62 protein-coding genes, 1 tRNA gene and 1 pseudogene (1 of these 64 cut by a window edge) are annotated in these 55,873 nt (G+C 43.9%); 47 read left to right on the top strand and 17 right to left on the bottom strand.

All coding sequences use genetic code 11. The features are described from left to right. The 3 genes from AC1DPK_RS23595 to AC1DPK_RS23585 all read left to right on the top strand — a co-directional run. On the top strand, positions 1-427 hold the 3' portion of the coding sequence (locus AC1DPK_RS23595) for a ParB/RepB/Spo0J family partition protein (RefSeq protein ID WP_441878064.1). It extends 425 nt beyond the left edge of the window; 427 of the gene's 852 nt are visible here — the last part of the coding sequence; its start codon lies off the left edge, out of view; its stop codon occupies positions 425-427. A 104-nt stretch (positions 428-531) separates the two neighbouring features. Further along, a complete protein-coding gene (locus tag AC1DPK_RS23590) occupies positions 532-1,704 on the top strand; it encodes an aminotransferase class V-fold PLP-dependent enzyme (RefSeq protein WP_477511809.1) in 1,173 nt (390 codons plus the stop codon). A 27-nt stretch (positions 1,705-1,731) separates the two neighbouring features. Next, the gene (locus AC1DPK_RS23585; RefSeq protein WP_477511808.1) at positions 1,732-2,214 is read left to right on the top strand and encodes a DUF4446 family protein; all 483 of its coding nucleotides are present in this window, start codon (positions 1,732-1,734) and stop codon (positions 2,212-2,214) included. 15 nt (positions 2,215-2,229) lie between these two features. Here the strand turns inward: AC1DPK_RS23585 and yyaC are convergent, their stop codons facing one another. Beyond that, the gene (gene yyaC / locus AC1DPK_RS23580) at positions 2,230-2,838 is read right to left on the bottom strand and encodes a spore protease YyaC (RefSeq protein ID WP_339205822.1); all 609 of its coding nucleotides are present in this window, start codon (positions 2,836-2,838) and stop codon (positions 2,230-2,232) included. 112 nt (positions 2,839-2,950) lie between these two features. Between yyaC and AC1DPK_RS23575 the strand changes: the two genes are divergently transcribed. The 4 genes from AC1DPK_RS23575 (at position 2,951) to AC1DPK_RS23560 (ending at position 4,485) form a co-directional block, all read left to right on the top strand. Beyond that, positions 2,951-3,205, top strand: coding sequence for a putative Se/S carrier protein (locus tag AC1DPK_RS23575; protein ID WP_076266583.1), 255 nt, complete (start codon positions 2,951-2,953; stop codon positions 3,203-3,205). A 31-nt stretch (positions 3,206-3,236) separates the two neighbouring features. Then, positions 3,237-4,112: a mechanosensitive ion channel family protein gene (locus tag AC1DPK_RS23570; RefSeq protein WP_076266582.1), complete on the top strand. Its 876-nt coding sequence runs from the start codon at positions 3,237-3,239 to the stop codon at positions 4,110-4,112. Next, positions 4,102-4,314, top strand: coding sequence for a DUF951 domain-containing protein (locus tag AC1DPK_RS23565; RefSeq protein ID WP_054025760.1), 213 nt, complete (start codon positions 4,102-4,104; stop codon positions 4,312-4,314). Before AC1DPK_RS23570 ends, AC1DPK_RS23565 begins: the two co-directional genes overlap by 11 nt. 80 nt (positions 4,315-4,394) lie before the next feature. Beyond that, positions 4,395-4,485: transfer RNA gene (locus tag AC1DPK_RS23560), tRNA-Ser, on the top strand. A 482-nt stretch (positions 4,486-4,967) separates the two neighbouring features. On the opposite strand, the gene AC1DPK_RS23555 is transcribed toward AC1DPK_RS23560, so the two are convergent. Beyond that, the gene (locus AC1DPK_RS23555) at positions 4,968-5,150 is read right to left on the bottom strand and encodes a YjzC family protein (RefSeq protein WP_076266580.1); all 183 of its coding nucleotides are present in this window, start codon (positions 5,148-5,150) and stop codon (positions 4,968-4,970) included. 272 nt (positions 5,151-5,422) lie between these two features. Here AC1DPK_RS23555 and rpsF point away from each other — a divergent pair, with 272 nt between their 5' ends. The 3 genes from rpsF to rpsR all read left to right on the top strand — a co-directional run bounded on the left by rpsF (position 5,423) and on the right by rpsR (position 6,649). Then, positions 5,423-5,707, top strand: coding sequence for a 30S ribosomal protein S6 (gene rpsF, locus AC1DPK_RS23550; protein WP_054025758.1), 285 nt, complete (start codon positions 5,423-5,425; stop codon positions 5,705-5,707). 36 nt (positions 5,708-5,743) lie between these two features. After that, complete coding sequence (ssb, locus tag AC1DPK_RS23545; protein WP_054025757.1) at positions 5,744-6,265, top strand: single-stranded DNA-binding protein; 522 nt, start codon at positions 5,744-5,746, stop codon at positions 6,263-6,265. Between the two features lie 99 nt (positions 6,266-6,364). Beyond that, on the top strand, positions 6,365-6,649 hold the full coding sequence (gene rpsR / locus AC1DPK_RS23540) for a 30S ribosomal protein S18 (protein ID WP_054025756.1): 285 nt from the start codon (positions 6,365-6,367) through the stop codon (positions 6,647-6,649). A 23-nt stretch (positions 6,650-6,672) separates the two neighbouring features. On the opposite strand, the gene AC1DPK_RS23535 is transcribed toward rpsR, so the two are convergent. Next, positions 6,673-6,927, bottom strand: coding sequence for a hypothetical protein (locus tag AC1DPK_RS23535; protein WP_477511807.1), 255 nt, complete (start codon positions 6,925-6,927; stop codon positions 6,673-6,675). Between the two features lie 260 nt (positions 6,928-7,187). Here AC1DPK_RS23535 and AC1DPK_RS23530 point away from each other — a divergent pair, with 260 nt between their 5' ends. Genes AC1DPK_RS23530 through mnhG form a run of 6 tightly spaced genes read left to right on the top strand, consistent with a single transcriptional unit; the run spans position 7,188 to position 12,988 of the window. After that, complete coding sequence (locus AC1DPK_RS23530; protein ID WP_477511806.1) at positions 7,188-10,064, top strand: Na+/H+ antiporter subunit A; 2,877 nt, start codon at positions 7,188-7,190, stop codon at positions 10,062-10,064. Positions 10,065-10,066: 2 nt separating this feature from the next. Beyond that, positions 10,067-10,405, top strand: coding sequence for a Na(+)/H(+) antiporter subunit C (locus AC1DPK_RS23525; protein ID WP_054025754.1), 339 nt, complete (start codon positions 10,067-10,069; stop codon positions 10,403-10,405). After that, a complete protein-coding gene (locus AC1DPK_RS23520) occupies positions 10,398-11,876 on the top strand; it encodes a Na+/H+ antiporter subunit D (protein WP_477511805.1) in 1,479 nt (492 codons plus the stop codon). The genes AC1DPK_RS23525 and AC1DPK_RS23520 overlap by 8 nt, the downstream gene beginning before the upstream one ends. 5 nt (positions 11,877-11,881) lie before the next feature. Beyond that, on the top strand, positions 11,882-12,358 hold the full coding sequence (locus AC1DPK_RS23515; RefSeq protein ID WP_477511804.1) for a Na+/H+ antiporter subunit E: 477 nt from the start codon (positions 11,882-11,884) through the stop codon (positions 12,356-12,358). Then, complete coding sequence (locus tag AC1DPK_RS23510; RefSeq protein WP_477511803.1) at positions 12,358-12,642, top strand: Na(+)/H(+) antiporter subunit F1; 285 nt, start codon at positions 12,358-12,360, stop codon at positions 12,640-12,642. Before AC1DPK_RS23515 ends, AC1DPK_RS23510 begins: the two co-directional genes overlap by 1 nt. After that, positions 12,626-12,988 (top strand): monovalent cation/H(+) antiporter subunit G, encoded by a 363-nt coding sequence (gene mnhG, locus AC1DPK_RS23505; RefSeq protein ID WP_076266573.1) that lies wholly within the window; start codon positions 12,626-12,628, stop codon positions 12,986-12,988. Before AC1DPK_RS23510 ends, mnhG begins: the two co-directional genes overlap by 17 nt. A gap of 26 nt (positions 12,989-13,014) precedes the next feature. Here mnhG and AC1DPK_RS23500 read toward each other — a convergent pair whose 3' ends face one another. The 8 genes from AC1DPK_RS23500 to AC1DPK_RS23465 all read right to left on the bottom strand — a co-directional run bounded on the left by AC1DPK_RS23500 (position 13,015) and on the right by AC1DPK_RS23465 (position 18,597). Continuing rightward, complete coding sequence (locus tag AC1DPK_RS23500) at positions 13,015-13,746, bottom strand: hypothetical protein (protein ID WP_477511802.1); 732 nt, start codon at positions 13,744-13,746, stop codon at positions 13,015-13,017. Then, positions 13,743-14,450 (bottom strand): fluoroquinolone export ABC transporter permease subunit, encoded by a 708-nt coding sequence (locus AC1DPK_RS23495; protein ID WP_477511801.1) that lies wholly within the window; start codon positions 14,448-14,450, stop codon positions 13,743-13,745. Before AC1DPK_RS23495 ends, AC1DPK_RS23500 begins: the two co-directional genes overlap by 4 nt. Then, positions 14,447-15,301, bottom strand: a complete 855-nt coding sequence (locus tag AC1DPK_RS23490; protein WP_477511800.1) for an ABC transporter ATP-binding protein — start codon at positions 15,299-15,301, stop codon at positions 14,447-14,449. Before AC1DPK_RS23490 ends, AC1DPK_RS23495 begins: the two co-directional genes overlap by 4 nt. Further along, complete coding sequence (locus AC1DPK_RS23485; RefSeq protein WP_477511799.1) at positions 15,298-15,927, bottom strand: TetR/AcrR family transcriptional regulator; 630 nt, start codon at positions 15,925-15,927, stop codon at positions 15,298-15,300. Before AC1DPK_RS23485 ends, AC1DPK_RS23490 begins: the two co-directional genes overlap by 4 nt. 199 nt (positions 15,928-16,126) lie before the next feature. Beyond that, positions 16,127-16,873, bottom strand: coding sequence for a DUF4247 domain-containing protein (locus AC1DPK_RS23480; RefSeq protein WP_477511798.1), 747 nt, complete (start codon positions 16,871-16,873; stop codon positions 16,127-16,129). Positions 16,874-16,883: 10 nt separating this feature from the next. Next, positions 16,884-17,390 (bottom strand): DUF4178 domain-containing protein, encoded by a 507-nt coding sequence (locus tag AC1DPK_RS23475; protein ID WP_477511797.1) that lies wholly within the window; start codon positions 17,388-17,390, stop codon positions 16,884-16,886. Between the two features lie 22 nt (positions 17,391-17,412). Continuing rightward, positions 17,413-17,814 carry a DUF350 domain-containing protein gene (locus AC1DPK_RS23470; protein ID WP_441878096.1) on the bottom strand — a complete coding sequence of 134 codons (402 nt, stop codon included), beginning with the start codon at positions 17,812-17,814 and terminating at the stop codon, positions 17,413-17,415. Between the two features lie 114 nt (positions 17,815-17,928). Further along, the gene (locus AC1DPK_RS23465; RefSeq protein ID WP_076266566.1) at positions 17,929-18,597 is read right to left on the bottom strand and encodes a PspA/IM30 family protein; all 669 of its coding nucleotides are present in this window, start codon (positions 18,595-18,597) and stop codon (positions 17,929-17,931) included. A gap of 165 nt (positions 18,598-18,762) precedes the next feature. Here AC1DPK_RS23465 and AC1DPK_RS23460 point away from each other — a divergent pair, with 165 nt between their 5' ends. After that, on the top strand, positions 18,763-19,920 hold the full coding sequence (locus AC1DPK_RS23460) for an AI-2E family transporter (RefSeq protein WP_477511796.1): 1,158 nt from the start codon (positions 18,763-18,765) through the stop codon (positions 19,918-19,920). Here the strand turns inward: AC1DPK_RS23460 and AC1DPK_RS23455 are convergent. From AC1DPK_RS23455 to AC1DPK_RS23445, 3 genes are all read right to left on the bottom strand, one after another. Further along, complete coding sequence (locus AC1DPK_RS23455; protein ID WP_477511795.1) at positions 19,915-20,367, bottom strand: CBO0543 family protein; 453 nt, start codon at positions 20,365-20,367, stop codon at positions 19,915-19,917. The two genes, AC1DPK_RS23460 and AC1DPK_RS23455, sit on opposite strands and share 6 nt — an antisense overlap. Before the next feature lie 104 nt (positions 20,368-20,471). Further along, positions 20,472-21,791 (bottom strand): hemolysin family protein, encoded by a 1,320-nt coding sequence (locus AC1DPK_RS23450; protein ID WP_076266563.1) that lies wholly within the window; start codon positions 21,789-21,791, stop codon positions 20,472-20,474. 314 nt (positions 21,792-22,105) lie between these two features. Next, positions 22,106-22,462, bottom strand: a complete 357-nt coding sequence (locus AC1DPK_RS23445; RefSeq protein WP_339205793.1) for a DUF4870 domain-containing protein — start codon at positions 22,460-22,462, stop codon at positions 22,106-22,108. A gap of 206 nt (positions 22,463-22,668) precedes the next feature. Here AC1DPK_RS23445 and AC1DPK_RS23440 point away from each other — a divergent pair, with 206 nt between their 5' ends. The 14 genes from AC1DPK_RS23440 to AC1DPK_RS23375 all read left to right on the top strand — a co-directional run bounded on the left by AC1DPK_RS23440 (position 22,669) and on the right by AC1DPK_RS23375 (position 39,330). Beyond that, positions 22,669-23,730, top strand: coding sequence for an LCP family protein (locus tag AC1DPK_RS23440; RefSeq protein WP_477511794.1), 1,062 nt, complete (start codon positions 22,669-22,671; stop codon positions 23,728-23,730). Positions 23,731-23,811: 81 nt separating this feature from the next. Continuing rightward, positions 23,812-24,240: a CBS domain-containing protein gene (locus tag AC1DPK_RS23435; protein WP_076266562.1), complete on the top strand. Its 429-nt coding sequence runs from the start codon at positions 23,812-23,814 to the stop codon at positions 24,238-24,240. A 242-nt stretch (positions 24,241-24,482) separates the two neighbouring features. Further along, positions 24,483-25,388, top strand: coding sequence for a DUF2232 domain-containing protein (locus tag AC1DPK_RS23430; RefSeq protein WP_076266561.1), 906 nt, complete (start codon positions 24,483-24,485; stop codon positions 25,386-25,388). Between the two features lie 18 nt (positions 25,389-25,406). After that, the gene (locus AC1DPK_RS23425; protein ID WP_076266560.1) at positions 25,407-27,368 is read left to right on the top strand and encodes a DHH family phosphoesterase; all 1,962 of its coding nucleotides are present in this window, start codon (positions 25,407-25,409) and stop codon (positions 27,366-27,368) included. After that, a complete protein-coding gene (gene rplI, locus AC1DPK_RS23420) occupies positions 27,365-27,808 on the top strand; it encodes a 50S ribosomal protein L9 (protein ID WP_076266559.1) in 444 nt (147 codons plus the stop codon). Before AC1DPK_RS23425 ends, rplI begins: the two co-directional genes overlap by 4 nt. 165 nt (positions 27,809-27,973) lie before the next feature. Continuing rightward, complete coding sequence (gene dnaB, locus AC1DPK_RS23415; RefSeq protein ID WP_076266558.1) at positions 27,974-29,335, top strand: replicative DNA helicase; 1,362 nt, start codon at positions 27,974-27,976, stop codon at positions 29,333-29,335. 190 nt (positions 29,336-29,525) lie between these two features. Then, entirely contained in the window at positions 29,526-30,812 is a 1,287-nt protein-coding gene (locus AC1DPK_RS23410; protein WP_076266557.1) for an adenylosuccinate synthase, read from the top strand. A gap of 215 nt (positions 30,813-31,027) precedes the next feature. Further along, positions 31,028-31,702, top strand: a complete 675-nt coding sequence (locus tag AC1DPK_RS23405; RefSeq protein WP_339205786.1) for a hypothetical protein — start codon at positions 31,028-31,030, stop codon at positions 31,700-31,702. A gap of 140 nt (positions 31,703-31,842) precedes the next feature. After that, positions 31,843-33,417, top strand: a complete 1,575-nt coding sequence (locus tag AC1DPK_RS23400) for a LysM peptidoglycan-binding domain-containing M23 family metallopeptidase (RefSeq protein ID WP_441878114.1) — start codon at positions 31,843-31,845, stop codon at positions 33,415-33,417. A 228-nt stretch (positions 33,418-33,645) separates the two neighbouring features. Further along, complete coding sequence (yycF, locus tag AC1DPK_RS23395; RefSeq protein ID WP_441878116.1) at positions 33,646-34,401, top strand: response regulator YycF; 756 nt, start codon at positions 33,646-33,648, stop codon at positions 34,399-34,401. Then, on the top strand, positions 34,398-36,248 hold the full coding sequence (gene walK / locus AC1DPK_RS23390) for a cell wall metabolism sensor histidine kinase WalK (RefSeq protein WP_076266553.1): 1,851 nt from the start codon (positions 34,398-34,400) through the stop codon (positions 36,246-36,248). The genes yycF and walK overlap by 4 nt, the downstream gene beginning before the upstream one ends. Next, a complete protein-coding gene (locus AC1DPK_RS23385) occupies positions 36,245-37,702 on the top strand; it encodes a YycH family regulatory protein (RefSeq protein ID WP_477511793.1) in 1,458 nt (485 codons plus the stop codon). The genes walK and AC1DPK_RS23385 overlap by 4 nt, the downstream gene beginning before the upstream one ends. Before the next feature lie 32 nt (positions 37,703-37,734). Continuing rightward, positions 37,735-38,490, top strand: coding sequence for a two-component system regulatory protein YycI (gene yycI, locus AC1DPK_RS23380; RefSeq protein ID WP_076266551.1), 756 nt, complete (start codon positions 37,735-37,737; stop codon positions 38,488-38,490). A gap of 33 nt (positions 38,491-38,523) precedes the next feature. After that, positions 38,524-39,330 carry an MBL fold metallo-hydrolase gene (locus AC1DPK_RS23375; protein WP_076266550.1) on the top strand — a complete coding sequence of 269 codons (807 nt, stop codon included), beginning with the start codon at positions 38,524-38,526 and terminating at the stop codon, positions 39,328-39,330. Here the strand turns inward: AC1DPK_RS23375 and AC1DPK_RS23370 are convergent. Then, positions 39,299-39,520, bottom strand: a complete 222-nt coding sequence (locus tag AC1DPK_RS23370; protein ID WP_054025729.1) for a hypothetical protein — start codon at positions 39,518-39,520, stop codon at positions 39,299-39,301. The genes AC1DPK_RS23375 and AC1DPK_RS23370 overlap by 32 nt on opposite strands. A gap of 159 nt (positions 39,521-39,679) precedes the next feature. On the opposite strand from AC1DPK_RS23370, the gene AC1DPK_RS23365 reads away from it, so the two are divergent. From AC1DPK_RS23365 to AC1DPK_RS23295, 15 genes are all read left to right on the top strand, one after another. Next, the gene (locus tag AC1DPK_RS23365; protein WP_477511792.1) at positions 39,680-41,059 is read left to right on the top strand and encodes a S1C family serine protease; all 1,380 of its coding nucleotides are present in this window, start codon (positions 39,680-39,682) and stop codon (positions 41,057-41,059) included. Between the two features lie 268 nt (positions 41,060-41,327). Next, the gene (locus AC1DPK_RS23360) at positions 41,328-41,495 is read left to right on the top strand and encodes a CxxH/CxxC protein (protein ID WP_477511815.1); all 168 of its coding nucleotides are present in this window, start codon (positions 41,328-41,330) and stop codon (positions 41,493-41,495) included. A gap of 2 nt (positions 41,496-41,497) precedes the next feature. Continuing rightward, on the top strand, positions 41,498-41,977 hold the full coding sequence (rlmH, locus tag AC1DPK_RS23355; RefSeq protein WP_339205773.1) for a 23S rRNA (pseudouridine(1915)-N(3))-methyltransferase RlmH: 480 nt from the start codon (positions 41,498-41,500) through the stop codon (positions 41,975-41,977). A gap of 237 nt (positions 41,978-42,214) precedes the next feature. Beyond that, positions 42,215-43,651, top strand: a complete 1,437-nt coding sequence (locus tag AC1DPK_RS23350) for a helix-turn-helix domain-containing protein (RefSeq protein ID WP_477511791.1) — start codon at positions 42,215-42,217, stop codon at positions 43,649-43,651. 212 nt (positions 43,652-43,863) lie between these two features. Continuing rightward, positions 43,864-44,580: a purine-nucleoside phosphorylase gene (gene deoD / locus AC1DPK_RS23345; RefSeq protein ID WP_477511790.1), complete on the top strand. Its 717-nt coding sequence runs from the start codon at positions 43,864-43,866 to the stop codon at positions 44,578-44,580. Between the two features lie 33 nt (positions 44,581-44,613). Next, entirely contained in the window at positions 44,614-45,909 is a 1,296-nt protein-coding gene (locus AC1DPK_RS23340; RefSeq protein WP_477511789.1) for a purine/pyrimidine permease, read from the top strand. A gap of 22 nt (positions 45,910-45,931) precedes the next feature. After that, positions 45,932-47,113, top strand: a complete 1,182-nt coding sequence (locus AC1DPK_RS23335) for a NupC/NupG family nucleoside CNT transporter (protein ID WP_339205764.1) — start codon at positions 45,932-45,934, stop codon at positions 47,111-47,113. 32 nt (positions 47,114-47,145) lie between these two features. Beyond that, positions 47,146-48,333 carry a phosphopentomutase gene (gene deoB / locus AC1DPK_RS23330; protein ID WP_477511788.1) on the top strand — a complete coding sequence of 396 codons (1,188 nt, stop codon included), beginning with the start codon at positions 47,146-47,148 and terminating at the stop codon, positions 48,331-48,333. A gap of 326 nt (positions 48,334-48,659) precedes the next feature. After that, complete coding sequence (locus AC1DPK_RS23325; protein ID WP_477511787.1) at positions 48,660-49,607, top strand: helix-turn-helix transcriptional regulator; 948 nt, start codon at positions 48,660-48,662, stop codon at positions 49,605-49,607. 109 nt (positions 49,608-49,716) lie between these two features. Further along, positions 49,717-50,250 carry a YceI family protein gene (locus AC1DPK_RS23320; protein ID WP_477511786.1) on the top strand — a complete coding sequence of 178 codons (534 nt, stop codon included), beginning with the start codon at positions 49,717-49,719 and terminating at the stop codon, positions 50,248-50,250. A 277-nt stretch (positions 50,251-50,527) separates the two neighbouring features. Beyond that, on the top strand, positions 50,528-51,100 hold the full coding sequence (locus tag AC1DPK_RS23315; RefSeq protein ID WP_477511785.1) for a hypothetical protein: 573 nt from the start codon (positions 50,528-50,530) through the stop codon (positions 51,098-51,100). 73 nt (positions 51,101-51,173) lie between these two features. Continuing rightward, positions 51,174-51,923, top strand: coding sequence for a hypothetical protein (locus tag AC1DPK_RS23310; RefSeq protein WP_477511784.1), 750 nt, complete (start codon positions 51,174-51,176; stop codon positions 51,921-51,923). A gap of 24 nt (positions 51,924-51,947) precedes the next feature. Further along, the gene (locus AC1DPK_RS23305; RefSeq protein WP_477511783.1) at positions 51,948-53,027 is read left to right on the top strand and encodes an ankyrin repeat domain-containing protein; all 1,080 of its coding nucleotides are present in this window, start codon (positions 51,948-51,950) and stop codon (positions 53,025-53,027) included. 48 nt (positions 53,028-53,075) lie between these two features. Continuing rightward, positions 53,076-53,519, top strand: coding sequence for an SMI1/KNR4 family protein (locus AC1DPK_RS23300; protein ID WP_477511782.1), 444 nt, complete (start codon positions 53,076-53,078; stop codon positions 53,517-53,519). A gap of 229 nt (positions 53,520-53,748) precedes the next feature. Further along, on the top strand, positions 53,749-54,072 hold the full coding sequence (locus tag AC1DPK_RS23295) for a hypothetical protein (RefSeq protein ID WP_076266536.1): 324 nt from the start codon (positions 53,749-53,751) through the stop codon (positions 54,070-54,072). 88 nt (positions 54,073-54,160) lie between these two features. Here the strand turns inward: AC1DPK_RS23295 and AC1DPK_RS23290 are convergent, their stop codons facing one another. Then, the gene (locus AC1DPK_RS23290; RefSeq protein WP_477511781.1) at positions 54,161-54,883 is read right to left on the bottom strand and encodes a YheC/YheD family protein; all 723 of its coding nucleotides are present in this window, start codon (positions 54,881-54,883) and stop codon (positions 54,161-54,163) included. Positions 54,884-55,118: 235 nt separating this feature from the next. Here AC1DPK_RS23290 and AC1DPK_RS23285 point away from each other — a divergent pair, with 235 nt between their 5' ends. Beyond that, positions 55,119-55,580, top strand: coding sequence for a phage tail protein (locus AC1DPK_RS23285; protein ID WP_441910918.1), 462 nt, complete (start codon positions 55,119-55,121; stop codon positions 55,578-55,580). A gap of 188 nt (positions 55,581-55,768) precedes the next feature. Here AC1DPK_RS23285 and AC1DPK_RS23280 read toward each other — a convergent pair. Then, positions 55,769-55,873: pseudogene (locus AC1DPK_RS23280) on the bottom strand (transposase); the annotation flags it as partial.

Here is a 55,873-nt window from a genome sequence, read left to right as displayed (position 1 = left end):
GTCCATGAAGGTCGGAAAGTCCCGTTCTCATATTGCCAACTTCGTTCGGTTGCTTTCGTTGCCAACTGAAATAAAAGATAATGTTTCACGTGGAACAATTTCTATGGGTCACGCAAGAGCGTTGGTCGGCATTAAAGATGATAAGGTGCAAAAGGAATTAGCAGATCTTACCGTTTCTCAAGAGTGGAGTGTCCGCGAGCTTGAAGAGGCGATTCAGAAGCTTGATTCTAAGCAGCCGGAAGATACAGCGAAGCCGAATCAGAAAAAACGCGATCCGTATATTGACCATTTAGAGGAGTCGCTTCGTGAACGATTTAAAACGACAGTGAAAATTAAACAGCAAAAAGATAAAGGCAAAATTGAGCTACAATACTATAGTAAACAGGATTTGGAACGTTTGCTAGAATTGCTTCAATACATGGCATAGACTATACCAAACAATGGCATACCTTAGTTGTAATCTTGCTTTTGAAAGATTAAACTAAGGTATGCCATTGTTGTGAGCAGGTAGCTAGGAAAGGTGTGAAATTCGTGAGCAATCATAACCAATCACTCATTTATTTGGATCATGCGGCAACCTCTTGGCCTAAGCCGCCTGCAGTAACAGAAGCAGTTGTTAATGCTATGTTAAATGACGCTGCTAATCCGGGAAGAGGCAGTCATGCTATGGCTGTGCGAGCAAGTCGAATATTATTTGAAACGCGTAAACAATTGGCTAAACTATTTAACATAAAAAACCCGAATGACATAGCATTCACCTCTAATACGACGATGTCATTAAACATGGCGATAAAAGGTTGGTTGAAGCCTGGTGATCATGTTATCGCAACCTCAGTTGAACATAATTCAGTAAGAAGACCATTATATTATCTGGAACAGACAATCGGTATTGAAGTGACATATGTAGAATCAGATGAACGTGGAAAGATTAACATAGATGATGTTGCCTCAGCTATTCGTTCTAACACAACACTTGCTATTGTTAATCATAGTTCCAACCTGTTAGGAACAATTATGCCTGTTGCAGATATAGCTGAACTAACAAGGAAGCATGGAATAAAATTGTTAGTTGATGCCGCGCAAAGTGCAGGTATTTTACCTATAGATGTAAGAACAATGGGCATTCACATGCTGGCTTTCCCGGGACACAAAGGGTTGCTCGGCCCACAAGGCACAGGAGGGCTGTACATCGATCCTGAGCTTGACTTGGTGCCTTTATTGCATGGTGGGACAGGAAGCCAATCTGAGGCAGTAGAGCAGCCTCAAGTGAGGCCAGATCGTTATGAGGCGGGAACACAAAATACACCGGGCTTGGCAGGGCTCAAAACCGGTGTACAGTATGTTCTGAATGAGACGGTGCACAATATCCATACTAAGGAATGGATGCTTACTCAGAGATTAATGCAAGGCCTTGAACCAGTAAAGGGAGTCAAAATACTGGGACCAGAGCTTGGGGAACAAAGAACAGGTATTGTAGCTTTTAACCTAGAGGGCGTTGATCCTTCTGAATTATCATTCATATTGGATCAGCATTACCGAATTGCTGTGCGAGCTGGATTTCATTGCACTCCACTCGCACATGCTTGTGCAGGAACATTGGAAACAGGAGCTATACGAGCAAGTGTCGGTGTATTTACAACGAATGAAGAAATTGATGCGTTGACAGGTGCAATCAGAGAGATTGCACAGCAATATGGCGTTTAGCATTGAACTGGGGGCGGAGTAGCTAAGATGGAAGATTGGACATCAAATCCGATGAATGCAGTTACGGTGGGCATTGCGTTATTTGCCATCGTATTATTCATTTGGATAGCGGTTTTAGGCGGGCGGCTGAAAAAGCTAAGAAAGCAATATACAGCGGTTATGGGGAATACAGGTGTGACGAATATGGAAGATGTCATTGTTGAATTGAAGCAAGGCCTTGCCGAGCAGCAGCAAGCGAATACGGAGCTGAAGGCTCAGCTAATTGATATGCAATCTACTGTAACAAAGCAAAAAGGAAAAGTAGGCGTCATTCGTTATAATGCTTTTGCTGAACAGGGCAGTGATCTCAGCTTTTCAATCGCAATTATCAATGATGAGAAAGATGGAGCCGTATTTTCAGGTATTCATAGCAGGGAGAATACTTATGTCTATGCAAAACCTCTTGAAAAAGGCCAATCAGTATACCCTTTAACCCCTGAAGAGCATAAAGCTATTTTGGAAGCAAAATAGGAAATTTATTTGTTATTAAATATTATCCGAAGCTGCGGTTTGTTCAAGAACGCTGGTCGTGATATGCGCATTGTTCGCAATAGCAGTAAATAAACTGAGCGAAATAATGTCGGCCATTTTCATAACGAGATGCAGACGAGTGTTTTGCAGCACAAAATACTCCATAAATCCGCCTACATTAACGATACCAGTAATATGAATGTCGCCAACAGGAGGAAGGTCCTTGTTGACGCCAGCACCAGGACGCACAGGGCCTACACCAACTTGAATGCTGCCTACGCTGGATACTTGACCAAGGCAGGCATCAATGCCAATCACAAATGGTTTGTGGAACCGCCGATTGATCTCGATAAGGGTATCATCTAAATTCATAGCATGAACCGGATTTTCAAGCGTGCCAAATAGTGAGAAATGAGGGCTGCGGTATTTCGATAGTGAGGTTCCAATCAGCGGTCCTAAAGAGTCTCCTGTTGAACGGTCCGTGCCTACGCAGACAACTACGATGGGGCGTGCAGCAGCCATTTCTTCGAGCATGGCTGTAAGTCGATTTACTAGCATGCCAATTACGTTTGCGGTGGTGTAGGGTACCTTCAAAGGCGTCTCTTTAATAAATGAAAGCTTCATAGAATCCCTCCGATTATACCGATATGCTACTAGTATATGGATAGGACAACCATTTTATACGTCAGATAGTTTTGATATTTTGTTTGCCAAGAAAGTTTGTCATGCTAATTTAATGGAGGTCTTGCTTGTGTTAATTGCCTTCGATTCAACTCAGCAAGCATTGCGTGCAGAAATGCTGCTCGAATACGCAGATATTGAAATTGACATATGTCCCACGCCGAAGGAAATTACAGCCGGCTGCGCATTATCTATTCATTTTCCTGAGGAAGATTTGATAACGGTTAAGGAAGTTATTGTGCAGGAAAACGTGGAAGTTAGAGGTATATTTAAGCCGATTGAAGCCGGTTATGAGCAAATCGACATGTAAATATATTCAAAGTTAATAAGGAGGAATTGTGATGTCAATCAGAGAACGATATGATGAATTTGTTGATTGGTTGACAAACAATGAATTATGGCAAGCATTTGGTAGTTCTGCGCTGCGAATCGTTATGTTCTTATTCATTGGCCGTGTAGTTGTATGGGTAATCCATAAAACCATTGATCGAATTATTTTAGAGCGTGAGAACAAGATGTTGATCAACCACACTAGGCGAATGACAACCGTAGGCAAGCTGATGAAAAATGTAACTTCTTACGTCGTCTATTTTATAACCATTATGCTCATATTGTCTGAATTCGGGATTAATTTAGGGCCATTGCTCGCAGGAGCAGGTGTACTCGGACTTGCTGTCGGGTTCGGTGCGCAAAGCCTGGTGAAGGATATTATTACGGGATTTTTTATTGTACTCGAAGATCAATTCGCTGTAGGCGATGTGATTCAGACAGGGCAATTCAAAGGGACCGTAGAAGTCATTGGACTTAGAACAACCCGTATTCAGAGTTGGACCGGGGAGGTTCATATTGTTCCCAATGGCATGATCAATGAGGTTACAAACTTCTCGATTAATAATAGCATCGCGGTTGTTGATATTTCGATTGCTTTTGAGGAAGAAGTCAATCGTGCGCTAGAGGTCATTCGACATACGATGATCACGATGAAGGATGAAAATTTAATTAATGCACCGGAAGTGCTTGGTATTCAGGCTATTGCTCCAACAGGGGTAACGCTTCGAGTGATTGCTGAGTGTCGACCGAATACGCATCCGATCGTATCTCGCAAGTTAAATATGGAGCTGAAAAAGGCATTAGATGCGAGCGGTATTGAAATTCCGTATCCTCGAATGGTCACTTATCATCGCAATGGAAAGGGAGGCGAAAAAGATGGAGCGTAAGCAATTTGAGCTAGGTGATGTTGTTCAAATGAAAAAACAGCATCCATGCGGCTCTAATGAAATGGAAGTCATTCGAATGGGGATGGACATCCGCATTAAATGCGTCGGTTGTAAGCACAGCGTTCTAATCCCTAGAGCTAAATTTGAAAAAAACATGAAAAAGGTGCTACGCTCCAAAGCCTCTGAAGAAGGCTTAACGTAAGCAAAAGTACGAACGGCTGAGTGGTTTTAAGGAAATACTTGCGCGTTGACAAGCACTGTGATACAATAATTTTTACATGCGGAGAGGTACCCAAGAGGCCCAAGGGGGCTGACTCGAAATCAGCTAGGCGGGTCAAACCGTGCGTGGGTTCGAATCCCACCTTCTCCGCCATTATATTAAACATTTACGGTTCCTTCAGAGGAACCGTTTTTTTATGTCTTTTTAATAGATTAGGAAATACAAAGGAATAAATAATATAGAAAAGAGAGCTCTTGCGAGCTCTCTTCCTGACGGTGAATAATGGCTGAGTCGATCAATTCTCACTGCAAGCTGTTGAAACATCATTCGTCAATCGGAACAATTCAGCTAAAGCTTCATTAAATCCTTTTGAGCACAATCATACACGGCCGATTGAACGGTAACGTGTATCAATGCTCGAATGCGCGTGTGTTACAGACAAGTGTCTTTGGCACAACCCTCCGCTTCTCTCCTGAGTGGACGAAATCCTCACGCGATGAGAGCTAATCCGTTTTTAGACGGGTATAGTGTCTCCGCGTTTGCCGAAATGGTTCAATGGAACCACACCTCTCTTGCACCGTCAAAAATTAGAATGGCCAAACTGATGTTTTATTATTCAAAACCATGTAGAAAAATTAATGGCCCATTCGTTTCCATTTACGCTCGTGGTTAGAGGTGTCAGGAAAACGCTGCCCTTTGCTGAGCTTGACCTTCTTCGGATTATTGATTCCCATATGAAATGAGTTCACACCGTCCTCGATGTATGTGCCATCATTCGGAGCTTTGTCGCCCGGCGAAAACATTGTACCTTCACCCATTATGATCAGCCTCCAGCTTATATTTAGAGCGGATAGATAAATACACAAGATCTATCCCTTCATGTTGTAGTATTAGCGGGCAATGGGATTTGCATGAGTAGCAGATAACGGCTATAAAATGGATGAACCATCGCCAGAAGTTGCCTGCGTAGCAACATCATCTATTTTCGCTTGTCATAGGCGTACAGATTTGATATAGTATAGAGATGCGAGCAGAAGCTCGTTCCTTGCTCCATTTATGGGGCCGTTAGTCCAAGAGGAGGTGAAACAATATGCGCAAATATGAAGTAATGTACATCGTTCGTCCAGACGTTGAGCAAGAAGCCTTGCAAGCGATCGTTGACAAATTCCATGGCATTATCTCCAATGGCGGAGAAGTCACAAAGCAAGATGTGAGCGGAAAACGTCGTCTTGCGTATGAAATCAACAAGCTTCGTGATGGTTATTTTGTACTCGTTCATTTCAATGCAACTACTGAAGTTGTAAATGAACTTGACCGTATCATGAAGATTACGGATGAAGTTATCCGTTCGTTGATCGTCAGAGACGCCGCTTAATCCAAGCTGGATTGTTCGATTGGGAGGTCAGAAACGATGTTGAATCGTGTTATACTAATTGGTAGATTGACGAGAGACCCAGAGCTTCGCTATACACCTGCAGGTGTCGCAGTTACACAATTTACGTTAGCGGTAGATCGTCCGTTTACAAGCGGTGGTCAAGGTGAGCGTGAAGCGGATTTTATTCCGGTTGTAACATGGCGTCAACTGGCCGAGACTTGCGCCAACTATTTGCGCAAAGGCCGCTTAACAGCGGTTGAAGGTCGCATTCAAGTTCGGAATTACGAGAACAACGAAGGCAAACGCGTCTACGTGACGGAAGTTATCGCTGATAACGTTCGGTTCTTGGAATCCAACAAAGATGGCGGTGGATCGCGTGAAGAGGGTGGAAGCAGCTACAGCGGCGGTACAAGCACCGGCGGAAGCAATTTCGGCGGCAATGCGTCCCAAAGCAGCGGTAACCGTCCATCTGGTAATAACTCACGTAACGACAGCCGTGATCCGTTTCAGGATGACGGACGCCCGATTGATATATCAGAGGATGATTTGCCATTTTGATAATGGTGTAGCTCAGGCTGCACATGTCAATGGAGCAGTTGCACAGCCTTTAGCTGTTGTGTAATTGTAATATTTTCAACGATAAGGAGGATACCTATCATGGCTTTCAAGCAAAGAGATAACGGTGGCGACGAGCGTCCAGAACGTAAGTTCAGCGGACGTAAAGGCGGACGCAACAAACGCCGTAAAGTTTGTTTCTTCACTGTAAACAAAATTTCTAAAATTGACTATAAAGATGTTGATTTGTTGAAAAAGTTTATTAGCGAGCGCGGCAAAATCTTGCCACGTCGTGTGACTGGTACAAGCGCGAAATACCAACGCTTGCTTACAATCGCAATTAAACGTTCACGTCAAATCGCATTGCTTCCTTACACGACTGAATAGGTTGATGTCTGGAATCAAAAAGCCTACTGAGGTTTCTCAGTAGGCTTTTTTTGTATTTCTAATCGAATGATACGCATATATTCACGAGGTAAATAAGGGGAATATGGCTCTAAATGATGGATAGAATCATGCGCAGAATATATTTTGTATTGCAGTAAGGATGCAGGCTGCAGCAGCTGTTTGCTTCGCTGCTGATCCATTTGCTGATCCAAATGCCATGCGCCAGCTAAAATCAGAATGAAAATGAATGAGCTGATCGCTATTTTTGTACGCCGCATGATGATCACTCCTTTAGTAAGAGTAATCCCCATTTTAACTATTTTCATTCTCCCCGCTCTGTCATCTCAATTCTTTTGACAATTTTAGACTTGAACGATATACTAAAGTGTAGTCAAAAAACAACTAAATTAACTTTTTTATCGGAGGAGCCTGCCAACAGCGGGCTCTTTTTGCGTTTTTTTAAGGCTCCGGCAGAAATGGAAGTACTTTTATAGAAATAGGGAAAAGCTATGGAAGTCATTTGTAGAGGAAGGGGAGAGTGTTTTTGTTATCTGTCATCATCATTTTACCATTTATTATGGCTGCTATTAGTCCTTTGCTGCGAAAGCTGCTGCATGGACTTCATACGGGTTGGATTATTCTTCCTTTGCCAATTTTGCTGTTTAGTTATTTTCTATGGAAAATACCAGCGATTCAAAGCGGAGATACCATAACAGCAACCATCCCATGGATACCTTCATTAGGAGTCAATTTCACCGTTTATTTGGATGGTTTAGGTTTATTATTTGCCTTATTAATTACGGGAATTGGCGCGTTAGTCGTCCTTTATTCGATTTATTATTTGGATAAAAATAAGGAAGCGATAACATCCTTTTATGTTTATTTGCTTCTATTTATGGGGGCTATGCTCGGGGTTGTCCTATCAGATAATCTTATTGTGCTGTATGGTTTCTGGGAGCTGACGAGTATTTCCTCGTTCTTGCTGATCGCTTTCTGGAACCATAGAGAGAAATCGAGATATGGCGCATTAAAATCTATGCTTATTACAGTATTCGGCGGCCTTTCTATGCTGGCTGGTTTTGTACTGCTATATGTGATGTCAGGCACCTTTAGCATTCGTGAGATCATCGGCAGCGTTGATACGCTAAGCGGCCATGCATTGTTTTTGCCCGCAATGCTGCTTATTCTAGTCGGAGCGTTTACGAAATCGGCGCAGTTTCCATTCCATATTTGGCTGCCCGATGCGATGGAGGCTCCAACCCCTGTAAGTGCGTATCTGCACTCAGCGACGATGGTTAAGGCAGGTTTATATTTAGTCGCTAGGTTCAGTCCAATCTTCTCTGGAGAGTCGGCTTGGTTCTGGCTCGTTTCGTTCTTTGGTCTTGTGACGATGATTTATGGCTCTTTCCGAGCGATGAAGCAGACGGATTTAAAATCATTACTCGCGTTCTCAACGATTAGCCAGCTCGGCTTGCTGATGAGTTTATTTGGACTTGGATCGGCGGCGGCTTTCTATACAGGAGGTACAGATTCACTCTTTTATGCAAAAGCTACGATGGCGGCCATCTTTCACTTGATCAACCATGCTGTGTTTAAAGGTGCTTTGTTCATGGTTGTTGGGATCGTTGACCATGAAACAGGGACGAGAGACATTCGCAAGCTAGGCGGACTTATGGCTCTAATGCCAATAACCTTCTCCATTGCGCTTATTGGAGCCTTCTCGATGGCGGGCCTGCCACCGTTTAATGGCTTTTTGAGCAAGGAAATGTTTTTTACAGCGGCTCTTAATATTAGGCAGCTGGACTTTTTCAACGTTTCATTTATGCTGGCTATCATTCCCGTTATCGCATGGGTTGCAAGTATATTTACATTTGTATACAGCATGATTTTGCTATTTAGAACGTTTATGGGACCAGCACAGTTTGAAAAGTTGGCGAAGAAGCCGCATGAAGCGCCGCTCGGCATGCTTATTTCCCCGGTCATTCTTGCTTCTTTAGCTGTCGTTATCGGTTTGTTCCCAAATCTGCTTGCGTACTCTTTAATTGAACCTGCCATGGCTGCGATTCATCCGAATGTGCTGCTGCCCGGCGAGCGTTTCCTCGTGCATATTCAATTCTGGCATGGCTGGACAGCTGAAATATTTATGACGATGGGCGTCGTTATTGCAGGGACACTTTTGTTCAAGTTTCATCAACGTATCCAGTGGATCAATCAACCGCTCTTCCAGCACATCTCATTGAACCAAATGTATGATGGAGGGCTTCGAGTATTGGATAGAGGCTCCAATCGGTTGACCAACCGTTATATGACGGGTTCCATTCGCCACTACTTGATGTACATTTTTGTATTTCTAATTGTGTCACTTGGGTTAACGATGATCCAAGAGAAATTGAATGTGTTTCAGTTCTCGGATTATGCTCCAATATCCGTATATGAGGCGGTTATTATTATCGTCTTAGTCATATCGGTTATTGCTATACCGTTTACGAAGTCGAGAATGATGGCTATCATTTTAACGGGTGCGGCAGGTTATATGGTCACCTTGTTTTTTGTCATCCTACAGGCGCCTGATCTAGCTTTGACTCAGATGATCGTCGAGACAGTATCGGTGACGCTGTTCCTCTTATGTTTCTATCATTTGCCGAAGCTGAGCAAGGAAATAGCCGCCCTGCGTTTTCGACTATCTAATTTCGTTATTGCGCTTAGTGTGGGAATTATAATGACATTAATTGCGCTTGGTGCAAGCGGAAATCGCGCGTTTGATTCTATATCAGACTTTTTCTTAAAAGAGAGCTACGAATTAGCGGGCGGCAAAAATGTGGTTAACGTCATCCTCGTTGATTTCCGCGGCTTTGATACGATGCTTGAAATTGTTGTCCTTGCCATCGCTTCATTAGGTATTTATGCCATGATTAAGCTGAAGCTGGATACAGAGGATGAAAGAGTGTTTCTGCCTAAGCAAAGCAATAGAGGAAAGCTGGCGTTTCCCGTAGTAAGAAGCAACGATGTTATTCTGAAGACGATAGCGAAAGTCGTTATCTTCATTATATTGACGTTCTCAGTGTATTTGATGTTCGCAGGGCATAACCATCCAGGCGGAGGATTTATCGGGGCATTARTGGCGTCGGCTGCATTTATTTTGCTTACGATGGCCTTTGGATTGCAGACGATGCGTGAGGTCATTCCTATCGATTTCCGAGTATTAACAGCGATTGGGCTGTCGATAGCTATTTTGACGGGAGTAGGATCTTTTATATTTGGCGCACCATTTCTCAGCCATGCCTTTGGTCACTTCGAGCTGCCGCTATTGGGCGATACGGAGCTTGCTACGGCAATGCTGTTTGATTTAGGGGTATATTTGACCGTTATTGGCGTGACGATGACCATCATTTTAACGATAGGGAGGGATAAGTAGCTATGGAATTGTATATGTCACTCGCAATCGGTGTTATTTTTACAGTCGGGGTGTATCTGATCTTGTCCAAAAGCCTGCTGCGTATCATTTTGGGAACCTCTATCCTTACCCATGGTGTTCATTTGCTGCTGCTTACGATGTCCAAGCTGAAAACAGGAGCTGCGCCACTGCTTGGCGAAAAGGCGGAAACGTATGTTGATCCACTGCCGCAGGCTCTGATTCTAACTTCTATCGTCATCAGCTTTGGCGTGACTTCCTTTTTCTTTGTACTCGCTTATAAGGCTTATCAGAAGCTGGGTACTGACGATATGGAGCAGTTAAGGGGGAATGACGATGAATAATCTGCTTGTATTCCCGCTTCTCATTCCTTTGTGTACGGCAGTTATTCTTTTGTTTTTTAAAAATAGTGTGATCGGGCAGCGCTGGATAAGTGCGATTGGTATGCTTTTTAATCTGGCTGCAGCTATTGTCCTTATCTATCAAGTAAAAACGGAGGGCATTCAAACGCTGCATATGGGAGGCTGGCTGCCGCCGTATGGTATTGTGTTCGTTGGGGATATGCTTGCCGCATTGCTTGTTTTGGCTACTTCGATTGTCGGCACCTTCTGTTTGTTCTTTGCATTCGGAACGATCGGCAAGGAGAGAGAAAAATATTATTTTTATCCGTTTTATCAGTTTCTGCTCGTCGGTGTGAGCGGATCGTTTCTTACGGGAGATTTGTTTAATTTATTTGTGTGCTTCGAAGTTATGCTCATTTCCTCCTATGCGCTTATCGTGCTTGGAGGGACGAAGAAGCAGCTCCGCGAAACGTTGAAATATATATTAATTAATATTTTATCCTCAACACTATTTGTTGCAGCAGTCGCCTATTTGTACGGAGTTGTAGGCACTTTGAACATGGCGGATCTATCACAGCGCATAGCTGAAGTAGGTCAGAGCGGCGTCTTGAACGTCATAGCGATACTGTTCATGATCGTATTTTCTTTAAAGGCGGGACTGTTCCTATTTTTCTGGCTGCCCGGCTCTTATAGTGCGCCTCCGGCAGCGGTATCCGCATTGTTTGGTGCGCTGCTCACGAAAGTAGGCTTATATGCTCTCATACGGACATTTACGCTTATCTTTTATCACGAACCTGCGATTACGCATCATTGGATGGCTTGGATGGCCGCTGCAACGATGGTTTTAGGCGCTTTCGGGGCAGCCGCTTATTCCGATATTGGCCGTATTTTGAACTACAATGTCATCATCAGCGTTGGTTTTCTAGCTTTTGGGTTAGCAGTGAGCTCAAAGGAAGCGCTAGATGGAGTCGTGTTCTATTTGCTGCACGATATGGTTGCCAAGGCACTCCTTTTTATCATTGGAGGAATGCTTATGTATATTGCTGGTACGGGGCGTTTAAAGGAAATGGGAGGCTTGATCAAGCGTTATCCGTTTATGGGCTGGATGTTTTTTATCACAGCGTTAGCCATTGCAGGCATTCCTCCACTTAGTGGATTCACAGGAAAACTGCTGATCATTATGGGCGGCTTTCAGGAAAAATATTTCTGGCTTACAGCTGTGTCGCTAGCATCAAGCTTCATCGTGCTCTATTCCTTGATCAAAATATTTATGGCGGCTTTCTGGGGTGCAGAGATGAAAAACGCCGAATCGCTGCCTGCCCTTAATAAAGGATTCATCGTTTCCGCAGCAGGGTTATGCTTGATCGTCGTTGCGATGGGCATCGGATCGGAATGGGTGTATCAATATGTTTCTGAAGCAGGGCATACGCTTATCAATCCGGCGCAGTATATTGATGCCGTATTAAAGGAGTAGATGAGATGGCTTTGCAAATCTTATTAAACTTAATCATTTCGTTCGTATGGATGTTTCTTCACAATGACTGGTCGGCTCCGCGGTTTATCGTAGGTTATATCATCGGTATTTTATTTATAGGGCTGCTCAGCAGGTTTTGGCCGCATGACTTTTATATGAAAAGAGTATGGGCAATCTTTAAGCTGCTTGTGCTGTTTATAAAGGAATTGTTTGTATCCAGCTTCGTTGTGATTGGACTAATCGTTCGTCCTAAGCTCGCCATACGTCCAGGAATTTTTGCTCTGCAAACCGAGCTCAAAACAGACTGGGAAATCACAGTGCTGTCCTGCCTAATCTGTTTGACACCAGGGACGCTGACGCTCGACGTATCCAAGGATGGCCGAACATTATATATTCATGCGATGGATATGGATGATGCGGAGCTGCTCTCACAGCAGATCAAGGATTCTTTTGAAAAAGCGATTATGGAGGTGACTCGGTAATGCTGTCCCCTTTGCTTATTGCATCATTAGTTATACTATCACTAGCTATTTTGGGCTGTATGTACAGGCTGCTCAAAGGTCCATCCATAACGGATCGGATCGCTGCTTTGGATACGATTGGCGTCATTTTATTATCGATGATTGCAGTCATTTGCATGCTGCTAAAAACACAAAATTATTTCGATATCATATTATTGATCGGCATATTGACCTTTATCGGGACAACCGCTTTTGCAAGATATATTGAAAGGGGTGTCGTCTTTGAACATGGAGATGATAAGTAAAGCAGGAGAGCTGATTATTGGTCTGATGGTTTTGTTTGGTGCATTAATTGGTGCTCTAAGTGCTTTTGGCTTAATTCGGCTTCCTGACGTTTATTTACGATCACATGCGGCAACCAAAAGCGCGACGCTTGGGGTGTTGTTCATTTTGGTAGCCGCTTTCCTATACTTTATGATTTATTTGGAGCATACGAGCGCCAAGCTGCTGTTAGGTATTGTGTTCGTATTCATCACAGGTCCGGTAGCCGGGCATTTAAATGGAAGAGCGGCCTATCGTTCAGGCGTACCGCTATGGAATAAAAGCATACAGGATGATTTGAAGGACGCCTCTAAAGAGGAACAGGGATAATTTCCAGCAAAGGCTAGCATACCTTTCTAATCGATCCGCTTCAAAAAGGAATGAAACATGATTTTTAATAAAATAAGATGATAGGCGAGCCCGATGCCAAATACCCCTAAAGCAGCTGAAGGCTCGCCTGCTATGCCTAATAAATAGCTTTTGGCAGGCCAGTAGCTTGGAATCCAAGCGCCTAAATACTGCCATGGCAAGGGGGTGAAGGCAGCAATAATAGGCCCTGCAAAAAGTAGACCACTTATTTTGGACAAGGCTAAGCCTTCGACCTTATTAGAAGCAAAAGTCGCTAGAAACAAAGCCAAACATGGAGCCTCTAGGGTTAGCAATACGATGGTATACAAACTTTCGATTTGAATCTTTGCAATGCCCGATAATAGGATGAATAAACTGGCTAAGCTTATTGCAAGTGCGCATGGCAGCAGTAATCGATACAAAAAATAGCCTTTACGTGTGAAAGGGGTAATCGCATAATAAGCAATCATGTTTTCATCCCGTTCATCGAGCATAAGAAGCCCAGCCATTGTCCCTGGAAGCAGCGGTATGACAAGCATAAGGAACGTTACCGCGAAATTGGAATAATCCATCAATAAAAAGCCGTACTGCTCCTGTATCCAATCGGATAATGGAGGGAAGACATATCGTGCAACCACGATAATGGCTAGGGGACCAAATAAACTGGCCATAAGCATAGGATCCATCCTAATTTGCCTCGCGTCATTCCTCATAAAAGCTTTAATTTTCAGTATCATCATGAATCCCCCTTTCCTATTTTCATAAGAATGACCTGCTGAAATGACCGTTTAGCCCATAAGAAAACGAGTGTGTTGCCCAATAATAAAATGAAAATAGCATACAACGTTTCTGCGACAGTGGGCTGTTTGATCATTGATTTTAACAACAAGAGGGTCCCTTCCGTAGGGATGATCATGTACAAATATTGATTGCCAATGTGAAAGAAGCCGAGTAGAGGAAGCGCAAACGGCAGAGCATAGAGCTGTGAGCGTAGAATAAAACCGTTTACCGATTGCGAGCGTACAACTACGCCAATAGATAACAAGGTGAAAAAGCTGGATGTAAGCAGGATGCCAATCGTGAAATGAAAGGGTGAAGCGGGTACACCAATGGAAAATAGATGTATAGCCCAGGCAGATGAAATCGAGAGCAAGGCAAGAGAAGAGGCTTTGGCGAGTAAATATTCGGTTACACGAAGCGGTGTTACGAACAGACTGTCATGAATGCCTTGGTCTTTCTCAAGCAAGACAATGCCGCCTGCTAGAATTAACCCTAACGCACTTGGATCAGAAAAGGTAAGCAATAGAGCAACGGTTGTTTTGTAGTCTGTGGGAATAGAGTGGAGCAATAGGAGATATATTGTGCAGACGAGCATGTAGATCAGGTAAAATTTATGGCGCCACTGGAAACGAAGATCATGACATACGGTCATCCACATTCTCATACTAAAGCCCTGCCTGTCACATCAATAAATATTTGTTCAAGAGTTGCTTCTAAGGAATGAATCGTTTCGATTTTTTCATGACGTATAAGGTTCATAAATTGCTGATTCCCCGCAAGCCCAGCCATAGAAAAATGTTCGGTTATCAGCTCATGCTGCTTTAAATATTCAATTCGAACACTGTTTTGGCCATGTCGCAGTCTTAGCTCTCTAGGAGAATCAATAAGCTTAATCTGACCATCGACAATAAAAGCAACACGGTCGCAAAGCTCCTCGGCTGCTTGCATGTTATGCGTTGTGATGACGATGGTAGTACCTGCAGCTTTCCTCTCCAAAATCAACTCTTTCATCCGCTTTGCATTTACGGGATCAAGGCCGGAGGTCGGTTCGTCGAGAAACAAAATATTTGGTTGATGCAGCAATGCACGACAAAAATTCAACCTCATCTTCATGCCTTTGGATAGCTGTGAAACCTTCATATTCGCCGCATCCTGCAGTCCGACCTGGGAGAGGAGATGCATAGGGTCCAAGGTAACGCCTGCATAAAGAGAACGAAACAATTTTAAGTTTTCAAGGACTGTAAACTTGCTGTAGAAGTTGGGGAATTCAAAAGCAACGCCGATTTGTTCATAATAGTCGGGACCAGTGCTCTTGATTTCATGATCCAAAACGCGCACACTGCCTGCGTAACCTTTGAGTGCACCGATTAATATTTTTTGCGTAGTGCTCTTTCCAGCACCTGATGGACCGAGAAAACCAAATACTTCTCCCGGTGCGATTGAAAAGGTAAGGCCGTGCAGAATCGTATTTGTTGTACCGGGATACCTGTACTCAAGCTGATTCACTTCGATCATCTGATAATTTCGCCTCCTAAATCACGCTTTGCATACATACCTTCCGCAACAATATCAAGCATAAATGAAATGGTATCGGAATAAATGCCGGGCCCGATTTCCTGCTTATGCAAGGTAAGAAGGACAAGCGCTCTAATCATACTGACGATAAGCTCAGGCTTTGTATGAGCGAGAATGCCAGCTGCTTGCCAATGATGAATAATTGGCATTAAGGCATCTGCATCATCCGAGAAATTATGTTCCAAGAGCTCTGGAGGCAGCTTGCGTACAAGCTGAGCAAATTCACCTTCCAAATACATTTGACGAACCATAGGGCTTTCGCCTAATAGACGGAAGGATTCAATAAGAAATTGATGAATACTGTCTTTGGTTACGAGTTCACTCCGATTTAACGAAGCAAGCAGACGGTTGCGAATTAAAGCCTCCTCTTCAAGCAGAATGTGATAAAAGAGCTCCTCCTTCGAATTGAAGAACATATAGAAGGAGCCTTGTGCAATGCCGCAAGCTTTCGTTAAATCCTCAATGCTTGTTTTGCGAAGACCAGCAGCTTCGAAGCAGCGTTTGCCCTCTTCGAACAGCTTTTTGCTAATCCATTGTTTCTCTTGCTCACTGAATTTTTTGGGCATAGGGATTCTCTTTTCTTTTTTATGATTTTATGAATAATTTTATTTTATATTCACAATAAGCGATAAAGGAGATTTCAGTCAAGCATAATAAAAGAGCAGTACCCAAGTAGAGGATACTGCCCTTATTTTGAAATTTTAGAAAGCAGATCATTTGCTGCTGTTATCTTATAATTCTCTGTCAAAGCGGGCACTATTAGCTTCAGCGTCGCCGTGAAATTCTGCTTTTGCCAACTTTAATGGAAGGTTTAGACGTTCGCGGCTTGGTGAATACTTTGCTTGAGCTGCTCTTTTGCTTATTGTCTTTCACAATTTTGCCCTTGGTCGCTGGCTTTGTGGTGATTGTGTTCGTGCTTGCTTTGGGGGAGGAGGAGGAAACACCCGCCTCTTTGGAGCGTCTCATGACCGAGCCGGTACGATTAACGGTAACTGGCGGTGCAAGCTTCTTATCATCAACGGTAGGGATGCGGTACGTTGTCTTAGGCTTGTATGTATCCTTTGACGAATAACCTCGGTATTTGCCGCTGCCGTATTTGCCCTTATCAAACAGATCATCAAGAACACTCGCGATTAAATAGGCTTGGAGAAAGCTTGAGCTATAATTCTGACGTACATATTCCGTTGAGTTAATTTCGATCAGTGTATCTTCCGGTGCATCAGGAGCCTGCTGCAAATCGATGACTTCATCGGAATAGACGAGAAACATCCGCTCTGTACTTGTCTCGCTCTGCTGCTTCGGTTTACGCTGCTCGTTAAAATCCGAAGCGACATCAGGAACGGAACGATTTGCGGCACGATAGACGTAAGAGGTTTGATTACCAGAGCCGTTGACTGATTCTAATGGGTACTGCTCCTTAACTGTATCTGAAATGGTGCATGCGGTGAGAAGCGGGATGATAAAGCTAAGCAGAAGCAGGTATTTCAAAGATTGATGCCACCATTTGTTCATCGTTATCCTCCTAGCCGCCGCGCAGCACGCGAACATCTGCAGGCAGCACGCTTTCTCCTTCATAGAGCATAAAGCGCCCGTTTTGCCATTCGATACGAAGCAGCTTCATATCATCCGATTGATATTGCCAGACAGACTGTTCGCCTCCCTGCATGTATGGCGTTTTGCCGGTCGCCGTAATTAAACCGGAGTATTGCTCCTCCATATGATAAGTACGTTCGTCCAGCTCCAAAATGGTAGGCACCTCGTCAATTGATTCCAAGCGCCCGTCTATAGGTTCATACAGTGCGAATACGGTTCTTTCTCGCTCCTCTATCGTTAAATAACGAATGGTTATGCCATCCTGAAGAGTTAGGACAATCGCGTTGCGTGCACGATTATGAGTTCTGCCTGTGACGTTATAAGTTATTAAGGAAACCTCACAAGCATCGCCAGGTGACAATGTCATTATGCTCTTCTCAGCAATGGGCGACGGAGAAGTAGCAATCAGGTTTTTGATCCGTTTAAACAAGCTCATCGTATATACTCCTTCTGAATAATTAGATAGACCCGATAATTAGTGCACCTGCAACATGCAGAGAGCCTGCGAATAACGCGTAATTGACTTTACCCTCATGAATACCTTGCTCCAGCTTCATACCGCTGATAGCGATGACGATTTTCTCTACGATCCACTCCAGTATGAGCAGCAGCACGAAAGAGATGAGTGAGATGAGTAGAGCTTCCCACATTTCACTTGATTTACTGATGGATTGGGATAATATGTACGCTTGAGCAAATAATTTGAGTACGAAGCGAGTCGTTACCGCGGTATTTCCTTTTTTAATTTCCTGCAAATCATTGTACTTCGTAAAACGCGAGTCTAAAAACATGATGATAATTAACAAAATTGCTCCAGCACCTGTCCAAATCGGAATTCGAATAAGGTCAATCCAAGACATCGTCAGTTCCTCCAATGGTCCAATTTATAAAAAAGACCGCTTCCGTTAAAACCGGTCCTCCGATTCGTAACATAAGCGGCCACACTAGATAATATTTATGAAGTGACTAAGCTATTACTGTTTCTCGTATTGCTTCATCAAGGCGGCAAGCTCATCATCGACCGCTTTATCCTTGCCGAGCTTCTCAAACTCAGCATCAAGTGATTTTCCTTTGGCGCTCAATTCGTTACTGGCTTCAGCTTGCGCTTCCATTTGCAGCATCTTCTCTTCCATACGCTTCATGCCTGAAGCAGCAGAATCCGTACCGAAGCCAGACATTGCTTTATTAATTTCCGTTTGTGCCTTGGCTGCATTATAACGAGCGACGAGTGTCTCACGTTTGTTTTTAAGCTCAGTGAGCTGCTGGCGCATCTCATCCAGCTTGCCGCGCAGATTGTCTGCGAGCAATTTATTCTGATCGAAGCTCGTTTTGTACTCCGTTGATTTTTGTTCGGCTGTTTTCTTCTCTTCCAAGGCACGACGAGCGAGCTCAATGTTTTGCGCTTGTGCTGCCAGATGGGCTTGCTCACTGCGCTTCTCTACCAGCTGTGCTTGCTCTTCATAAAGCTGCTTGAATTTTTTCTCAATGGCAATTTGTGCTGCGACTGCTTTCTCGGCATCGGCTAGATCCTCTTGCATGTCGCGAATATATTGATCGGTCAACTTAACAGGGTCTTCCGCTTTCTCAATTAGAGCATATACATTCGATAAAGTAAGATCACGCAGTCGTTTAAATATGGACAATGAAATCCCTCCTAGAATCGTAGTACGCATAAGTCATAATACGCGAAGAGCAAGCGAGTCGTTGCAAGTAAATGCAGAATCGCTGCCATTCGCGTTTATATTTAAAGAAATGCTACAATAAACCAAAATGATCACCTGTATGAGAAGAAAAGAGGGAGCATAACCATGGAAAATAGCAAAACTGGAACGGAGCGGTTTAAGCGATTTATTTTGAACAATAAATTCGTATTATTTCTGCTTGTTTTGTTGCTTGTTGGACTAAATATTATGGTGCTGACGAAAATTTCATACATTTTCACGCCTTTAACCGTGCTGCTCAAGACCTTGCTGCTGCCGGTCATATTGGCGGGAATAGCTTATTACTTACTTAATCCAGTCGTCGACTTCTTAGAACGAAAGGGAGTCAAACGGATATATTCTATTATTATGCTGTTTCTGGTTGGCGCAGGACTGATTACAATTTTGCTGGTCATCGTCATTCCATTATTAAATGGGCAAGCCGTGAGCTTCGTGAACAGCTTTCCTAAATACGGCGAGCAATTGCGGGTTAAATTTGAGCAGTTTATGGATAGCGCTGGATTTATTCAAGTACAAGAGTGGTTTAATTTAAATCCGGAGAAGCTGACGTCGAATATTACAGAGCAAGCCACGTCCATTTTGAATGGAACGTTAACTAGCGTGGGTTCCTTTGTGGGAGCACTTAAAGAGGTTATTCTTGCGATATTGACGCTCCCGTTTATTTTGTTCTATTTGCTAAAAGACGGGAAAAAGCTGCCGGAAACGATCGTTAGTGTCCTGCCTAACAAGCTTCAGCCGCATACGAAACGAATTATGGCAGAGATGAACGGACAAGTTAGCAGCTATATCCGAGGTCAAATTATAGTAAGCTTCTGTATTGGGCTGCTATTATATATCGGTTACTTAATTATTGGCCTTGAGTACTCACTTGTGCTTGCGCTGGTAGCTGCGTGCACAAGCGTTATTCCGTATCTAGGGCCTGCCATTGCGATTACACCAGCTTTAATTGTCGCTATGGTGACTTCGCCTGTCATGCTCCTGAAGATGGTGGTTATATGGACGATTGTTCAATTAATCGAAGGCAAATTCATCTCGCCGCAAATCATGGGCAAAACGCTGCATATCCATCCGATTACCATTATTTTTGTTATTTTGACAGCGGGTAACTTGTTTGGCCTTGCAGGGATTGTACTTGCGGTACCGGGTTATGCAGTCATCAAGGTCGTTGTAATTCATCTGTTCGAATGGTTTAGAAGCCGCTCGATTCTTTATGAAGCAGATAAGAAAGGCGAAAACGTGCTATAATAACCGATTTCGCTTAAGCAGCTTGAAGTATATAAATACAATACCGAAAGCCAGCAGGTAGGATAAAAAGGTATACCCTATATTCCAGCCGTTGCCGTAGGATACTTTGCCATAGATTAGAGCCATAAACTCAAGCAGTGTAGTGCCCAGTATGAACAAGAACAAGATTAGCACGGTTAATACGGGGCGTGAATTGATCAACCAGATCATAAAGCATGCTAGTAGCGGGTAAAGACCGATATCAAGCGGCAAAGCGGAAACGGACTCGTCATTGGGGATAAGAGGAGTGAAATCCCAAAACTTTAATTGAAAACCAATTGAGTTGATGACTAAAGAGGAGACCGCTCCGATAGGGAAAATAAGAAGCAAGGTTTTGGGGCTTTTTATGCCCAAATATATACCGGCAATCCAAGGAACAAAGAACCCAAATATAGTATTGATAAGCATTATAAGTTCCTTTCTTGAACATTTTTTATTAGAATGTCCTGAATCCAGATCAGCATGCGTGAAAAAGAAAAAAGGAAGGCGCCAAGTGCGCCTTCCTTTTTGTTTTAACCTACCTCTGGTTTGAGCAGTCGAATAGGTGGACCGATCGTCAGCTCAACTTTATTAATGCGATGTTTGCTTACTTCACGAACGGTAAAGGTCAAATTATGAAAGCCAAATTGTTTACCTGGCTTAGCTTCTTCCATTTCACTGTACAGCCAGCCGCCGACCGTATCGACTTCTTCATGCTCAAGCTCGGCTCCTATGAGGTCGCCCAGCTCAGTGAGCGATACCTTGCCATCCAGCATATAAGATGTATCCGACAGCATCTCGATATCTTTGCGTTCATCGGCATCAAATTCATCTCTGATATCGCCGACAATTTCCTCCAAAATATCCTCAATCGTTACAAGGCCGGAAGTGCCGCCATACTCATCTACGACGATCGCAAAATGTACGCGCTCCTGCTGCATCCGTTTTAGCAATGTCTTGACAGGCATCACCTCGGATACGGACATGACAGGCTGTATAAGTGTTTGCAAATCAATTTCTTTGTTTACTTGATATTGAAGAAACAATTGCTTCGTGTTGATCATCCCGACGATATGGTCTTTGCTGTCGCCGGCAACAGGGAAGCGGGTATACTGTTCCTTGCGAATGATATCCATGTTTTCTTGCAGCGTATTGTTCTTATATAAGACGGTCATGTCTGTACGCGGAACCATAATTTCTTTAGCTAAAATTTCATCAAAAGCAAAGATCCGATTTACGTAACCATATTCCGTATTGTTGATTTTACCGCTTTCTAAGCTGTCTGTTAAAATAATTTGAATTTCTTCTTCGGAATGGGCGTTCTCATGCTCCTTCGCTGGCTTTAAGCCAAACAAACGAACCAACGCATTGGCAGATCCATTCAAGACCCAGATGAAGGGGTACATGACTTTGTAGAATAGAATAATCGGTTTCACGACAGTGAAGCTGACAAGCTCTGCCTTCTGGATGGCAATGCTCTTAGGAGCAAGCTCACCAACCACCACATGGATAAATGTGATGAATAGAAAAGCGATTAGAAATGACAAAATGTGACTCAAATTACTGTTTAGATTCCATTGCTCGAATAAAGGGAGAAGCAGTTTTTCAACGGTAGGTTCTCCTAACCAACCAAGTCCGAGCGCTGTAATTGTAATGCCAAGCTGACAGGCAGATAGGTAACCATCCAAATTGCTTACAACACGTTGAACGGCAATTGCGTTTTTCTTGCCTTCAACGACTAACTGGTCGACACGGCTGGAACGAAGCTTAATGATTGCAAATTCAGTAGCTACGAAAAAAGCGGTTAACACAATTAGTAAAGCAACTAAGAGCAGATTAAGTCCTATACCCATAATAAATGTTCACAATCCTTCTTATTCGTATTTAATTGATGTTATTTAATAGTACGAACTTTCTGCCAATTCATCAAACCGCTGAAAGAGGGTTATACGGCTGCAAAAGCTCAATTTTACCGATTTAGAGAAGCCAGTAGAACAATATTAGCCGATACCTAGCGATTACGAGATTATTTGTCTGGTTTAATGAATAGTTCTTATGAACTCGAAATGAATGAAAAAAAGAACGGCAGCAGGCCGTCCATTTTTCGAAATATAAGAAAGAATATGATTTACTGTTACTTACCTTATATTTCGTAGTCTAGGCGATATTAAAACTTATTTGCCTGCTGCTCTGACCACTCACCGATGACAGGCAGCTTATTCAGCTTCCCTTGCAGCGTGAGCAGCATGAGGCCAATCCATGCAATGAAAGCGGCTAGACCGAGCAATATCCCTAGCAGCCAACCAATTATCGGGATAAAGCCTAACAAAATATTAGCGGCGATGAAAGCGACCGATAAGACGATAGACTGTACAGCATGCAATCTAACGAAGCGGCTCTTCTTCTCTAGCACAAGGAATATAATGCCGGTTATAAAACCTGCCAGGTAGCAAAGCAAGCCTGCTACTTTCGGATCAAGTCCCGTTGATGAGCTGTCTGGTTGTAAGGATGGAGGTTGATTCAAGAGATTCACCCTTTCTATTTTACCTATACTTGCAATGATTGTATTCGTCATACATTTTCAGTAGACCTCTTTATTTTATAAAATATTATCCAAAATTGGTATCAAAACTTTGTAAAAGGTTTGTAACCTGTTTCGACAAATTATCGTCTAAACTAAAGAATGCGTATTTATAAAAGAATTGATAAGATAGGAGAAGTCATCATATTATGAATAAAATGAATAAACGTAGATGGTTAATTGCTGCATCAGCCGCAGTAGTGATTCTTGGTGTTGTTGGTTTTTTCAACAGAGGAACATTGGCTATGCTAGGGTTTGATTGGTTTCTGGAAGGTCAGGTAAAGAAGCAGCTCGAGCAATCTTATAAACCTATCGATGGACGGGAACCCGTTCCAGTGAGTACAATTAATAAGAAACAAGATCCATTCTCTATCCTGCTGCTCGGTATTGACCAACGCGGCAAGGAGACTGGGCGGTCGGATACGATGATCTATACAGTCGTTCGTCCAAATGACGGCGAGATGCTCATGGTTTCCATACCACGTGATACGTATGTTGATATCGTCGGTAAAAATAAAGAGGACAAGATTACGCATGCATACGCTTTTGGCGGTGCGGGAATGGCAATGAACACGGTTGAGAAGTTTCTAGACACACCTATTCAATATTACGCTTCAATTAACTTTGAAGGATTCCGTAACGTGATCGACACGCTTGGCGGAATTTCGCTTCCTATCGAAGAGGATATTGTGAATAAAGATGCTGATCATGAGAAATTTGTCATTAAAGCTGGCCAGGATACTTACAACGGTAAGGATACACTGAACTATGTTCGTTATCGTGAGGATGCTGGCGGCGATATCAATCGTACAGAGCGTCATCAGATTTTCTTGAATCTTCTTATGGATAAAGCGAAACAAATGAATCAATGGTCCAAAATTCCTGAGCTTATGGATATTATGGGCGATAATTTCAGTACAGATATGCGTCCGCAGCAGCTAGTCGATTTAGGTCAAATCATGCTCATGGCGAAGGATCGCAAAATCTACAGCCATTCGCTGCTTGGTGACGGACATCGCTTGAAGAGCGGCGGAGCTTGGTATTATTTTGCCGATGAAGAAGATTTGTCGAAGGTACAGACCATGATCAAAAACTGGTTAAATGCAGATACACCTGCTTCCAGTCTAATATTGCCTGATAAGTACAATGAAGATAAGGTCAAAGATGTAGGTGCATTATCAAGCAGCGAAACGACGACTAAGCAGCCTTAATGCTGCTTGCTCCGCTCCGTCTTGCTGCTTTAGGACCAATGGGAATGGAAAGAGCAAACGGATCGGAGTGGTTTAAGAAAAATGAATATCGCGTTTTTTTTGTTGCCGAAGCAAGAGGTTGTGTGTGTTACTCAGGATGTAACGTTAAGACAAACGCTAGAGCGTATGGAGTATCATCGCTATACGGCGGTCCCTATTATTAATGATGATGGCGGTTATGCAGGTACGGTTACGGAAGGCGATTTGTTATGGTATTTTAAAAATCATGCTGACTTATCACTGGAACAAACCAATAAGGTGAAGCTAATCGATGTACCGCTTCGAATGAACAACAAGACGGTACGAATTGATGCCAATATGGATGATCTGATCTCGCTGGCGAAGGTGCAAAACTTTGTACCGGTTGTCGATGATATGAACCGTTTTATTGGCATTGTACGCAGAAGCGAAATCATTGATTACTGCCAAAAAATTATTATGGAGCAGCATAATGTGCTTCAGGATAAATAAGAAACGGCAGCGATTGGGATCGTCTTCAGGTACTATTTTCAAACTAGGCAGGGCAATATAATAAGCAATAAGACGGAATAAGCTTGCTGTTCCGTCTTTTTCTTTTATAGGAAGCGCCTAAGCCGACAGTTCGACTAAAGAGTGAGCCTGCTGGAATGTGAGTGATATGTTTAGCTTTTATGCTATAATGAGTTGTAAAAGTTTCGTAAGAAACCAGATTATATAAGCAAGAGGTGAACGGTTTGAGAACCGGCTTGAAACCAGTGCTGTGGAGCTTTGCGGCACTCCTTTTATTATTGTCCCTTCTAGTACCGCTATTTAATGTAATTACCATGCTGCTGCTTATGGTGCCGTATGTCGTGCTGTATACGATACTGTCGCCAAAGTCTTTTGTGCTGCATCTGCTTCCGGTATGGGCACTGGCATTTATTATCGGCGGGCCAGCTACACTTATTATCGGATTATTTTTCCTCATACCGTCTATTGTGATGGGCCACTTGTATATGAAACAAGCGCCTGCCTCAAAGGTTCTTCGGACGGTCAGCGTCGTCGTTCTTGCTCAGTTGATGCTTGAGTTGATCATATTCGAGGCGTTCTTGAATATTTCGCTCATTAAAGAGCTCAGAACATTTATAAGGTCAACAGTCGATGAACTGATGACAAAGCAGCTGCTTCCTACAGAATGGAATTCGGATCTAACTGAGGTTGTTGCTCGTACGATGGTCAATTCTATTCCTGTAACCTTTATTATTATCGCTTTCGTACTCACTGCTATATCGCAATTTATAGCTCGCAGAGCTGTAAAGTGGAGCGGCGGCCCGGAAGTACCTAGGTTTACGCGTGCCAAAGATTGGCGTTTGCCTCGTATACTCGTTGTGCTTTATTTAATTACTTATGTAATCGAGCTGTTCTCGTCGACGACGAGCGATTCTTTTTTTGCAGTGGCTTTGATGAACTTGGTACCTCTGCTTAGTTATGTTTTTGCGTTTCAGGCTGTCGGATTTTTCTTTTTCCTTGCTCATCAGCGAGGATGGAACAAAGCGGTACCGATTCTTATTGCGATTCCGGTGCTATTGATCCCGCCGCTTAGCTTGATCGGCGTGCTGGATACTGCTTTTCCAATCCGCAAGTCGTTTACGAAACCATAGCACAGGAGCGGATAGGAAATGCCGAAGTTTTTGGTTACACGATGGCACGGAATGCATCAAATGTGGGCCTTTGCATTGATGGTGCTCATGTCAGTGGGACTTGCATGGTTCGAGTGGCTGCTTGGGCTGCTCGGATTACTGCTCACGGCCTTGGTATTGTTTTATACCATAATGGCAGAACGTGCTTTCCGCAAAGATTTGAAATCGTATCTAGGCACGTTGTCCTACCGGGTTAAAAAGGCAGGAAACGATGTCGTCAGCGAACTTCCTTTCGGAATTATTTTATATAACGAAGATCGTATGGTGGAATGGCATAATCCTTATATTGCTAATATGGTGGAGCGGGAAACCGTCATTGGCGTTCCGCTTGCGGAGCTGTTCCCATCATTGCAGCAAGTGAAGGAACGCGAAGGAACGATTGAAGCTACAGTAGGCTCGCAAGTTTACCAGCTGATCTTCAAACAGAAGGAACGCATTCTTTATGTGAAGAACATTACGGATCTGTGGCAGCTTGGCCGCAAATACGATGATGAGAAGCTCGTTATCGGCATTGTAATGATCGATAATCTTGAAGAAGTTACGCAGGGTCTTGACGATCACCAGCGCAGCTCTATGCTCTCAAAGGTGACGACGGAAATTACCGAGTGGGCTCAAAAGTATCATATTTATTTGAAGAGGCTCACGTCGGATCGGTTTCTACTGGTGACGGATCAAAAAACATTAAAGCAGCTTGAGCAGTCTCGTTTTGTCGTGCTGGACGAGGTTAGAGATATTACCGGCGATCACAAAATTCCGGTTACGCTGAGCATCGGTTTTGCGGCAGGGGCTGAGCATATCATCGAGCTCGGTCAATGGGCGCATATGAGTCTTGATATCGCGCTCGGACGAGGCGGCGACCAAGCAGCTGTGAAGGTTGGCAGTCGGCAATCCTTCTATGGCGGCAAGTCGAATGCGGTGGAGAAACGGACACGCGTGCGCGCACGGGTGGTCGCACATGCATTACGTGATCTGATACGCGAGAGCCATAACGTAGTCATTATGGGGCACAAAATGCCCGATATGGATGCAATTGGAGCAGCTATTGGTGTTATGAAAGCGGCGCAGCTGTTCGGCAAGGAAGCTTATATTGTGTTAGAAGGCGTAAATCCAGCCATTCAGAAAATGATGGAGCTCATCCGCGAAGACGAGAAGCTGTCCAAACGCTTTGTCTCACCGGAGCAGGCCTCGGCATTAATTACACCTCAGACGCTCGCTGTCGTTGTTGATACGCACAAGGTATCGATGGTTAAGGAGCCTAAGCTGCTTACACAGACCGACCGCATTGTCGTTGTCGATCATCACCGCCGCAGTGAGGAATTTATCGCGAATGCGATATTAATTTATATGGAGCCTTACGCTTCATCAACATGTGAGCTCGTAACGGAGCTGCTGCAATACATCCATGATCGAGTTGTACTCGATGTACGGGAATCAACAGCTTTACTTGCCGGTATTACGGTAGATACAAAGAGCTTCTCGCTTCGCACAGGTGCGAGAACGTTTGAAGCGGCATCGTTCCTGCGCCGCAATGGGGCAGATTCGATGATGATTCAGCGGATGCTGAAAGAGGATCTTGAAGAATACGTGCGCAAGGCCGAAATTATTAAGCATGCTGAGGTGCTTTATGAGCATGTCGCCATTGCAGTAACCGAAAGCGGTCGTAAATATTCGCAGCTGCTCATCGCACAATCAGCGGATACGCTGCTGAATATGACGGATATACTCGCTTCCTTCGTTATCGGAGAGCGCCAAGATGGACTAATTGGCATTAGTGCGCGTTCACTAGGCCATATGAATGTACAGGTCGTCATGGAGAGAATGGGCGGAGGCGGACATTTGACGAATGCTGCCGCTCAGCTGGAAGGCTCTGTGGTGGAAGTAGCGGAGCGTTTGAAACAAGTGTTAGAAGAAATTGAAAAGGAAGAGGGGTTATTTGAATGAAAGTAATCTTTTTGCAGGATGTTAAAGGACAAGGGAAAAAAGGGCAAGTAAAGGATCTGTCCGAAGGGTATGTACGTAATTTTCTATTGCCGCAAGGGCTTGCGAAGCTGGCATCCGACGGCAACCTGAAGACGCTTGAAGTACAGCATGCTTCTGAACAGAAGCGCAAGGATAAAGAAAAGCAGGACGCGCAAGAACTAGGCAAGAAGCTTGAAGAGATGACCATCGTAATTAAGACAAAAGCAGGCGAGGGCGGCAGACTATTTGGTGCCATTACGAGCAAACAAATTGGCGAAGCCTTAGCGGCGAAAGGAATTAAAGTAGATAAACGCAAAATCGAGCTTGATGATCCAATTCGTACGCTGGGTGTTACACAAGTCGTTGTGAAGCTTCACCCTGAAGTGAAAGCAAAGCTGAACGTGCAGGCGTCTGAAGAATAGAGCAGTCTAAAGTATAAGCCAAGGTTTGTTACAGAACCTTGGCTTATGCTTACGAAGTAGGTTTTTACGCAAACCTAAGTGTATGTTTACGAAGTAAGTTTTCTTCGAAAACCTTAGCGTATGCTTACGAAGTAGGTTTTCTTCGAAAACCTTTAGGAGGGGCCCATGAGCACTGAATTGATGTTTGATCGTGTTCCACCGCAGAACTTAGAAGCGGAACAAGCTGTTATCGGAGCGATATTGCTGCAATCAGAAGCCTTGATTACAGCGATGGAGCGCGTGCGCAGTGAAGACTTCTACAGCGGTCCTCACAGACAAATATATGAGGCGATGGTTGAAATCGCGGAAAACAACCAGCCGGTTGATCTCGTGACTTTGACTGCGCATTTGCAGGATCAGCATTTGCTTGAAGAAATTGGCGGAGTCAGCTATTTGGCGAAGCTTGCCAACTCGGTGCCAACCGCAGCAAACGTTGACTACTATGCACAAATTGTAGAAGAGAAGTCGATGCTGAGGCGCCTTATTCGCACAGCAACAAACATCGTATCCGATGGATATGCGAATTCGGAGGATGTAGGCGTACTTCTCGGAGATGCAGAGAAACAGATTCTCGAAATATCGAATCGCCGCTCCGGCAGCGGGTTCATCTCCATTAGAGACGTATTGATGGAGGTATTCGAGAAGGTAGAGCAGCTGTACCAGGATAAAGGCGGCACAACAGGCATACCATCCGGATTTACCGATCTGGATCGGATGACGGCCGGTTTCCAGCGAAGCGACTTGATCATCGTTGCTGCCCGTCCTTCTGTAGGTAAAACGGCATTCGCGCTTAACGTTGCACAAAATGTCGGCGTTCGCGCACGCGAGACCGTCGCGATCTTTAGTCTGGAGATGTCAGCGGCACAGCTTGTACAGCGTATGATTTGCGCAGAAGCAAATGTAGACGCCCAGCGGATGCGGACAGGGCATCTTGAAGGCGATGACTGGGAAAAGCTGACGATGGCGATTGGGTCGCTTTCGGAGGCACAAATCTTTATTGATGATACACCGGGCATTACGGTCGCAGAAATTCGCGCCAAATGCCGTCGCTTGAAGAAGGAAAAAGGGTTAGGCATGATCATGATAGACTATTTGCAGCTGATCTCCGGCCGCGGCAAAGCGGGCGAGAATAGGCAGCAAGAGGTATCCGAAATTTCACGTACACTGAAGCAAATTGCGCGTGAGCTTGAAGTTCCCGTTATTGCACTTTCTCAGCTAAGCCGGGGCGTTGAGCAGCGGCAAGACAAACGTCCGATGATGTCCGACCTTCGGGAATCGGGATCTATCGAGCAAGATGCTGATATCGTATCGTTCCTTTACCGGGATGATTATTACGACAAAGAGTCTGAGAAAAAAGATATTATCGAGATCATTATCGCTAAGCAGCGGAATGGACCGGTAGGTACGGTTGAGCTCGTGTTTCTCAAAAAGTACAATAAATTCGTAAGTATCGATCGCGCGCATCAAGATCCGATGCAAGCGTCGTGAATATCCGAACAATTGCATGTGTAGTTATGCAATTGTTCGTTTTTCGTTTGACTTCTCGATGTTGGACTGCTACACTATTAATGCTGTCTTTTGACTTGTGACACGGGCCCTTTTATTAAAGGTTTGCTGGTGTATAAAGCATTGGGACGGTAATTTTCGGTGCTTATAAACACCGGACGGGGGTATAATTATGTCTACGGTTGTTGTAGTTGGTACACAGTGGGGAGACGAAGGTAAAGGCAAAATCACTGATTACTTGGCAGAGGGAGCCGACGTCGTCGCTCGTTACCAAGGAGGAAACAATGCCGGACACACCATCCTTATTGATAACAAAAAATATAAATTGACGATGATTCCATCGGGTATTTTCAATCATGATAAAACTTGCGTCATCGGTAACGGAATGGTTATTAATCCGGAAGCTCTGATTGACGAAATTAACTATATTCACGAAAATGGCTTCTCTACTGATAATTTGAAAATTAGCGATCGCGCTCATGTCATTATGCCTTATCACCTTGTACTTGACGGTCTTGAAGAGGATCGTAAAGGCGATAATAAAATCGGCACAACTCGCAAAGGGATCGGCCCTTGCTACATGGATAAAGCGGCACGCAATGGCATTCGTATTGCTGATTTGATGGATGCTGAGGAATTTGAATCCAGAGTTCGCAGTATTATCATCGAGAAAAACCAATTGATTGAGCAAGTATATGGCGGAGCGCATCTTAATGCGGATTCCATCGTTGCGGACTATCTTGGGTATGCAGAAGTGCTTCGCAAATATGTAACAGATACTTCTGTTATTCTAAACGATGCTATCGATGCTGGTCAGAAGGTTTTGTTCGAAGGCGCTCAAGGCGTTATGCTCGATATTGACCAAGGAACTTATCCGTACGTAACATCATCCAACCCATCAGCTGGCGGAGTTTGTATCGGTTCTGGCGTTGGTCCGTCAAAAATCCAGCAAGTTATTGGTGTTGCAAAAGCATACACAACTCGTGTAGGCGATGGTCCTTTCCCAACAGAGCAAGACAACGAAATCGGTCAAATGATTCGTGACAAAGGCCATGAATACGGTACAGTAACAGGTCGTCCACGCCGCGTTGGCTGGTTCGATACGGTAGTTGTTCGCCATGCACGCCGCGTTAGCGGTATTACAGGTCTTTCTCTGAACTCGCTAGACGTTCTTACAGGCCTTGAAACAGTTAAAATTTGCACAGGCTACAAATTGCGCGGCGAAGTGATTGATACTTACCCAGCAAGCCTCAAAATGGTATCAGAGTGCGAAGCGATTTACGAGGAGCACCCAGGTTGGTCAGAGGATATCTCTGGCGCGAAAACACTTGAGGATCTTCCAGTGAATACACGCAATTACTTGAACCGTGTATCCGAGCTTACAGGTATTCCAATTGCGATCTTCTCCGTTGGCCGTAACCGCGAGCAAACAAATCCGGTTCGTCCGATTTACGAATAAAATGTTTTTTACAAAGGGTGGCCTGCGGGCCATCCTTTTTTTTGTATATAAAAATGATGAATACTCGCTTTAAAACACTCATTTTATAGGAAATTAATAGAGTTTAGAAGAATGGTTGTCCCTAATGTTGACCATAATGGTATATAACAGATTATGGCAATTGCAGCTGCTAAATAACAATTTGTCAGCTGCTGGACGAAGGGATTGGTGCGGCAATGTTGAAAAAAGTAGAATGGCTGGCGAAAATTGTAGCAGCAGGATTAATCGTAAGTTTCTTATCCATTTGGACGACGGGATATATTGTAACCAGCTATGTGGAAACGATATTAAAACAATTCAATTTACCGCTTGAAGTGCCGCCGATGGCAATGTCAGGCGTATGGGGCAAACTATGGGGAGCAGATCCGCTAGTAACGACGGATATTGCAGATAAAGAAGAGAAGAAGACTATAGTTGATGGTGAGGATACTCCAGCAACAGATGCAGGTGAAAATGAGCAGGCTGATCCACCGGCAGCCATCGACGCCTTTGGACAAGCAACGGATGCTCCGCTTACCGATATGGGCATTGGCGGGGGCACCGAAGCAGGAAGTGGCGCAAAACCTGAAGATGGCAGTGTTGAAGAGGGAACAGCTGGTGTTGATGATACCGAGACAGCGATGACAACGGATGATTTGACTGAGGTAAAGGATCAAATGAGCGATGAGGATAAGGAAAAATTATTCAGTCTGCTTATGACAAAATTACCGCAAGAATCGTGGCAAACAATCTCTCAATATATCGAAAACGGGCTGACAGAACAAGAGTTGACAGAGATTCAACAAATAATGGCACAGCACCTCGACAAGACCGAATATGGGCAAATGATGGAGATTCTGAAAAAATATTAATATTGTGAATAGGGTGTAAAGGTTGCTCCAATTGTTGGGCATATGTTACAGTATTAGGCGAACGATCCGACAGGATAATTCGTCTTTTTTTATGTCGGAAATCGGAAAAAAAGTTGCATTAGCGCGAAAAGGAGACAATCATGACCGTTTTCAGGGACAAGGGTCGGATTCAGAAAGTATGGAATCAAGCGATTCAGTACTTTCGGCATGACCGATCGCAACAACTGGATGGCAAGACACAGCAACAATCCGCAAGTGATCAGGCAAACAAGCCGTTTTGGCGAAAAAAGCCGGTTCAGTTAGCGGGCGGGGCGCTCGTACTCCTCACAGTAGCCGGATTTAGCGGAATCCAATATGTTCAAGCAAACACAGTCGAATTTTATAACGTATATATGAATGGAACAGCCGTTGGAACCGTAAGTGATCCACAAGAAGTAGAGCAGCTAGTTTTGCTGGAAACCGAAGAAGTTCAGCAAGCTAACCCGGGCATTAACATGGTGCTTGATACAGGAACAATTACCTATGAGCCTGATCATGCATTCAAAGGAACTCCAGAAACTGCTGGTACGCTGGACAAGCTTGAAGGGTTGTTTACCTCTCATGCGGTTGGTGTCGAAGTGAAGGTTGATGGAAAAGTCATCGGCATTGTAAAAGACCAACAGACAGCAGATGAAGTTTTATTGCGCGTGCAAAGCAAGTTTGCACCGAAGCTTGCCGCAGCGAAGAAGGAAGCAAAGGAAGTGAAGTCGCTTTCGTTCAATGCAAAAGATGCAAAGCCGCCAGCGCTTGATTCGAAGGCAGCCTCTAAGCAGCCTGGGCGTGAAGTGACAGAAGTTGAATTCATTGAAGCGGTAATGATGGAATCAATCGATACCGATCCAGAACAGATCATGGAAGCAGAAGCTATTTATAAGATGCTCGTTCAAGGCAGTATTCAACCAACTAAATATACGGTACAAGCAGGCGATTGCGTCGGCTGTATCGCACAGAAATTTGATATTTCCCCAGAGGTTATTTATAAGAATAACGCATGGATTAAAGATGATAAGATAACGATTGGTGATGTTCTTGATCTAACGGTGCTCCAACCGGAGCTCACAGTAAAGACAACCGAGAATTTAGTTGAAGTAGAAACGATTGAACCACCCGTTGAAATTATGAAAAATGCGAGCATGCGTGTAGGCGAGTCGAAGACGATAGCAAATGGTACGGCTGGCTCTAAACGTATGACTTATCGTATCGTGAAGCAAAACGGTTACGTCGTATCCGAAGAGCTTCTCACGAAAGAAGTAATTAAAGAAGCGACTCCAAAAATTGTTGAACGAGGAACGAAGGTTGTTTTGGGAGAAGGATCAGGACGTTTTGCAATGCCTGTCTCCGGATCTAGAATGACTAGTAAGTTCGGGAAACGCTGGGGACGCATGCATAACGGTATTGACCTTACTGGCAACAAGAACATTCTTGCATCCGATACAGGAAAAGTTGAGTTTGTTGGAACGAAGCCAGGTCTAGGCAAAACGGTTATTATCAATCATAAGAACGGCTACAAAACCGTATACGGTCACCTTAGCTCTTACAATACCAAAGTAGGGGATATTGTTGAGAAGGGTGAAAAGATTGCTATCATGGGCAGTACAGGAAACTCTACTGGCGTTCATTTGCATTTTGAAGTACACAAGGACGGCGTTTTGCAAAATCCATTAAAGTACTTATAACATATACCCATAATTTACTAGAGAGAAACACTTTTGCTATAAGCGAAGTGTTTCTTTTTTTTGCGTATATAAATGTTGTGTATGGACATGGAGTATTTAACTTATTCATGCAGTGATGGCGGACTGAGGAAAAACCTTTCAACATGAGGGAAGTTTCATTGTGAAGCAAGGGATAACAGTGTTAAAATAGAAGGTAATAAAAAGGACAAGCGACGGGCGGGTGTAGCGATGCACGGAAAAATATTAGTGGTCGATGACGAACAGCCGATTGCAGATATTATAAAGTTTAATTTGGAGAAGGAAGGGCATCAGGTTATTTGCGCTTTCGATGGCGGTGAGGCGGTACGGCTTGCGTTCGAGGAGCTTCCTGATCTTATTTTGCTGGACCTGATGCTGCCTGTAAAGGACGGTATGGATGTATGCCGCGAGGTTCGCGCCAAGCTGCAAATGCCAATCATAATGCTGACGGCCAAGGATACGGAAATTGATAAGGTGCTTGGGCTTGAGCTGGGCGCTGATGATTATGTGACAAAACCATTTAGCACAAGGGAATTGCTCGCGCGAGTGAAGGCGCATCTGCGCAGGCAGCAAAAGACAGAAGAAGCTGCAAGCGGTGATCATGCTGGCACTGCCGATCATTCCGCCGAGCAGGAGCAGCAGGGCTTTAAGCTGTTCAACCTATTTGTGGATACTGATATGTATGTCGTTTATAAGGACGGCGTACCGCTTGATCTGACTCATCGTGAGTATGAGCTCGTTTATTATATGGCCCGCAACAGCGGCAAGGTGATGACGCGGGAGCATTTGCTTCAAGCAGTATGGGGATTTGAGTATTTCGGAGACGTGCGAACGGTTGATGTTACGATTAGAAGATTGCGCGAGAAGATAGAGGATGATCCAAGTCGCCCTGAGTACATTATGACACGGCGCGGTCTTGGCTATATGATGCGCAACTCCAAGTCCGGAGGCTTCGGCCCAGGATGAAGGGCAAAAGTTTTTTTCGCACAATCCAAGTAAAGCTGGTCATCATCTATTTGCTGCTTATATTGGTGGCTATGCAGTTGATCGGTGTTTATTTTATAAGTACGGTCAAAAACTCCTTAATTGACAGCTTCACGAAAAATTTGAAGGAGCAAGCGGATATCTTATCTAAGTTTGCAGCTCCGAGCTTAGCGGCTAAACCAGATACTGAGGGTGATTCTGCGGAAAGCACGACAGAGGATCTTAGTTTGGTCGTTCGCAATCTGTTCAGCATTAGCGGCGCCGAGGTGCAGGTGCTTGATTCGAACGGGAAGATGGTAGCGACGTCCGTTCAAAGCAACGAGACCTATATTGGCCAGAAGAACAAGTCGCTTGCTGTAAGCCGGGCACTTCAGAACATTACAGACAATGAGCAAGAAATTATAGATGATGATAATACACGCAAAAAGATGATTGCCCAGCCAGTGACGATTAATGACAACAAGGTGGTTGGGGTTGTATATGTCGTTGCGTCGATGAACGAGCTGTATGAGACCGTCAACAGGGTCAATCAGATATTTTTCTCAGGGACACTTATTGCGCTTGGTCTCACTGGTGTGCTTGGCATATTGCTTGCTCATACCATTACGAGCCCGATTCAAGGTCTGACGAGGCAAGCAGAGGCGATTTCACAAGGGAAATTCGATCTGCAGGTGCCCGTGCTTGGCGATGATGAGATTGGCAGCTTGAGCGTTGCCTTCAACGATATGACGATTCGGCTTAAAGAAGCTCTATCGGTAAATGAAGAGGAAAATGAGAAGCTGAATTCCGTTCTCTCCAACATGAGCGATGGCGTTGTTGCAGCGGATGAGAACGGCAAGGTCATCGTATGGAATAGGAGAGCACTAGAATTGCTCGACGTACGCTCCTGTGAAGGACTTGAGTTGTCCGAGCTGTTCGATCTATCCGAGGAACGGCTCGAAGAGCTGCAGCAAGGGCGCGGTCAGACACTGCTTATTGAACGTGATGAGGATGGGCAGGAGATGAACGATAATGATGAGGGGCTGCTTAAAGTAACATTTACGCCTATTCATCGTCGGGATAAGGGCATTACCGGAACGATTGCTGTCTTGCAGGATGTGACAGAACAAGAGAAACTTGAGCAATCGCGGCGTCAGTTTGTCGCGAATGTATCGCATGAGCTGCGTACACCGCTTACTACAATTAAGAGTTATGCAGAAGCACTTAATGACGGTGCACTGGATGAACGGGAGTTATCCGAGCGGTTTGTTGGCGTTATTCGCAATGAAACGGAGCGGATGATTCGGCTCGTCACAGATCTGCTGCATTTGTCGCGGCTCGATTCAAACCAAGCGCCGCTGCGCCGCAGACAGACAAATGTTCATGACATGCTTGATGAAGTGGCAGATCGTTTCTCATTTCAGCTTAGGCAGAAGTCGATTAAAGCCGCAGTGAGCGTTGATCAAGGGCTGGAGTCCGCTTGGCTGGATCGCGATCAGATTGATCAGGTGCTTGATAATTTATTCTCCAATGCAATCAAATATACGCTGGACGGTGGAACGATTGAATTAACGGCGAAGAAGCCGGCCGATTCGGCATCACTTTCAATTAGTGTGAAGGATACTGGCATTGGAATTCCGAAAAAGGATTTGAATCGTATTTTTGACCGCTTCTATCGTGTAGATAAAGCTCGCTCACGCAATATGGGCGGAACAGGCCTTGGGCTTTCGATTGCCCGGGAAATTGTGAAGGCACATAGCGGTACGATTTCACTTGATTCCGAGCTAAATGAAGGAACTACGGTTACATTTACTCTTCCACTTCTACAGGAAGGGGGCGAGCTGGCATGAAAGAAAAAATAAAGACAACAACGCTTATCCTGCTAGTCGTGCTTAGTCTCCTTCAAAGCTATTTGCTTGCATACAGCATGCCTGGTCTTGGCGCTACGGTAAGAAGCGATCAGGATTATGTTAATTCGGAGCCAATAGGAAAACCGACAAGCGTAGAGAGTGTTATTTTTCCAGAAGCGTTAGTTATCCACTTAGGCGGCAATAAGCATACCATCATCTATCCGGGGACACAGTTCTACGAGATGATTCTTAACCAGCGCATTCAGGGTAGAGAATTTAAAGGGTTCCAGCGAAGCCCTTCGGATGTGCTCAACTGGGAAGAAATTCGCAAAAATGATATCGGTATCGAGCTTCGCTTTGATAACGGCATTCCAGTAGAGCTGCTGCAGAAGCTGCTTAAGCTGGAAGGTGATTTGCTGTTCTTGAACGAAACGATTGACCGCATCTGGATCTTCAAGACGTCGGGCACCGAGGAAATTCGAACGTTCTTTTTTAGCGCTGATGGCGAGATGGTTTACGAGTCCGTTCGTGCGGATCTGACAGTACGCGATGTGCAGGACTATGTGGGGTTCGGGCAGTTCCAGCCTAAGTACACCATGACAGCAGACGGCCTTTATATTCCAGTTGCACCGATTCAGTCAACGGAAATCGTATTTCCTTACGAGACGTATTCGCCGGATTTGATGAAACGAAGCTTATTTTTCGATCAAAGCACAACAAGAGCAATTGAAGACCGAGGCGGTTCGCAAATCTATACAGACGGCAAGCGGGGATTGCAGGTAGAACAGAACGGCAAGTGGATCAGCTATACAGATCCAAGCGCTCCGCAAATTACGGAAAACTTGCTTAGCGACAATGTGTATGCCTCAGTAGATTTTGTCAATCAGCATGGCGGATGGGACGGCACACATCGTTTTGTGAATGCTATGCCAGGCAGCGAAGGCAAGGATATTAGATTTAAGCAATATGTCGAGCAGTATCCTGTTATGGATACGAAGCCGTTCCGCTATGGGTACATGAGATTAAGGCTTCAGCAAGGTGTCGTAACCGAATATTCGAGAACACTTATTACGCTTGGAGCGCAGTCGGAATCGAGGAATGTTCGCTGGTTGTCAGGCGGGGAAGAGCTGGAGAAAACGCTCAGTAATTACGATAGACGCAGCGAAGTGACAGCATTGTTCCCAGCGCTGCAAGCAGCTCCGATCGATGAGAACAGACTTCGGTTCATACCGGTATGGGCTGTTCGCTTGAAAGACGGTACGGAAGAAATATTGGTAGAGGCGTATCGAAGCGGATATACGCCGCCTGAGCAGAAGGATGAGGACGCTGTGCAAGGTGAGGCTGATGGCAATTCAGATAAGCCAAATGATACGACAGCAACAGCAGCTAATGCTGCAGGAGCGGTAAGCTTATCAGTGGGTGCGAGCCAGATTCGTTCGCTTAATGGACCATAGAAATAGGATACGAAAGCAGGAGGTGAAAGCGATTGGATTGGGGACGAGCGAAAAACGTGCTTATTATTTCGTTTTTGCTGCTCAATGTATTACTTGGTTATCAGCTATGGCTGGATATCAGGGAACAGTTGAACATTAATGTAAATACGGCGGAGCTGCCGCAGGATAAGTTACTGCTCATGCAGCAGAAGCGTATTTCGTTAGAAGCCAATCTGTCGCTGGAAACACCTGAGCTCAAGGACTTAACTTATTTGCTCCACTCTGACAGCCGCAAAAATGCGGAGCCAGTCATATTGAAAGAACCGGTGGATAGTACGATCATCTATTCCAAAAAAGAATTAATAAAGACACTGGGAGATCGTATTCCTGAGCTTGATCAATATGCTTTTGATTTGCTGAACAGCAGCGTAGGCGAGTCTGTTTTTTATCGAGTAGTAGAAGGACGTCCGATGTTTGATGTGAAGCTGAAGCTTTATATTAAAGATCAGAAGATTACTTCTTTTTTGCAGGATCGCGTAGAGCTGCTCGGATCAGGTGAAGCCAAGCAGGTGCTGCCAGCTGCCAAGGTGGTAGCGAGCTTGATTGAAACTTATTTACCCGATGGTGCGGTCATTACCGATATCCAGCTTGGCTATAAAGGACAAATCTTTGATTCGGAGCGTCAAGTATCGGTGCCCTCATGGCGTGTTATGCTGGAGGACGGTCATCAGTTTTATGTGCATGCCATCAGCGGCGAGGTTGCAACGGATGATGAGCAAGGGGAAGCGGCAGCGAACGGTTTACGTTAACGGGAGCAGGAGAAGGGACAGGAAAAAGCAATTATGGGACTTCGATTTACAGTACTAGGAAGCGGTTCGACTGGCAATGCAACCATCGTGCAGGGAAATGACAAGATGGTCATTGTAGATGCCGGTATGAGCGCGAAGAAACTGGATGAACTCATGCGCGAGCGCGGAGTAATGGGTCATCAATTGGACGGGCTGTTCGTCACACATGAGCATTCCGATCATATTAAGGGATTGGGTGCTTTTGCAAGGAAATATGATTTGCCCATTTATGCCAATGAGGCAACGTGGGCTGCAATGGAGAGGCATGTTGGCACGATTGCTCCAGAGAAGCGAGTGTTTATGGAGACAGGTGAAGAGGTGAACCTCGGTTCAATGGCCATTCAATCGTATCCGATCTCGCATGATGCGGCAGAGCCTGTAGGCTATTGCTTTGTAGAGAATGGCGAGAAGCTGAGCCTAGCTACTGACCTTGGGTATGTAAGTGAAAAGGTCAAACGTCAAATTATTGATTCCGATGTGCTTGTACTTGAGGCCAATCACGATACGGAAATGCTTCGTATGGGGCGTTACCCGTGGAATACGAAGCGCCGGATATTGAGCGACGTTGGCCATTTATCCAATGTGGCTGCAGGCGAAGCGCTGCTAGAGCTCATGACAGATCGAACAAAACGCGTTTATTTGGCTCATTTGAGCCTTGACCATAATTTAATGGATTTGGCAATGCTGACCGTGAATACTATATTAGAGGACCATGGAATATTTTATAAGAAAGAAGAACACCCTCTACGCGCAACCTATCACGACCGACCTACGTCATGGGATGTAGTGAAGCAGAAATAAGGGATTCCAGCTGTGCATCAAGCGCATCCGCTTTAGCACTTAGCTCTTCTCTAGTAAGTATGCCCTTATCTATAAACAATTCTAGCATCGCACTTAAGGTGAGAACGGTACGGTAGTGATCATCCTTTAAATCTGCTAGCTTTGCAGCAAGCTGAACATGTTCCCAAGCGACAGGCGTTTTGGCTTTCATATATCATTTCTCCTTTAGTGGAACGACTTTTGAAGCGCAACAAAAAACTTCTGATAAGCATCGCATGATTCTATTATTATTTTAGTCATTTCTTCCGAAAACATTCCTAGATTCAAAAAAATAGTCTTGATGTCCGAGGCATTGAGAGGGGCGATAGTAATGAGCTTATTCGACGACGATTTTTATTCAACCAAAGTATCCAAGCGTGCTGCTCGCGAGAGTAAGAAAGGAGACTTTGCATTTCGATATAAGAGCGGTGGACGCAAGTGGTCCAACGTTCGTATTGCATTTGTATCTTCTATCACGAGCGCGGTAGCTGCAACGTTGTTGTTCGGTGCTGTGTTTGGCGGCGGAGGCAGTGGTACGACCAGCGGCGGCGGTGCTGCACCGGTAACGGGTGGTATACAAGTGATTGATCCGCTTGAGCGTCCTATACAGGCTTCAGCGAAAGTAAGACCGGCCGTCGTAAGCGTCATTAATCAGCAAATGTTCTCTCTTGGAATTGGAAAAGACAAATCGCAGCCGGAAAAAGAAGAAGGCAAAGGTACACTTCGTGAAGCGGGTGTGGGCTCAGGTGTCATCATTAGCAAGAAGGATGGCAAAGCGATTATTATTACGAATTACCACGTCATTGATCAGGCACAAGCGGTAAAGGTTGTACTGATGAATGGAGAAGCGCGTGAGGCACGTATTGTCGGTAAAGATCAAATTACGGATCTTGCAGTGCTGGAAATTGACGCAAAAGGAATCGAAGTCGTTGCAGAAATTGGCGATTCGTCTGCGCTTCGCCCTGCTGAATATATTATTGCGATCGGCAACCCGCTCGGACTCGGAGAGTCTGTGACAACGGGCAGCGTGAGCAAGACAAGACAAATTGTGCCGGTATCACTTAATCAAGATGGAGTATACGACTGGGAACAAGAGGTTATTCAAATTGATGCATCCATAAACCAAGGAAACAGCGGCGGACCGCTTATCGATTTGAATGGACGTGTAGTTGGCATCAACAGTATGAAAATAGCTGATCTTGGCGTAGAGGGCATTGGCTTTGCTATCCCAATCAATCTGGCTATGCCGATTGTTGAAAGCTTAATTAAGCTGGGCCATGTGCCGCGTCCATATCTTGGCGTATATACGATGGATTTGGAGCAATATTGGGAGCAGCAGGACTTTGAGGATGCGTACAGCAATCCTGGCGAAGGCGGGATTTTGCCGGAGGGCGATGTTCCTCATGACGAAGAAGAGGCTGACCCAGGCGATGATCAGATTCTTGAGGGCGGACAGAAGCTTACGCTGCCAGACGAGGTTTACGACGGTGTAATCGTGCTTGAAGCGGTTGGCCCTGCTAAGGATGCAGGTTTGCTGTTCAATGACGTGATCGTTAAGCTGGATCGTCATCCGATCAGCAGTACGATGGATCTTCGCAAATATTTGTACCAACAGAAGAAAATTGGTGACGAGATTGAGATTAGCTTTTACCGTGATGGGAAGCTGAAGGTTACGAAGTTTAAGCTGGCTGAGAAGACAGATGAGGAATAAGTTCGAGTGCAAAAGCTGGATTAAGCTTGGTTAGTTGAAGCTTATTGAGCTGGAATTTTAGGATTAGCTTGAAGAAGCCGCGGTATGCAAATGGTAGCCCATTTGTATGCTGCGGTTTTTTTGTGCGTGAATGCGGGGAGCATACTGGGAAAGGGATCGTGCGGGGATAATACGGAAATTGTCGTCTTCACATGGAGAGGCGTTTTCTGATATGCTGTGTATAGACAATAAGGACGACCATCAACTAGGGATAGGAAGCGTGCAGACGATGTATTGTGTATGTAAAGAGCATATTGAGAAATCATTGGACCGTTTTGTAGATGAGTATGAGGATGCACCAGACGTAGTAGATCTGAAGGAAACACAATTTGCAGATTGGGATCCACCGCGCAAATGTGATTTTTGTGAAGAGCCAGCTACTTTTTTGGTGGTGTAGAAATGCATATACAGATAGCTGCTGTTGGTAAGCTGAAGGAAAAGTACTTAGTGCTTGGCATAGCGGAATATGCCAAGCGGTTAGGGCCTTACGTGAAGCTTACGCTCACGGAAGTGCCCGATGAGAAGGCGCCGGAGACGATGAGTGCGGCGGAGGAAGCGATTGTGCGCGAGCGAGAGGGCGAGAGGCTTCTAGCGCAGCTGAAGCCTGATGCGCATGTTGTCGCGCTCGCGCTGGATGGCGAGCTCTGGTCAAGCGAGGATCTCGCGGGCCAGCTCGATAAATTAGCCACGTATGGGCGCAGCCACGTGGCTTTTGTTATTGGCGGGAGTACGGGATTGTCTCCCGCTGTGATGAAGCGCGCCCAGCAGAAGCTGAGCTTTGGGCGCATGACCTTGCCGCACCAGCTGATGCGTCTGGTGCTGATTGAGCAGATTTATCGCGGAGTGAAGATAAATCGGGGAGAACCGTATCATAAGTAAACCGAATTATTTTGAACAAAACTCTTATTTGATACTGAATAGCACAATTGAGTTAGGGTGAGACTTAACATAGATATTATTTAAACAGATCAAAAAGCCGATTCTTCCTTCTGGGAGAATCGATTTTTCGTTAGAGGGGCTTGTTGGAATTACGGGAAAAGAACGACAAAAAGGGCAAGCGAAATTGTCCTTGTTTTATCCTATAACATTCAAATTAAATTGAAATAGGGTGGGAGTATGGATAAGGAATATAAATTAGCTAGCCAATTATTAACACTGCTTGATACGGAACAAAGGTGGTTTACCTTAGCCGAAGTTGAGAAGAGTTTAGGAATCTCAGATAAAACCATACGTAAGATGGTTGAAGAGATAAGCAAGCAGCTGCCACCTGATATCACCATTGAGGTGACTAGAGGAAAGGGAGTATTTCTTCGACGTGATGGACGAGGGAAGACGATTAGTGAAGTGGTTTCTTTTATGCTCAGACAAACCACCTTTTATCGGCTGATGAATCTATTGTTTACCACTGACGGACGATTCTCAGTTGAGGAGCTTGCTGGTGAAATGTTTATGAGCACCTCGTCTTTGAAGAAGTTGATTGTAAATTTAAATAATAATGATCTGAAACCGTATAAGCTGCACATTACTTATTCCAGCCCTAAGATCAAAGGGAATGAAATGAATATACGGTATTTTTATTTGAAGCTATATTGTGATGCCTATGACTTTACAGGATGGCCCTTTGAGAATATTAACTTTGCTTATATTAATGAGTTAATCACAAATATAGAGAATGAGAAAAATATAGTTTATTTTATCAATTCCAAAAGGAAATTATCCTTTTTGCTGGCGATTGTAGTCGATAGAGTTACGAGAGGGAAATGTGTAAAAGTCGACGAGGTCAGATATCCCTGGGAAAAAGGGATGTTTTATTTGCCGGTGAAAGCTCTTGCGAAGAGTCTAGAAGAACAGCTTTCTATAGAATTTCCTGAAAGTGAACTATTCTTTATGCAATCAAGAGTGAGACTCAGCCAATACCATTATTACGAAGGATCGGAAATGACACCGATAAAAGAATTCGAATTATACAAGGATAAAGAAGAGTATCAAATGGGTAATCTGCTTTTTACATTACTGGCAAAGGTATATCCGAATATGGATATGGAAGAACGATTTACATTGGAGGTATATGACTTCATTGACAAGCTTTTAATGGATAATGCCATTCCTGAATGGATGATGATTTCAAAAAGCAATTTATCGACATATGTTCAAAAAGAGTGCCAGCAGATATATCAACAATTGCAAGACTGCATGAAAACGTGGAATGAAGCTTATCCCTCTGTCTTGTATAATGATTTCCATTTAACAAAACTAACCTTAATTGTTCGTTCAAGCTTACGTTATAAAAGAAAAAAGGCCTTTTTAGTGATCGGTGAAGAATTTTCAATTCGCCATTACATAGCGGATTTGATTAAAAAGGAAATTGGGGATCAGTTGATCGTTAATACTTCCATTATGAAAGGACTAACCGACGAAATGGTGCAGCAGCATCAAATCGATTTCGTCATTAGTAATTTCCCGGTTGCATTAAAGACAGTACCTGTTGTTACGATTTCTACGATTCCATCTAAAAGAGATCTGGACAATATTCGTAAAGAATTACTTTTATAATTTGACCAATTATTTTCCGTACCCTACGTAAGATTTTGGTCTAGTTTGCGATGATAAAAAACCTTATGCTCAAAGCAGGTTCTAAACGATTAAGGCTGACCTTCCTTAAGGAAATTCGTTTGGAAAATACTAAAGCATCTATTTTCCCGTCGGTAAATGGAAGCGATTTCGGAAAATCTGAGTGCAGTATTCAGATTATTGGAGGAAACCATATGAGCAGGCATTTAGGTGCAAAAAAAGGAGAAATAGCAGAACGTGTTTTGCTTCCAGGAGATCCTTTGCGTGCAAAATTTGTAGCAGAGAATTTTTTAGAGGAAGCCTATTGCTATAACGAAGTAAGAGGTATGTATGGATACACTGGGTTATACAACGGTGTGCCGGTGTCGGTTCAGGGGACAGGGATGGGTAACCCATCAATGAGCATATATGCAACGGAACTGATCATCGATTACGAAGTGAAGAAATTGATTCGCATTGGCACATGTGGCGCGATGCAAGAAGAAGTAAATATCCGTGATATTGTATTAGCCCAAGCCGTGTCTTCAGACAGCAATCTGACGGAGAAAATTTTCCATGGCTGCAACTATGCGCCTACGGCAGATTTCTCATTGTTAATGAAAGCATATCAGCACACACAAGGTAAGCAAGCGAAAGTCTTTGTTGGCAACATTTATAATTCTGATGAATTTTATCGTGAAACGTTGGATCGACTTCACAAATTTATGGACTTTGGCGTATTAGCAGTAGAAATGGAAAGCACCTCGCTCTATACTTTGGCTGCTAAATATGGTGTAAAAGCACTGTCGATTCTGACCGTGGGCAGTCAATTATTAACGCAGGAGCACTTAACTCATCAAGAAAGTGAACAGTCCTTTTATGAAATGGTAGAAATAGCTCTTAATACAATCATTGATGACACTAGTTTATAGGTTTAAGGGTTAGGAAAAGAGAGTGAGAAAGAAATGAGAGTAATTCTGTCCGGATTGCAGTGGATGATTTTTATGATCGCAGGCGCAATTGCTGCACCAATTGCTATCGCAGATTTATATAACTTAACACCCATTGAGACTGCTGGACTCATCCAGAGTACAATTATTACTTTGGGGATAGCGGGCTTTTTACAAGGCCTGATTGGTCATAAACTTCCTATTCATGAAGGTCCGGCAGGGTTATGGTGGAGCATTTTTACCATTTACGCGAGTTTAGTGGGGGTACTATATTCTTCTAACATTGATGCTCTGCAAGCTTTAAGTGGAGGAATGATCATTAGCGGTGTCTTATTCATCCTAATTTCAGCCTTTAAGCTAATGGATAAAATAGCCCGATTATTTACACCAACCATCACTTTTATATATTTACTGTTATTGATCTTTCAATTAAGCGGTTCTTTTATGAAAGGGATGATGGGAATTACATCTAGCCATACGACGTTAGATGTTAAAGTGTTTTTGCTTAGTGTGATTGTGGTTTGCATTACCTTTTGGTTAGGGAGCTGCCGCATCGCGTTACTTCGACAATTTTCGGTGATCATTAGTATATTGTTAGGTTGGCTATTATTTATAGTTTTTGGTAATATACCGGTTTTTTCACAAGCAAAAAACCTAGTTAATTTACCCGAAATGTTGCCATTTGGATGGCCGCGATTTGACGGTGGGACCATCACTACAGCGTTGTTATTAACACTGCTGTTAATAACCAATGCGATTGCATCCATCCGGTTGATGGAAACCGTGATAGAGCAAAAGCAATCCACGGATCATCGCCGTTATTGGCGTGCTGGAATTATTTCCGGGGTTACACATTTTATTGGCGGCTCTTTAGGAGCGATTGGCTCGGTGCCTATTTCGGGAGCAGCGGGATATGTTGAACAGACAGGTATGAGAGAGCGTAGGCCGTTCTTAATAGGGTGCAGCTTAGTGATCGTTTTATCCTTGTTTCCGCCAATTATGAATGTCATATCCGGCATTCCAGCTCCGATTGGCTATGCTGTTACATTCGTTATTTTTGTGAAGATGGTTGGAATATCGTTGAGGGAATTGCGAAAGGTCATTCATGAAGAGCGACCTTTTATTGTTAGTGGAGTTTCCCTGCTAGTGGGTGTGGGTTTAATGTTTATCCCTTCATCAGCCACAATCCATTTATCTCCGATCGTGATCGCCATTTTAAATAATGGGTTAATATGCGGAAGCCTGTTAGCGATTATTTTGGAACAGGGGTTCATGTGGAGGGAAAAACAGCGGAGTAAAGTAAAACAATAAACAAAAATTTGGAGGGGTAAAGATGCATTATCTCATCTCTGTTGCTGGTCTAATTCTTGTACTAATACTGGCATGGCTTGCAAGTAATGATAAGAAAAAGATTAAATATCGACCAATTATTGTCATGATTGTTGTTCAGATTGTTTTAGGAATACTTCTACTAAAAACGAGTATAGGGGAATTGTTAATTAAGGGCTTTGCCAATAGTTTTGATAAATTACTGGGATATGCAAATGAAGGGATTAACTTTATTTTTGGTGGAATGGCAAATGAAGGGGCACACACGTTTTTCCTCTTTGTATTGATGCCTATCGTATTTATGTCAGCGATTATCGGGATTCTGCAACATTATAAAATACTGCCGTTTATTATAAAGTATATTGGTCTGGTCCTAAGTAAAATAAATGGTATGGGGAAATTGGAATCCTATAATGCGGTTGCGGCTGCCATTGTCGGACAAAATGAAGTGTTTATTTCGGTGAAAAACCAACTCGGATTATTGTCTAAGCAGCGTCTGTACACATTATGTGCATCAGCAATGTCGACGGTATCCATGTCAATCGTTGGTTCTTATATGACGATGCTGGAGCCTAGATATGTTGTAGCTGCATTAATACTAAACCTATTTGGCGGTTTTATTATTGCATCCATCATCAACCCATATGAGGTTAAACCTGAAGAGGATATTGTTGAAGTTCAGGAACAAGAAAAACAAACGTTTTTCGAAATGCTGGGCGAGTATATCATGGATGGCTTTAAGGTAGCCGTCGTGGTTGGGGTTATGTTGGTTGGTTTCGTTGGGTTAATTGCTTTAATTAACGGCGTTTTCGCTGGAATATTCGGTATCTCGTTCCAAGAAGCATTAGGTTATGTCTTTGCACCGGTTGCCTTTGTTATGGGTGTGCCATGGTCTGAGGCTGTTAGTGCAGGCAGTATCATGGCGACCAAATTAGTGGCGAATGAATTTGTGGCTATGCTTGATTTTGTAAAAATTCAAGACGGCTTTAGTGATCGTACGACAGCCATCGTCTCTGTATTTCTAATCTCATTTGCTAACTTTGGGTCCATTGGTACAATCGTGGGTGCCGTAAAAGGTTTGAATGAAAAACAAGGGAATGTGGTTGCTCGATTTGGATTAAAGTTGTTATATGGCGCGACACTTGTAAGCGTTTTATCAGCCATCGTTATCGGAATCATATTTTAGTTGAGTACAGCTAAAATAGAAGGAGCATTAACATGAAACAAACACCTCGGTTTAAGCGGATTTTCGTCATCGTTATGGATTCTGTAGGCATCGGTGAAGCTCCGGATGCTGAAAAGTTTGGGGATACAGGATCACATACATTACGGCATATTGCAGAAAAAATGAATGGGCTGCATGTTCCTGTTTTATCTAAGTTAGGGTTAAGCCATATTGACCAAATACCCGGAGTGCCCAAAGTAGAGCAGCCTTTAGCTTATTTCACCAAAATGCAGGAGGCGTCGAATGGGAAGGATACGATGACTGGACACTGGGAGATTATGGGCATTAAAATCGATGTTCCTTTCAAAGTGTTTCCTGAAGGATTTCCAAATGAATTAATTAACGAATTAGAGCAAAAAACGGGTCGAAAGGTTATTGGGAATAAGCCAGCTAGCGGTACAGCTATTCTCGATGAACTAGGGCAAGAGCATATGAACACTGGTGCACTCATTGTCTATACTTCAGCAGATTCAGTGATTCAGATTGCCGCTCATGAAGAAGTTGTTCCTTTGGAAGAGCTTTATCAAATCTGTGAGATAGCCAGAGAGATTACGCTACGTGAGGAATACATGTTAGGCAGAGTGATCGACAGGCCATTCCTCGGAGAGTCTGGAAAATTCAAGAGAACATCGAACCGTCATGATTATGCCTTGAAGCCTTATGGAAGAACCGTGATGAATGAGCTCAAGGATGCTGGGTTCGATGTATTAGCGATTGGCAAAATCTCAGATATATATGATGGTGAAGGTGTCACCAAGTCTTTACGCACAGTATCAAACATGGATGGCATGGATAAACTCATGGAGACCATTCATACTGATTTTACAGGACTTAGTTTTCTGAATCTTGTTGACTTTGATGCACTTTATGGACATCGTAGAGACCCGATCGGGTATGGGAAAGCGCTAGAACAATTTGATGATCGATTAAATGAAGTTCTTGCCGAGCTGAGCGAAGATGATCTTCTCATGATTACAGCAGACCATGGCAATGATCCTGTTCATGTGGGTACAGATCATACCCGTGAATATGTTCCTTTACTCATCTACAGCAAGAGTTTCACTGAGCAAAGTGAGCTACCCGTAAGTAAGACATTTTCGGATATTGGGGCAACGGTTGCAGATAACTTTGATGTGAAAATGCCGCAGTTTGGACAGAGCCTCTTACAGAAGCTTAAATAAACTTGATTGAATAGCCAATGTACTGGCTGGTTGAGAAAACGAGGGTCATTAATGTTTGTGAACCTAGAGAAAGTAACGTCATAATGAAAGAAGCCTGCCAAAATGGCAGGCTTTTGGCTTTTTAAGCGATTATATTTATAAGGAATAGCCCATCACTCTTAACAGTAACGTTAATGATAAAATTTGAATGAGTAATAAGTTCGAGATTTGGAGTTATAAGTGGCGATGAACTCCTAATATTTTCGCCTTACTTGTGATATGCTGAACCGTACCATAAGTAGGGGTAAGTATCTGTTGTACAGCACTACGTTTCAAGGGGGCAGTCAATGAACAAAACAGATCGTTTATTAGCCATCGTGCTGGAGCTGCAAGGTAGACAAGTGGTACGTGCCGAAGATTTGGCGGCCCTATTTGAAATTAGCGTGCGGACGATCTATCGTGATATTCAGGCGCTCAGCGAAGCGGGCGTGCCGATTATAGGCACTACAGGCACAGGGTATTCCTTAATGGAGGGATATTTTCTACCGCCGATCAGTTTCACGATAGGGGAAGCCGTGACCTTGCTTATAGGAACGGACTTTATCGAGCAACGATTTGATGATGATTATCGTGACAGAGCTAAAGCCGCTAAGAGGAAAATCGAGGCCATTCTATCAGACGGTGTACGCAATGAGACCTCCCGTATACGCAGGGCGCTGCGATTGCTCGCTCCAGGCAAACAGGCAGCTCCGTCAAATGAAAAGGAAAACCTCGATAAGATTCGCCGAGCGATATTAGATGGGCGAAAGATCAGATTTCATTATTCGAAAGGAACTACGGATTCCACGGGGAATCGCCATAGCGATCGTACTGTCGCTCCCTATGGCCTCGTACTCGTTGAAGGGTTATGGATGCTCGTGGCGCATTGCGACTTACGCCAAGACATTCGCCATTTCCGTTTATCCCGAATAACCGAACTTGTCGATCTGGAAGATCGATTCGAACCGCCTGCCCATTTTAACTTAAGGGAGTATCACCCTACAGATGATCGACATCTGCGAGTGCACCTCCGATTTAATCATAATGTCGTAGATAAAGTGAAGGAATCGAATAATCGATTTATTGAGGGTATGGAAGAGAATCAAGATGGATTGGATGTAGTATTACGCGTTCGTCATCTGGACGATTTGATGCAATGGGTTCTGAGCTGGGGAGGGAACGTGAGGGTAGTAGAGCCTGAATCATTCCGAAATCGGATTTACGAGGAAGCCGAAAAAATGCTTAAACGCTACTGACATTACGTTGTCAGTAGCGTTTTTGTATATTAGGTGTATGAGAATAGCGCAGTGTTTTGGAGATAGGGTGACCTTTCTCATAATCTTTTTATAGAGGTGGAATTTATTCATGAGTAATATCAAATGGGAAGTGGATCCGGACCACAGCTCCGTCGAATTTTCGGTGACGCATTTAATGATTAATAAAATTAAAGGAGTATTTGAGCGTTTCCAAGCGATTATAAGTTTTGATCCCAACGAGTTAACAACCATGGGTATCCAGGCTTCCATAGAAGCAAATAGCATTACAACTCGTCAAGCACAACGAGATGAACATTTGAGGAGCGACGATTTTCTTCATGCTGACAAGTATCCAACTATTGCGTTTCAAAGCACCAACTGCGTCTATGCTGGCGAAAGGCAGTATGAACTTACGGGCAATCTAACTCTGCATGGAGTAACCAAACCTGTCACTTTTCATACCGTTTTTGAAGGACTAAACAAAGACCCTCGCGGCCGGGAACGTGTAGGCTTTCATTCAACAGCCAGTATTGATCGTAATGAATTTGGTTTGAAATTCAACTCGCCTCTTGAAACGGGTGGAATTATTGTCGGAAATGAAGTGATAATCGAACTTTATATTGAGGCAATTAAAGTAAATTAGGGATCCAAAAGATCATCCTTTTATCGGGATGGTCTTTGTTCAAAAGCTGGCCGTTACAGACAAAGCGGAGAACCATGCCATATGTGACGGCGAAAAACTTTGTTGTGGAAAGTTGGAGAGTATTGTAGGAAACTTTATTTCCAAAATTCAGGTGAAAAGTAGGTAGACTCAGGACATGCGATCACTATAATGGAAATAAGATACATATATAGAACCAATCTATAAGATATAAACAAGAATCAGACTGAGTAAGAAAGCAATTAGAGGAGGCGATCTCGTGGGAAGATCATTTGCGAATTTGCATATTAAGTCGAAAAACCTTGAAAAGACTGTCGATGCATTAAGAGAGCTAAGTGAAGGGCATGCCACAGTATTAGGCGAGCCAAATAATGAGGCTCAAGAGATCAAAGTCGTCATGTACATAAGCAAAAGCAACGCAAACTGGATCAGCGTACTGCACGATTATTTTGTATGGGGTACGGTGAAGGAGGTTGGAAAAACGTTGTCCCGGCTTATCGAAGAGCCAGTGATGACCGCCGGATATATGAATGAGGAATTATTTGAGTTGTCGTTTTTCGAGAATGGAGATATTAGGGCCGAAAAAATCTTTTGTGAACAGTGGATGAGGGATGAATATGAACAACTCAAAGAAGAGCGTATTAATGATGACTACCTGCGGATAGCGTTGGATATCTGTAATGAGGATTTTGACGACTTCATTAGCATTACGAGTCCAGTACAAGCCGTAGATAAGCTGTCAGAACTCGTAAAAATGTCTTTATGGAGTGATTCGGAGTGGATACCGCACGAAGAATCTCTCAGAAAACAATTTGGGACATATGAATTTTGAAAAGAATTTTCCATGAAGTAAATCCGACTGCCAACAGCGGCAGACTTAATAGTCCAAATAGGGGGGAGTATTTATGTACATTGTAACTCCGCCAAAACCGCTGTCAGATGGTCAAAACCAAGCACTTGCGAAGGAAGACAGCGCTGTTTATCCACCGGGCTACCTCCGGTTTTTGCGGCGATTTGGCGAAGGGACTTACAGAGGGTGGTTGAATGTTCAGCTGCCGGATATGGAGGTGCTTAAACCCTTTGCTGAGTATGGGTTATGGGAGCATGACGAAGACAGCCCCATTACTGAGCAACAGATCGGTGAGTGTACCGTTATAGGCACAACAGTGGACGGTGATTTTCTGGCCGTGCATCCCCAGACGGCTTTACTTCTCTGGCTGCCTCGGCATGCGGAGCACGTTAAGGCGATTTCACTGCAGGAACGGGAGCAGGAAGACGAAGGGATGTACGCCTTGGTGCTGGACGAAATATATCGTCAGGTGTATGGATTTAGTCAAGAGGAGGCTGTCTATTATGAACCGTGGACGGGCACTCGGAGCCATCTCTTTTTACGTTTGCCACAAGGGCAGAACCGACTTTCGTTGCCCGATCTGGCCGGAATGTGCCAAGCAGATTTTCCACCGGATTTGTCCATTGAGACCCCATATGCATGCTTCCTGTTCTACCGGCAACTAGGTGGCTATGTACGATTGAATTATGCCTACCAACAAGAGGTGGCTGTTTTCTATGAACAGGATGTACAACAGGCGTTTGCCGTTATGAAGCAGTGGCTCTTGTCAAAAGGGTGCGAAGCAAATTCAGAAAATAACAGTTGAACTAGGTGTAGGAGCGATTAGTGAATGATAAATCTAAAAGATATTGGGAAGTTCGAGGATCTGCCGGAAATCGCGATGCACATTTACAAAGGAAATATTCCTGCTTTGCAAGCTGCAATTACAGCAGGCTGGGATATTGAAGCTGGCATCATACTTAGTAAGCATACCACGTTAAGTCCGCTTGATCTGGCGCTTATATTGCAGCAAATGGATGTTGTAAAGCTGCTGGTAGCGCATGGCGTCAACCTGAATGTCAATCATAATCCGGCCTTTTTGCGAGCAGTTCGCTATTGCAAGGAAGACATCATTCGCTACATTGCAGCGCAAGGAGCCAAGCTGGACAAGCTCAATCAAATCGGGTCTGGCGCTTATTCACAGGCTTACTATGGCAACAAAAACAATATCCAGCTCATTCATGAGCTGGGATTAGATATAAAGTTGCATGGCGGTGCTGTATTGCGTCAAGCTGTATCGGATCATGACTATAAGACACTCACCTATTTGCTCGATCATGGGGTGGACATCAACTATAATAAACCGGATATGGTCTATCCTTATCAAGCGACTCCGTTAACCGTTGCCGCGCGCATGGGTAATTTGGCCATAGTCAAATTTTTGATCGAACGCGGTGCGGACGTGACTTTTGCGGAAAAGGACGGTGAGCGCCCGTATACGATTGCGGTCAGCAATAAGAATACAATCTTGGCTGACTATTTGAAATCGCTGGAGCCGGCAGAGCTTCATAATATGGAAAATAAAAAGTTTGAGCTAAAAAAATATAAACTGACCGATGAACTGGTCAGCTTTCTTACTGGAGACAAGCTGCGCCTTGAGCTAGCGCAAAATGAATATAAAATCGGGTATATCGATTTTTTTACATTAACTGATACGATTGAGATGAAAGTTGGCAGGCAAAAGCTGTTGCGTCTGTCAGCCGATATCGACAATTACTCTGCTCTGCAGCTAGTGTGGAATCCGAAGAAAAAAGGCTTGGTAGGCTGTTATGACGTGGAGCACCAGGAGTATGCGGATTTGTGCAGCTTTACAGAGTTCCTCGTGCAGCCTGAAATGTACCTCATTAGGTTTCTTGAGGGAGAGTTATAGCTATTTGTCACACTAGTAGAAGAGAAAGTGTACAAAGGAGATTAACTTATGAAGGATGCGTTAATGGAAAGATTAAAGAATTTCCTTCATCGGGAGGATAATAGCACACTAGTAGGCATTCCGGCGAGCCAAGAGGAAATTGCTAAGGCACAGCAACGGCTGAATGTAAGCTTTCATGAAGATTACGTACATTTTATAAGGACGTTTGGCGGAGCATATGCAGGTCTTGCGGTACATGCATTCTCTAATGGGTCTAGTCTCGGAAATGAAACGGTTATTGATTTGACGCTGGAGTTTCGAGAGCAATATAAGGAGCTTCCCTGCGCAGAGGTTTTACGAACTAGTTATGTCATTTCTATGGATGGCTCCGGCGACCCGATTATCATCGATCGGTCAGGAAAGGTACTCATCTGTTATCACGATACCGGGGAGATCAAGTTAGTAGCGGATTCATTTGAGTTGCTGGTCGAGGAAAACTTTTATGAGTGGTGATTAAGAGAAGCATAGTAATAGCGCTCGCTGTATTAAACCTATAGTCTCGAACCACCTGTTTAACTACGAGGGTGGTTCTTTTTTTTGTTTGAGGTGCATCATCATATGCTGCCGTATCCTCGCGACCATTGGACAAACGTGCTTTTTTTTCCTTGTCCACATTTATACCTTACCAAAATCTATTAATTTGCATTTAATGAACGATACCAATATCAAGGAGGTTTTGGAGATGGGAAATAGAAGACCTACGGGTTACGACCCTGTTCAGATATTTAACTCCACATCGTTTAATGCGTTTGGAAAAGTTGAATATGCATCCATCTTTTGTAGTGACGACAATTATGCGGTTCAGCGTGATGAGACTTGGACGGCTTCTAGCCGTGGAGTTTGCTTGGTGACTAGAATCACCGCAACGGTTAGAACACCGAGTGGAAATATTGAGGCGGAACCGTATACTTCTTCCGGCACTTCTTTCAGCAAGTTTGCCATTATACAGGTAGGGGTAAACAAGTTCCAAGTGACGCGTGTTGTAAGTACAAGTAGACGCAAGTAAAATCCCAAACGGGGCATGATCAAGAATAGGTTATAAAAATGAAAAGACGACAAGCCAAGGATATAAGGCTGGTCGTCTTTTTTTCGCTCTAATGTTTCTTATACCATGATATTCTGCGCTGCATCGAGGAATCTTTCAAGAGCCGAAAAGGGCGCAAGTCCGGTTGATAATTGCCTTCAATGATCCAAATTCGATGCTTTCTGTCGATGCCTATATCGAACCCGACTTGTCTAAGCTTGGGGTAACGCTCTCCTAGTCTTTTGGCAGCCAATAGTGCGATCCGTTCCGCTTTGACAAGCAAGCTTCGATCTCCGATTCGGGCTAATTTTAGCGCCTCAAGCACTGGAATGGTGCGGCTAGTTACATTTGTGACTAGATATCCTTGCGCCGCTACTTTTGCGTATGAGCCTGTCACGTTCCAGGGGGATGAAGAGCCTTTTTTCCGCTGAGTTATTATGCGAATGTCGAATGGCTTGTGCCCAATTTGAGCAAGCTGCAGACGTCTTTGGACAATATATCCATGTGCACTGTTTTTTTTGCGGAGCCATTTGAGTATTTTATCAGTGTCTCTCATGGTAACTGCATTCTGTTCGTTATGAATACGATAGGCATTCGCACCGTTCCGTTTGATGAACACAATATCCCTTCCGTAACTCCCGTTGCGAGGTTTCAGTACGACGCTTTGATATTGAAGCAGCATTTTCGATAAGGTGTTCTTCTTAAGTAACTGTGTTTGTGGCAACCGTCCGGCGAGAGAGGACCTGCTGCGAAAGATGCGATATTGCAACCATTTGTCTCTTTTGATTAACATTATAATCACAGCCTTTTTCAATCTTATACGGTAATTCTAAGTCAAATTAGTGATCAGCATAAGTGACGATTCGTCCATATTTATAAACCGAAGCAGGTAAAGAAGGCTTTTGAACCCGTACCGCATATCATTTCTGTTTTCTCCGCTTTGCGTAGTAGAATGGTGGGGATAAGGAATGATATTATAAATAATGACAAGTTTTGTTGGAAATAATGTTATAAAAGGAGAGATGGACATGTCTTATATCGTTGATTTTAAAAATGTGTCTACGGTTGGTTTAGAGTCTTCACCTGTAGCAGAAGCGCTTGCTGGTTTGCGCGCTAATGAAGCCCGTTACTTTATGAATAAATACAAACATGAATTTACGGTTGTGCCAGCTAGCGAAAGTCAGGATACACTTGATTATGTGAACCAAGTTTTGAAAGAGCGTGATATTGCGTTTGCGGCCAAGCCTTTAGAAACGTCGCGTTTTCAAGTGGAGAATATTAAATTTGCTTACGTCTTTTATGAAGACGGTCTTGGAATCAATGTCATGTATACGGTCGATGACGCTAAGAAGCGGGCCGTTGGCTTTAAGCTTTCTGAGGGGATGGAGATACCAAAGGAGTTAGAAGAAAAGTTTAAGTTTGCGAGGCAGAAGTCTAAACTAGCTGGAACAATACGAGGTTCGTTTTTTGTAATTAAAAAAGAATATTAAATAAGCAACATCGAAAATTTGGACTGTAGAGGGCTTGAGGCCTGTAAGCTCGAATAGTAATAAGATGTCTAGGGGCTGTCCCATAAGCATCAAGCTCGCTGAGGAATAGCTCGCTTTGAACGGGTGTATTGGTAAATATATAGTAGTACAGGAGAGCTATTCCTGTACTGCTATTTTTCTATTCTGGTCTATGCTTGCTTCATAGGATTATGGGCAAGCGAAAGCCACCCGACCTCCAGACTTACCTTAGGTAAGCTGCGAAGCAGAAACGCCGGAATCCTTGGTTATTCTTT

It is taken from the genome of Paenibacillus sp. 01T424 (genome assembly GCF_056398745.1).
This window is presented reverse-complemented; position numbering and strand designations above follow the sequence as displayed.

What these genes read in the sequence shown, in the direction of transcription:
- AC1DPK_RS23585 (WP_477511808.1), top strand. Translation starts at nt 1,732, where the DNA reads ATGGAAGATTGGACATCAAATCCGATGAATGCAGTTACGGTGGGCATT.
- yyaC (WP_339205822.1), bottom strand. Translation starts at nt 2,838, where the DNA reads ATGAAGCTTTCATTTATTAAAGAGACGCCTTTGAAGGTACCCTACACC.
- AC1DPK_RS23575 (WP_076266583.1), top strand. Translation starts at nt 2,951, where the DNA reads ATGGAGGTCTTGCTTGTGTTAATTGCCTTCGATTCAACTCAGCAAGCA.
- AC1DPK_RS23570 (WP_076266582.1), top strand. Translation starts at nt 3,237, where the DNA reads ATGTCAATCAGAGAACGATATGATGAATTTGTTGATTGGTTGACAAAC.
- AC1DPK_RS23565 (WP_054025760.1), top strand. Translation starts at nt 4,102, where the DNA reads ATGGAGCGTAAGCAATTTGAGCTAGGTGATGTTGTTCAAATGAAAAAA.
- AC1DPK_RS23555 (WP_076266580.1), bottom strand. Translation starts at nt 5,150, where the DNA reads ATGGGTGAAGGTACAATGTTTTCGCCGGGCGACAAAGCTCCGAATGAT.
- rpsF (WP_054025758.1), top strand. Translation starts at nt 5,423, where the DNA reads ATGCGCAAATATGAAGTAATGTACATCGTTCGTCCAGACGTTGAGCAA.
- ssb (WP_054025757.1), top strand. Translation starts at nt 5,744, where the DNA reads ATGTTGAATCGTGTTATACTAATTGGTAGATTGACGAGAGACCCAGAG.
- rpsR (WP_054025756.1), top strand. Translation starts at nt 6,365, where the DNA reads ATGGCTTTCAAGCAAAGAGATAACGGTGGCGACGAGCGTCCAGAACGT.
- AC1DPK_RS23535 (WP_477511807.1), bottom strand. Translation starts at nt 6,927, where the DNA reads ATGCGGCGTACAAAAATAGCGATCAGCTCATTCATTTTCATTCTGATT.
- AC1DPK_RS23525 (WP_054025754.1), top strand. Translation starts at nt 10,067, where the DNA reads ATGGAATTGTATATGTCACTCGCAATCGGTGTTATTTTTACAGTCGGG.
- AC1DPK_RS23520 (WP_477511805.1), top strand. Translation starts at nt 10,398, where the DNA reads ATGAATAATCTGCTTGTATTCCCGCTTCTCATTCCTTTGTGTACGGCA.
- AC1DPK_RS23515 (WP_477511804.1), top strand. Translation starts at nt 11,882, where the DNA reads ATGGCTTTGCAAATCTTATTAAACTTAATCATTTCGTTCGTATGGATG.
- AC1DPK_RS23510 (WP_477511803.1), top strand. Translation starts at nt 12,358, where the DNA reads ATGCTGTCCCCTTTGCTTATTGCATCATTAGTTATACTATCACTAGCT.
- mnhG (WP_076266573.1), top strand. Translation starts at nt 12,626, where the DNA reads ATGGAGATGATAAGTAAAGCAGGAGAGCTGATTATTGGTCTGATGGTT.
- AC1DPK_RS23500 (WP_477511802.1), bottom strand. Translation starts at nt 13,746, where the DNA reads ATGATGATACTGAAAATTAAAGCTTTTATGAGGAATGACGCGAGGCAA.
- AC1DPK_RS23495 (WP_477511801.1), bottom strand. Translation starts at nt 14,450, where the DNA reads ATGAGAATGTGGATGACCGTATGTCATGATCTTCGTTTCCAGTGGCGC.
- AC1DPK_RS23490 (WP_477511800.1), bottom strand. Translation starts at nt 15,301, where the DNA reads ATGATCGAAGTGAATCAGCTTGAGTACAGGTATCCCGGTACAACAAAT.
- AC1DPK_RS23485 (WP_477511799.1), bottom strand. Translation starts at nt 15,927, where the DNA reads ATGCCCAAAAAATTCAGTGAGCAAGAGAAACAATGGATTAGCAAAAAG.
- AC1DPK_RS23480 (WP_477511798.1), bottom strand. Translation starts at nt 16,873, where the DNA reads ATGAACAAATGGTGGCATCAATCTTTGAAATACCTGCTTCTGCTTAGC.
- AC1DPK_RS23475 (WP_477511797.1), bottom strand. Translation starts at nt 17,390, where the DNA reads ATGAGCTTGTTTAAACGGATCAAAAACCTGATTGCTACTTCTCCGTCG.
- AC1DPK_RS23470 (WP_441878096.1), bottom strand. Translation starts at nt 17,814, where the DNA reads ATGTCTTGGATTGACCTTATTCGAATTCCGATTTGGACAGGTGCTGGA.
- AC1DPK_RS23460 (WP_477511796.1), top strand. Translation starts at nt 18,763, where the DNA reads ATGGAAAATAGCAAAACTGGAACGGAGCGGTTTAAGCGATTTATTTTG.
- AC1DPK_RS23455 (WP_477511795.1), bottom strand. Translation starts at nt 20,367, where the DNA reads ATGCTTATCAATACTATATTTGGGTTCTTTGTTCCTTGGATTGCCGGT.
- AC1DPK_RS23450 (WP_076266563.1), bottom strand. Translation starts at nt 21,791, where the DNA reads ATGGGTATAGGACTTAATCTGCTCTTAGTTGCTTTACTAATTGTGTTA.
- AC1DPK_RS23440 (WP_477511794.1), top strand. Translation starts at nt 22,669, where the DNA reads ATGAATAAAATGAATAAACGTAGATGGTTAATTGCTGCATCAGCCGCA.
- AC1DPK_RS23435 (WP_076266562.1), top strand. Translation starts at nt 23,812, where the DNA reads ATGAATATCGCGTTTTTTTTGTTGCCGAAGCAAGAGGTTGTGTGTGTT.
- AC1DPK_RS23425 (WP_076266560.1), top strand. Translation starts at nt 25,407, where the DNA reads ATGCCGAAGTTTTTGGTTACACGATGGCACGGAATGCATCAAATGTGG.
- rplI (WP_076266559.1), top strand. Translation starts at nt 27,365, where the DNA reads ATGAAAGTAATCTTTTTGCAGGATGTTAAAGGACAAGGGAAAAAAGGG.
- dnaB (WP_076266558.1), top strand. Translation starts at nt 27,974, where the DNA reads ATGAGCACTGAATTGATGTTTGATCGTGTTCCACCGCAGAACTTAGAA.
- AC1DPK_RS23410 (WP_076266557.1), top strand. Translation starts at nt 29,526, where the DNA reads ATGTCTACGGTTGTTGTAGTTGGTACACAGTGGGGAGACGAAGGTAAA.
- AC1DPK_RS23405 (WP_339205786.1), top strand. Translation starts at nt 31,028, where the DNA reads ATGTTGAAAAAAGTAGAATGGCTGGCGAAAATTGTAGCAGCAGGATTA.
- AC1DPK_RS23400 (WP_441878114.1), top strand. Translation starts at nt 31,843, where the DNA reads ATGACCGTTTTCAGGGACAAGGGTCGGATTCAGAAAGTATGGAATCAA.
- yycF (WP_441878116.1), top strand. Translation starts at nt 33,646, where the DNA reads ATGCACGGAAAAATATTAGTGGTCGATGACGAACAGCCGATTGCAGAT.
- walK (WP_076266553.1), top strand. Translation starts at nt 34,398, where the DNA reads ATGAAGGGCAAAAGTTTTTTTCGCACAATCCAAGTAAAGCTGGTCATC.
- AC1DPK_RS23385 (WP_477511793.1), top strand. Translation starts at nt 36,245, where the DNA reads ATGAAAGAAAAAATAAAGACAACAACGCTTATCCTGCTAGTCGTGCTT.
- AC1DPK_RS23375 (WP_076266550.1), top strand. Translation starts at nt 38,524, where the DNA reads ATGGGACTTCGATTTACAGTACTAGGAAGCGGTTCGACTGGCAATGCA.
- AC1DPK_RS23370 (WP_054025729.1), bottom strand. Translation starts at nt 39,520, where the DNA reads ATGAAAGCCAAAACGCCTGTCGCTTGGGAACATGTTCAGCTTGCTGCA.
- AC1DPK_RS23365 (WP_477511792.1), top strand. Translation starts at nt 39,680, where the DNA reads ATGAGCTTATTCGACGACGATTTTTATTCAACCAAAGTATCCAAGCGT.
- AC1DPK_RS23360 (WP_477511815.1), top strand. Translation starts at nt 41,328, where the DNA reads ATGTATTGTGTATGTAAAGAGCATATTGAGAAATCATTGGACCGTTTT.
- rlmH (WP_339205773.1), top strand. Translation starts at nt 41,498, where the DNA reads ATGCATATACAGATAGCTGCTGTTGGTAAGCTGAAGGAAAAGTACTTA.
- AC1DPK_RS23350 (WP_477511791.1), top strand. Translation starts at nt 42,215, where the DNA reads ATGGATAAGGAATATAAATTAGCTAGCCAATTATTAACACTGCTTGAT.
- deoD (WP_477511790.1), top strand. Translation starts at nt 43,864, where the DNA reads ATGAGCAGGCATTTAGGTGCAAAAAAAGGAGAAATAGCAGAACGTGTT.
- AC1DPK_RS23340 (WP_477511789.1), top strand. Translation starts at nt 44,614, where the DNA reads ATGAGAGTAATTCTGTCCGGATTGCAGTGGATGATTTTTATGATCGCA.
- AC1DPK_RS23335 (WP_339205764.1), top strand. Translation starts at nt 45,932, where the DNA reads ATGCATTATCTCATCTCTGTTGCTGGTCTAATTCTTGTACTAATACTG.
- deoB (WP_477511788.1), top strand. Translation starts at nt 47,146, where the DNA reads ATGAAACAAACACCTCGGTTTAAGCGGATTTTCGTCATCGTTATGGAT.
- AC1DPK_RS23325 (WP_477511787.1), top strand. Translation starts at nt 48,660, where the DNA reads ATGAACAAAACAGATCGTTTATTAGCCATCGTGCTGGAGCTGCAAGGT.
- AC1DPK_RS23320 (WP_477511786.1), top strand. Translation starts at nt 49,717, where the DNA reads ATGAGTAATATCAAATGGGAAGTGGATCCGGACCACAGCTCCGTCGAA.
- AC1DPK_RS23310 (WP_477511784.1), top strand. Translation starts at nt 51,174, where the DNA reads ATGTACATTGTAACTCCGCCAAAACCGCTGTCAGATGGTCAAAACCAA.
- AC1DPK_RS23305 (WP_477511783.1), top strand. Translation starts at nt 51,948, where the DNA reads ATGATAAATCTAAAAGATATTGGGAAGTTCGAGGATCTGCCGGAAATC.
- AC1DPK_RS23300 (WP_477511782.1), top strand. Translation starts at nt 53,076, where the DNA reads ATGAAGGATGCGTTAATGGAAAGATTAAAGAATTTCCTTCATCGGGAG.
- AC1DPK_RS23295 (WP_076266536.1), top strand. Translation starts at nt 53,749, where the DNA reads ATGGGAAATAGAAGACCTACGGGTTACGACCCTGTTCAGATATTTAAC.
- AC1DPK_RS23290 (WP_477511781.1), bottom strand. Translation starts at nt 54,883, where the DNA reads ATGTTAATCAAAAGAGACAAATGGTTGCAATATCGCATCTTTCGCAGC.
- AC1DPK_RS23285 (WP_441910918.1), top strand. Translation starts at nt 55,119, where the DNA reads ATGTCTTATATCGTTGATTTTAAAAATGTGTCTACGGTTGGTTTAGAG.